The sequence below is a fragment of the Paracoccus limosus genome, assembly GCF_009711185.1.
In the GTDB taxonomy this organism is placed as follows: domain Bacteria; phylum Pseudomonadota; class Alphaproteobacteria; order Rhodobacterales; family Rhodobacteraceae; genus Paracoccus; species Paracoccus limosus.
The window spans coordinates 1-55097 of sequence record NZ_WMIF01000002.1 but is presented as its reverse complement, the minus strand read 5'-3'; the positions used below and the strand labels follow the sequence as shown (position 1 = coordinate 55097).

Below are 55097 nucleotides of genomic sequence, written 5' to 3'. Positions count from 1 at the left end.
GCCTGCAGGCGCCCTTTACCCATGGCGAGGACGGCATCCAGTCGGTGCCGCGCGGCCACCTGTTCGGGCTGGTGGACCTGAACGACACCATGAACATGTATTACTTTGTCCTTGGGGTGTTCCTGATCGGGCTGCTGGTGATCTGGCGCTTCGTGAATTCGCCCTTTGGCATGATCCTGAAGTCGATCCGCGAAAACGAACAGCGCGCGATCTCGCTGGGCTATTCGGTCAGCCGCTACAAGCTGGGCGCCTTCGTCATGTCGGCGGCACTGGCAGGCCTCGCCGGTGGGCTCAAGGCGCTGATCTTTCAGTTCGCGACGCTCACCGATGTCGCATGGCAGATGTCGGGCGAGGTGATCCTGATGACGCTGTTGGGCGGCATCGGCACGCTGCTGGGGCCGATCGTCGGCGCCGGGCTGGTGGTCAGCCTGCAGAACTACCTCGCCACCTCGGATTTTCCGGTGACGATCATCACCGGGCTGGTCTTCATGGTCTGCGTGCTGCTGTTCCGGCGCGGCCTCGTCGGGGAATTCTTTGCCTCGGGCCTTGGGCGCAAGCTCGGCTTCCGGGCTGACAAGTGACAAGTCGCGGCCCGGCCCCGGCCGAGCCGCAGATGGAGAGAACAATGGAAAGCTATGACTATGTCGTCATCGGCGCGGGCAGCGCCGGATGCGTGCTGGCCAACCGGCTGAGCGCCGATCCCCGCAACCGGGTGCTGCTGCTCGAAGCCGGGGGGCGCGACAATTACCACTGGATCCATATCCCGGTCGGCTATCTTTACTGCATCGGCAATCCGCGCACCGACTGGTGCTTTCGCACCGAGGCCGAGCCGGGGCTGAACGGCCGCGCGCTGATCTATCCGCGCGGCCGGGTGCTGGGCGGCTGCTCCTCGATCAACGGCATGATCTACATGCGCGGTCAGGCGGCGGATTACGACCATTGGCGGCAATTGGGCTGCACCGGCTGGGGCTGGGATGACGTGCTACCTCTGTTCAAGGCGCAAGAGGATTTCTATCGCGGCGGCGACGACATGCATGGCGCCGGCGGCGAGCTGCGGGTGGAAACCGCGCGGGTCCGCTGGGCGGTGCTGGACGCATTCATGGCCGCCGCCGAACAGGCCGGCATTCCGCGCACCTCTGATTTCAACCGTGGCGACAATGAGGGCGGCGGCTATTTCGACGTGACCCAGCGCAGCGGCTGGCGCTGGAGCGCGGCCAAGGCGTTTCTGCGCCCCGCCGCCCGCCGCCCCAATCTGCGCGTCCTGACCGGGGCGCAGGTCGAACGCCTGCTGATCGAGGCGGGCGAGGTGCAAGGCGTTGCCTTTCACCATCAGGGCCAGCGCGTCGAGGCCCGCGCCATCCGCGAGACCGTGTTGGCGGCGGGGTCCATCGGTTCGGTTCAGGTGCTGGAACAGTCCGGCATCGGGCGCGGCGAGGTGCTGCAGGCCGCCGGCATCGCACCCTTGGCCGAGGTCGGCGCCTTGGGCGAAAACCTGCAGGACCATCTGCAATTGCGCATGGTCTACAAGGTCTCGGGCGTGCCGACGCTGAACGAAAAGGCCTCGCGGCTGATAGGCAAGGCGGCAATCGGGCTGGAATATCTGCTGAAACGGTCCGGGCCGATGTCGATGGCGCCCAGCCAGCTGGGGATCTTTACCCGCTCGGGCCCGGAAAAGGCGACGGCGGATCTGGAATATCACGTCCAGCCGGTCAGTCTGGACAAGTTCGGCGACCCGGTTCACCCCTTTCCGGCGATGACTGCCAGCGTCTGCAACCTGCGCCCGGAAAGCCGCGGCTCGGTGCATGTGACCGGGCCGGATTTCCGCGCCGCGCCGGCGATCCGGCCGAATTACCTGTCCACCGCCGGCGACCGCGAGGTGGCAGCGCGGGCGATCCGGCTGACCCGCCGCATCGCCGCGCAACCGGCCTTTGCCCGCTTCGATCCGCAAGAACACCTGCCCGGCCCCGCCTATCAGACCGAGGACGAGCTGGTTCAGGCCGCCGGCGCCATAGGCACGACGATCTTTCACCCGGTCGGCACCTGCCGCATGGGGGCGGATGCGGATTCGGTGGTGGACACGCGCCTGCGGCTGCGGGCGCTGGGGCGGCTGCGCATCGCCGATGCCTCGGTCATGCCGACCATCACCAGCGGCAATACAAACGCGCCGGTGATGATGATCGCGGAAAAGGCCGCGCGCATGATCCTTGAGGATGCGCGCGGCTGATGCCGGGCCGCGCGGTCTGGGCGCTGGTCAGCGCCCGACCTTGCGGGCCAGCTTGCGGCGGATCAGCCCGCGCCAATAGCGCGCCTCAAGATAGCGGCCCCGATGCTTGCCCTGGCAGGCGACGGCCCGCCGGGTGCCTTCCAGATGCGAAGGGCCGGCGCCCGGCTCGTTGTGATCGGCGATGCGCGGCACGACCAGCCAGGCGTCCAGATCATGCAGATCGGCCGGCCAGTCGGCGGCCTGGCTGACCGGTGTCGTCACCGCCAAAAGATCGGCCGCCGATTTCCGCGACAGCGTATAGGCCGAGGTCAGCGTCGCCCGCTGCGCGGCGCGATACAGGGTCCAGCGCCCGACCCGCCGCCTTTGCCAGCGCAGCGCGCGGCCAAAGCGGTAATCCAGAAGCGCCATGGTCTTGACCCGGTGGAACCCGCCGCGCAGAAACTCGGCGAAATCCGGCGTCAGGATGGCGTCATCCTCAAGCACGACCGCGCCGGCCCACCCCTTGTCCAGAATGGTCTGATAGATGGTCCGATGCGACAGGGCGCAGGCGAATTCGCAATCGGTCATCGGGCGGCGCAGCTGCTGCTGTGCCGCCTCGCGGTCGATCAGCGGCAGATATTCCGCAGGCAGACCGCGCCTGCCATCCACCCCCATGAGCAATTGCCATGAAAGGCCCGCCTCGGCGAGCTGCGTCAAAAGCGGCTGGCGGCGGGCGTCATCGCCCACAAGCGTCAGCACGAGGATCGGCCAATCCGTTTGCACCATAAGCCCCCGTCGAACGTGAAACAGCCCCGGCATTGCCGGGGCTGCGAATTGCAGGATCAGGTCGGGATCACTCGGCCTGAGTTTCCTCTTTTTTCTCAGGGGCGATTTCTTCGCCGGTCTCTTGGTCGACCATCTTCATGCCCAGACGGACCTTGCCGCGATCGTCAAAGCCCAGCAGCTTGACCTTGACCTCTTGGCCTTCCTTCAGCAGCTCGTTGGGATGGTTCAGGCGCTTGTTCGCGATTTGCGACACATGCACCAGACCATCGCGCTTGCCAAAGAAGTTCACGAAGGCACCGAAATCGACCAGCTTGACGACCTTGCCGGTATAGATCTTGCCTTCTTCGGGCTCGGCCACGATCGAATAGATCATGTCATAGGCCTTCTTGATCGAATCGGCATTGGCCGAAGCGATCTTGATCACGCCATCGTCGTTGATGTCGACTTTGGCACCCGAGGTTTCCACGATCTCGCGAATGACCTTGCCGCCCGAGCCGATCACTTCGCGGATCTTGTCGGTGGGAATGGTCATGGTTTCAATGCGCGGGGCATGGGCGCTGAACTCGCGGCGGCCCTCGGTCAGGGCTTTCGACATCTCGCCCAGAATGTGCATCCGGCCGTCCTTGGCTTGTGCCAGGGCCTGCTCCATGATCGCCGGGGTGATGCCCGCGACCTTGATGTCCATTTGCAGCGAGGTGATGCCGTCAGCCGTGCCGGCCACCTTGAAGTCCATGTCGCCCAGGTGGTCTTCGTCACCCAGGATGTCGGTCAGAACCGCCCATTTGCCGTCATCTTCCAGAATCAGGCCCATGGCGACGCCGGCGACCGGCGCTTTCAGCGGCACACCCGCATCCATCATCGACAGCGAGCCGCCGCAGACCGAGGCCATCGAGGACGAGCCGTTCGACTCGGTGATCTCGCTGACGACGCGGATGGTATAAGGGAAGTCGGTCGCAGCCGGCAGCACGGCTTGCAGCGCGCGCCATGCCAGTTTGCCGTGGCCGATCTCGCGACGGCCGGGCGAACCCACGCGGCCAACCTCGCCGACCGAATAGGGCGGGAAGTTGTAATGCAGCAGGAAGTTCGAGCGCGAGTTGCCGTGCAGCGCGTCGATGATCTGCTCATCGTCGCCAGTGCCCAGCGTGGTCACGACCAGCGCCTGAGTTTCGCCACGGGTGAACAGCGACGAACCATGGGTGCGCGGCAGGATACCGACTTCGCTGTCGATGGCGCGAACGGTCTTGTTGTCGCGGCCGTCGATGCGGGCGCCACCGTTGATGATGTCACCGCGCAGGATGCCCGATTCCAGCTTTTTCAGCGCCGAACCGATGTTGGCATCGGCCAGTTCTTCTTCGGTCAGGCCGGCCTTGATCGCGGCCTTGGCGGCCTCGATGGCATCGTGACGCTCGCCCTTGTCGCGCAGCGCATAGGCGGCACGCATCGCGTCCTCGCCCAGCGATTTCACGCGGGCATAAAGCGCGCTGTAATCGGGCGAGCGGAAGTCGAAGGGCTCTTTCGCGGCGAGTTCGGCCAGATCGATGATCAGGTCGATCACCGGCTGCATCGCCTCGTGGCCGAATTTCACGGCACCGAGCATTTCTTCCTCGGTCAGCTCATAGGCTTCCGATTCGACCATCATCACGGCGTCTTTGGTGCCGGCGACGACCAGATCCAGACGCTGCTCGGGGTTCGAGCGAAGGTGGTCCATGTCCTGAACCTCGGGGTTCAGCACATATTGGCCATTGGCGAAACCGACACGCGCGGCGCCGATCGGGCCCATGAAGGGCACGCCCGAGATGGTCAGCGCAGCCGAGGCGGCGATCATGGCGACGATATCGGGATCGTTGACCAGATCATGCGACAGCACCGTGCACATGACCAGAACTTCGTTCTTGAATCCGGGGGCGAACAGCGGGCGGCAGGGACGGTCGATCAGACGCGCGGTCAGCGTCTCTTTCTCGCTCGGGCGCGCCTCGCGCTTGAAGAAACCGCCCGGGATCTTGCCGGCGGCATAGTATTTTTCCTGATAGTGAACCGTCAGGGGAAAGAAGTCCTGCCCCGGCTTCGGCTCTTTCGCGAAGGTCACGTTGGCCATGACGCTGGTTTCGCCCAGAGTGGCGATGACCGAGCCGTCGGCCTGACGGGCAACCTTGCCCGTTTCCAGCGTGAGCGTTTCCTGGCCCCACTGGATGGATTTCTTCACTTCGTCAAAATGCATCTGATTTCCTCTGGGTGCGTCCGGACCCTCCGGCGCCCCTATGTCCTATGGCGGCCCCATTGCCGCCCGCCCCTATCCTTTGCATGTGCCCCGGGGCCCGGGCGTCACGTCACAGATGGACGGCCCATACAGGAAAATTGGAGGTTTGGGAAGCGTCTTGCGGGGCCGCAAGCGGGCCCGTGCCGCCCGCATTCCGCCGCTTTTCCCGACCCTTCCGGGGCGCTTTCCCGGCACGGATCGGCAGGCCGAACGTGCCCCGGAAATGCAAAACGCCCGTGGAATCCACGGGCGTTCATTGCCTTGTGCAATGCGCTGCGGCTTAGCGGCGCAGGCCCAGCTTGCCGATCAGGTCGGTGTAGCGGGCTTCGTCCTTGCGCTTCAGGTAGTCCAGCAGCTTGCGGCGCTGCGCGACCATCATCAGCAGACCACGACGCGAATGGTTGTCTTTCTTGTGGGTCTTGAAATGCTCGGTCAGCGTGGCAATGCGCGAGGACAGGATCGCAACCTGCACCTCGGGCGAACCGGTGTCGCCTTTCTTGGTGGCGAATTCGGTCATCACGCGATTCTTTTCTTCAACGGTGATCGACATCGGGGTCTCCTTTCAGAGTCAAAGGGTTATGGCACAGGCCGGGATGTCGTCCAGCACAGGCCCGTGGAGAAATCCGCCAGCAGGCCGGCGGATGCGCGGCTATAGCCCAATTCCCCGGAAATTGAAAGGATTATCGCGCCCCGTTCAGATCCAGCCGAACCAGCGTCACATGTTCGGGGCGCAGGCCACCGCCGTTCAGGACGCGCCCCACCGCCTCGCCATCCAGCCGGATCACCGAGGCGCCATCCTCGTCGCGGTCGATCGTCAGGCTGGGCGCCGGCTGGTCGGGGCTGGCGTGATAGCGCAGCTCGATCTGGTCCTCGGCATGGTCGTAATCGCCGATCGTCGGCACCTTGTTGCCGGGATCGGTCAGGACGAACAGATCCTTGCCCGCGCCGCCCTCGCCAAAATCGCCCGACCCCAGATGCAGCGTGTCATCGCCTGCGCCACCGTGCAGCCAGGCGGTGTCATCCTCAGCGGAGCCATGCAGCTCGTCATCGCCATCGCCGCCATCCAGATCGTCATTGCCCGGACCGGCGATCAGCGTGTCATTGCCGGCATTGCCCGAGATCCAGTCATCGCCGGGGCCGCCGGTCAAAAGATCGTCGCCATCGCCGCCAAAGATCGTGTCATTGTCGGCCCCACCATGCACGGTGTCGTCGCCGCCCTGACCGGCGAGGTAATCATCCCCCGCGCCGCCGTCGATGGAATCGTCGCCGCCCGGACCGTAATCGTCATCGCCATAGATCCAGTCAGTGCCGTCGCCCCCCAGCAGCGTGTCATTGCCAAGACCGCCGTGCAGGTCGTCATTGCCGCCATGACCGCTGAGGGAATCGTCGCCGTCGCCGCCGGCCAGCCAGTCGGAATCGCTGGTACCGTCGACCACGACGCCATCTGGCTCCGTGTCGGGATCATCGTCCGGGTCATCGGGATCGTCGTCATCCCCGTCTCCGCCCTGATCGGGATCGCCGGGGTCGATCGGATGGTCCGGGTCGTCGGGGTCAATATCGTCGTCGCCGGGCATGCGCGTCGCGGCGGACACATCGACAGCAATACCCATGAACAAAAGACTGATCAGGCTGCCCAGCATAAACATCGCAAATACTCGTCAGACTCGGGGAAATGTTAACAGGATATTAAGACACCACTCCGGGCGGCGCACTTTCTTTGGAAGTAACGGGTTAATGGAATAAAAACAACCATCGGTTGTTAATTATGGAGAATATTTCACCAGCGTTGCCCAAAGGTGGGCGGCACGGATTTTGCCGCCGCGCGCTCAGGCGTAGCTGCGCTGACCAAAGATGGCGCTGCCGACCCGAACATGGGTGGCGCCGGCGGCAATGGCCGTTTCGAAATCCGCACTCATGCCCATCGACAGGCCGGTGAGCCCGTTGCGGGCAGCAAGCGCGCGCAGCAACAGGAAATGCGGCAGCGGATCAGCCTCATCGGGCGGGATGCACATCAATCCGGTCAGGGACAGGTCCAGCGCCCAACATTCGGCGATGAACTCATCGGCGACGTCGGGCGTGATGCCGGCCTTTTGCGGCTCGGCGCCGGTATTGACCTGCACGAACAATTGCGGGCAAGCACCGCGCGCCTGCACCTGCCGGGCCAGCTTTTGCGCCAGTGAGGGTCGGTCCAAAGTATGGATCGCGTCGAAAAGCTCCAGCGCCGGCTTCAGCTTGTTGGTCTGCAACGGGCCGATCATATGCAACTCGACCCCCGGATAGCGGGCGCGCCAGTCGGGCCATTTCCCCGCCGCCTCTTGCACGTAGTTTTCGCCAAAGACGCGCTGGCCAGCGTCCAGAACCGCCTGAACCCGGTCCGGCGGCTGCACCTTGCTGACGGCAATCAGCGTCACCGATCCCGGCGCACGTCCGTTCGCAGTTTCGGCGGCCGCGATACGGCCCTTGATCTGATCCAGTCCCATGGCACGAGATTCCCAAAAGAAAAGAGCGGGCACAAGGCCCGCTCTTTCATGTTCTGGTTCTGACGGATCAGAATTTGAACTTGATGCCCATGTCGAGCACGGTGTCGTTCAGGTAGTCGGTGTCGATGATGCCACCGGCCAGAACAGCGCCGCCGCCCAGGTCGTAGTCAGCACCGATGCCGAACGAGTCGAAGCTCTGGCTGTCGGCGTCCGACTTGTACTTGTCCTTGCGGTAGAAGCCTTTCACCGCAATCGCGTCCATCTGGTAGGCAGCGGCCAGACCGATGGTGTTGTCCAGTTTGACGTTCGTGCCAACGCCGGCGTCGAAGCCGACAACACCCTCGTCACCGCTGGTGTGGCTCTGACCGAACACCGGCTCAACGACATAGTTGTCGCTGTATTTTACGTAAACGCCTTTGACGGAGAAGTTGTTGAACTTGCCTTCGCCGGCCAGCGAGATCTCGTCGGCATCGCCACGTTTGGCGTAGCCCAGAGCGGCCCACCAGCTGTCCGCGCTGTATTTCGCGGCCAGAGCATAGGCGTTGTCGTCGTCGGTGTTGTTGGCGCCGTAGGTGTCGGCATACCAGGAGTTGCTCGAACCGTCGGTGGCCGACGCATAGAGCGAGATCTGGTTGATGGTGTATTCGTACAGGATGTTCGAACCCTGATCACGATCAGCGCCGTCACCGGTCAGGTAGGAAATTTCCTCGACGTCGTCGGCGAAGGAACCTTCGGTGTAGCCGACTTCATACAGGTCGCCGATCGCAGCTTCCGAAGCCGACAGGGTGTCGCCCATCGACAGCTTGCCATAGGTGCCCGAAACCCAGACGGCGCCACGGGTGCCGTTCGAAGCAGCGCGGGTGGTGCCGAAGTTTTCTTGGTCGACGCGGAACGAACCACCGAACGACAGGCCGGCATCCGACTCACCGGTCAGGGTGAATTTCACGCGAGCGCGGCTCGAGAACTGCGCATCGTTGCCGTCATAGATCACGCCCATGCGACCGTCGCCCGAGACGGCGACTTCAGCCGAAGCGAAGCCAGCCGAAAGCACCAGGGCGCTGGTGGCGAAAAGAACCTTTTTCATGGTTTTCCCTCTTGTCTCTCTCGTGTGCCCCAGCCCGGGCAGGCCGGCTTGGGGTCATGAGTTGTTGTGTCGCGCTTTCCCCATTGCATTGCAACGGAATCAAATCCGGCCTTTTGGAATCGCAACTGCTGTGATGCACAAGGGCCACACCCCACCCCAGCCGCCCCGGGACCCCAGACCCGCGCCCGCCAAACCCTTCTCAATGCTGAAAATTCGCGGAGGCACCACCATTGCACGCGCGGGACCACCTCCCCTGGGATCGGACCTGAAAGCGCGGATCGCGCTTCGCGCGCCACACCCCACCGCCCGCCCGCAGAGCCGCCGGGCAGGGCCAGCACCAGCCACTTGTCACGTGCCATGCATAGGAGTGCAGCAGCGGAATCGGGGTGGAATCGGCAGCGGACCGCCTTTTCTGCACGGCGACAGATCAGCGGCTCTCTTGTCGCTTGGGCAGGAATTGCGCTATGTCCATGCGCAAGGACGATCCCGGGGGACGACAGATGACCAGACGCGCCGCACGGCTGACCGCCGCCCTGTTGATTGCAGCGGGGCTTGCCGCATGTTCGGGCGGGGGCGCCTCGAAACCGGCGGCGCAGCCGCAGCGGCAATCGACGCTGTGGGACCTGTTCTCGAATCGGCGCAGCCCGAACGACACGGTCGCGGTCAACAAATACCTGTGGAACGCCAGCCTCGAAGTGCTGAACTTCCTGCCGGTGCAGTCGATCGACCCGTTCACCGGCGTCATCGTCACCGGCTATGGCACGCCTCCGGGCGGGGGCCGTTCCTATCGCGCGACGGTGCAGATCACCGATCCGTCGCTGGATGCCCGCGCGCTGAAACTGTCGCTGCAGGGCGCCGGCGGCTCGGCCGTGGCGCCGGACACCGTGCGCGCCGTCGAGGATGCGATCCTGACCCGCGCCCGGCAGCTGCGCGTGCAGGACGGCAAGCTCTAAGCCTTCTGGACCTGCGCACGCGCAAGGGATAATACCCTGCGGGCAATCTGATGCCCGGAGGTTCCCATGCCCTATGATCCCGCAATCAGCGAACCGCGCTGGCAAAAGGCGTGGAACGACGCGGACACGTTCCGCGCGGTGCGGGACGAGCGGCCCAAATACTATGTGTTGGAAATGTTCCCCTATCCTTCGGGGCGCATCCACATGGGGCACGTCCGCAACTACACGATGGGCGATGTGGTGGCGCGGTTCAAACGCGCGCAGGGCTTCAGCGTGTTGCATCCGATGGGCTGGGACGCCTTTGGCATGCCCGCCGAAAACGCCGCCATGGAACAGGGCGGCCATCCGCGCGACTGGACCTATGGCAATATCGCCACCATGCGCGATCAGCTGAAACCGCTGGGCCTGTCGATCGACTGGAGCCGCGAATTCGCCACCTGCGACGATTCTTATGTGCATCAGCAGCAGTCGATGTTCCTCGACATGCTGGAAGCCGGGCTGATCTATCGCAAATCGGCCATGGTGAACTGGGACCCGGTCGACATGACCGTACTGGCCAATGAACAGGTCGAAGATGGGCGCGGCTGGCGCTCGGGGGCGCTGGTCGAACGGCGCGAGCTGACGCAATGGTTCTTCCGCATCTCGGATTACTCGGATGAGCTGCTGTCCGCCTTGGACAGGCTGACCGGCTGGCCAGAAAAGGTGCGCCTGATGCAGGCCAACTGGATCGGCAAGTCGCGCGGCCTGCAATTCCGCTTTGCCACCGTCGATGCCCCGGCGGGCTTCGACCAGATCGAGGTCTACACCACCCGCCCCGACACGCTGATGGGCGCAAGCTTCGTCGCGCTGTCTGCCGATCACCCGCTGATCAAGCATCTGGCCGAGACGCGCCCCGAAATCGCCGCGTTCACCGCCGAATGCCGCAAGATCGGCACCACCGAAGAAGCGATCGAGACCGCGCCAAAGCTGGGCTTTGACACCGGGCTGACCGTGCGCCACCCGCTGGACCCCGATTGGCAATTGCCGGTCTGGATCGCGAATTTCGTGCTGATGGATTACGGCACCGGCGCCATCTTCGGCAGCCCGGCGCATGACGAGCGCGACCATGAGTTTGCGACGAAATACGGCCTGCCGATCCGCGCGACCTTTGGGCCCAAGGGTGCGACGCTGGCCGAGGCGGATGCGCTGGTCGCCACCGCGCCCTTCGTGCCTGCCAAGACCGAAACCGTGACCTATGTGCGCGGCTTTGCCGGTGCGGCAGACCAGAACGGCGAAGAGGCGGTCGCGGCTGCCATCCGGCACGCCGAGGCCGCAAGCTATGGCGAGGGCGTCACGAAATTCCGCCTGCGCGACTGGGGCATCTCGCGCCAGCGCTATTGGGGCTGCCCGATCCCGGTCGTGCATTGCGACGACTGCGGCACCGTGCCCGAGCGCAAGGAAAACCTGCCGGTGCTGCTGCCGCAGGATGTCACTTTCGACGTGCCCGGCAACCCGCTGGACCGCCATCCGACCTGGCGCAACGTCGCCTGCCCGGTCTGCGGCAAGCCCGCCCGGCGCGAAACCGACACCATGGACACGTTCGTCGATTCGTCCTGGTATTACGCGCGCTTTACCGCGCCGCAGGCGCCGACGCCGACCGTGGCCGAGGATGCCGATTACTGGATGAACGTCGATCAGTATATCGGCGGCATCGAGCATGCGATCCTGCACCTGCTCTATTCGCGCTTCTTTGCCCGCGCGATGGTCAAGACCGGGCATCTGCCGGAAAAAGCCAAGGAACCTTTCGACGCGCTCTTCACGCAGGGCATGGTCACGCATGAGATCTACCTGACCCGCGACGACCGCGGCCGCCCGGTCTATCACCTGCCCGAGACGGTCACGGACGGCAAGCTGGCCGATGGCACGGTGGTCGAGGTCATCCCCTCGGCCAAGATGTCGAAATCAAAAAAGAACGTGGTCGATCCGGTCAATATCGTCGCCAGCTTCGGCGCCGATACCGCGCGCTGGTTCATGCTGTCGGACAGCCCGCCCGAGCGGGACGTGGAATGGACCGCCTCGGGCGCCGAAGCCGCCAGCAAGTTTCTGGCCCGCGTCTGGCGTCTGGCCGACGAGATCCCCGAAGGCGGGGCAGACAGCGATCTGCTGCGCGCCGCCCATCGCGCCATCGACGAGGTGACCCGCGCCATCGAGGGCTTTGCCTTCAACAAGGCGGTGGCGAAACTTTACGAGCTGGCCAATGCCATCGGCAAATCCAGCGCCGGCGGCGATGACCGCAGCGCCATGCTGCGCATCCTTGCGCAGCTGATGGCGCCGATGGTGCCGCATCTGGCCGAGGAAATCTGGACCAGGGCTGGCGGACAGGGCATGGCGGTCAATGCCCCCTGGCCCAAGGCCAATCCGGCGCTGCTGATCTCGGATTCGGTGGTGCTGCCGATCCAGATCAACGGCAAGCGCCGCGCGGAAATCGAGGTGCCCAAGGACATGCCCAAGGAACAGATCGAGGCCATGGTTCTGGCCGATGAAACCGTGCTGCGCTTCATGGAGGGTGCGCCCGTCAAGAAACTGATCGTGGTGCCGGGGCGGATCGTCAATGTCGTGGTCTAGGCGCGCCATCCTGACCCTGCCGGCCGTGCTGGCCGCCTGCAGCTTCAGCCCGGTCTATGGACCGGGCGGCACCGGCAGCAAGCTGCAGAACAAGCTGCGCACCGCCGATCCCAAGACGCCGGACGATTTCGCCTTTGCCGGCCGAATCGCCGAGCGGCTGGGCCCGGATCAGGCCGCGATCTATGAGCTGGACTGGCAATTGCGCGTGGCCGTGGTGGCGCAGGCCATCACCCCCGACGAGGTGACTACGCGCTATTCGCTGAACGGCACCGCCAGCTATGTGCTGACCGATATGGCCTCGCAGCGCGCGATCACGCGCGGACAGGTCAGCAGCTTTACCTCGTATTCCACCACGGGCACGACCATCGCCACCATGGCCGCCGAACAGGACGCGCATCAGCGGCTGGCGCGGCTTTTGGCCGATGAGGTGGTGACGCGGCTTCTGGCGCTTGATCCGGCGCAGTTCGGATGATCCTGAAGGGCGCCGAGATCGGCCGCTATCTGGCGCGCCCCGATCCGACGCGGCCGGCGCTGCTGATCCATGGTCAGGACGCGATGCGGGTGGCGCTGAAACGCGCCGAGGCGGTGGCCGCGCTGGTCGGCGCGAATGCCGAAGAAGAAATGCGCCTGACCCGCCTGCCCGGCGCCGATCTGCGCAAGGACCCGGCGGCGCTGCTGGACGCGGTCAAGGCGGTCGGCTTTTTCCCGGGGCAGCGCGTGGTGCTGGTCGATGATACGCCGGACGCAGCCGCACCGGCAGTCTCGGCGGCGATTGCCGACTGGCGGCCGGGCGATGCGGTGATCGTGGTGGCGGCCGGGGCGCTGAACAAGGGCTCGGCGCTGCGCAAACTCTTTGAGCCGCATCCGGCGGCGGTGACCGCACCGATCTATGACGACCCGCCCGGAGAAGAGGAAATCACCCGCTGGCTTGCCGGTGCCGGCCTGCGCGAAGTGCCGCGCGACGCGATGCGCGATCTGATGACCCTGTCGCGGGCACTGGATCCGGGCGATTTCCGTCAGACGGTGGAAAAGATCGGGCTATACAAGCATGGTGACCCAAGCCCGCTGACCCCCGCCGAGATCGCGGCACTGGCCCCTGCCACCATCGAGGCCGAGGTCGATGACCTGATCGATTGCGTGGCCGAGGGCCGGGCCCGCGAGTTCGGCCCCCTGATGCGTCGGATCGAGGCACAGGGCATCCTGCCGGTCACGCTCTGCATTGCGGCGCTGCGGCATTTCCGGGCGCTGCATGCCGGGGCCTCGGACCCCGGCGGGCCCGGCGCCGGTTTTTCACGGCTGCGACCGCCGGTCTTTGGCCCGCGCCGCGACCGCATGATCCGTCAGGCGCAGAATTGGGGCATGCGGGCGCTGGAAGATGCCCTGCATCAACTGATCGACACCGACCTGACCCTGCGCTCGGCGTCCAAGGCCCCGGCCATGGCGGTGATGGAACGGATGCTGCTGCGGCTTTGCATGATGCCAAGGGGCGGCCGATGAACGGGGCGCTGGTCATCGGCGCCGGGCCCGCCGGGCTGATGGCGGCCGAGGTTCTGGCGCAGGCGGGCCATGCCGTGACGGTGGCCGAGGCGCTGCCGACGCCGGCCCGCAAGTTACTGATGGCCGGGAAATCCGGGCTGAACCTGACCAAATCAGAACCCTTGGCCGATTTTGCAACGCGGTTTGGGGGCTCTGCCCCCGTCCTGCGGACTCCCCCGGGATATTTGGACACGACAGAAGCCGAGCCGGGGTTCGGGCCCGAGGCGGTGATCGGCTGGGCGCGCGGTCTGGGGATCGATCTGTTCACCGGCTCGACCGGGCGCGTGTTTCCGACCGGCATGAAGGCCTCGCCCGTGCTGCGGGCCTGGCTGGCGCGGCTGGAGGGGCTGGGGGTTCAGCTGCGCATGCGCTGGCGCTGGACCGGGTTCGCGGGAGTGGATTGGCGGTTCGCGACGCCTGAGGGTGAAGTGCTGCTGCGGCCCGATGCGGTGGTGCTGGCGCTGGGTGGGGCCAGCTGGCCCCGCCTGGGCTCGGATGCAGCATGGCTGCCCTGGCTCGCGGCGCGCGGCGTCGAGGTGGCGCCGTTCCGGCCGGCGAACATGGGGTTTCGCGTCGACTGGTCGCCAGCGATGGCGCGGCATTTCGGGCAAGCGGTCAAGGGCGTGGCGCTGTCGGCGGGCGATCTTGTCAGCCGGGGCGAATGGGTGATCGGCGCGCAGGGGATCGAGGGTGGCGGGGTCTATGAGATCTCGGCCGCGTTGCGCGACGGCGCGCCGGGGCTGGTCGATCTGGCGCCGGATCTGGAGGCGGTCGAACTGGCACGCCGGGTGGCGCAACTGCCGGGCAAGCTGTCGGTCGGCAACCGGCTGCGGCGGCTGTTGGGCGATCCGGTGCGCGCCGCGCTGCTGATGGAATGGGGCCAGCCCCTGCCCCCCGAGCCTGAGCGACTGGCGGCGCGGGCCAAGGCGCTGCGGCTGCGCCATCAGGGACCGATGGGGCTGGAGCGGGCGATTTCCAGCGCCGGCGGCATCACCGGCGCCAGCCTGACCGAAACACTGGAACTGCGCGCGATGCCGGGGGTCTTTGCCGCCGGCGAGATGCTGGATTGGGAGGCGCCGACCGGCGGCTATCTGTTGACCGGCTGTCTGGAGACCGGACGGCGCGCCGGGCTGGGGGCTGCTGCCTATCTGGCCGCCGCGCGCTGATAGGCCGGGCGGACGCGCATCCGGTCAAGGTAATCCGTCAGCCGGTGCTCGACGATCGGGAAACGCGCCGTCAGCGCCCATGTCAGGCAATGCGTCAGGATGATATCGGGCACGGTCAGCCGCTCGCCCATCAGGAAGCCGTCCTCGGCCATGCGATGCACCATGGTGCGCTGGCTGCGCTCGAACTCCCAGCGCAGGGTGTTCTTGATCGCGGCAAGCCGCATCTCCTCGGGCAGGATGAAGCTGTGGCGCGCAGCGAGCCAGAGCGCGGCATCGAATTCGTCGAGGATGAACTGGGTCAGGCTGTCCTGCCGGGCGCGGTCCAGCGTGCCGGGCGCATGGCTGAGCGCGCCATGCCGATCGGCCAGATAGGTCAGGATCGCGGTCGAATCGGTGATCGGCGTGCCATCGACGACCAGCACCGGCACCTTGCCGGCCGGGTTGAACGAGGTCAGGCCCTCGGCATGCGGGGCCAGCGCGACATGGTCGAAGGGTTGCTGCAGTTCCTCAAGCATCCAGAGCACCCGAAAGGCGCGGCTCTGTGCTGTTCCGATCACCTGATACATCGCGCCCCCCGAGCTTTTGCCAAGGCTAGCCGGGCGGTTACGCCAAGGCAATGCGGCCCATTGACGAGGCCCCGGCCAAGGCGCAGGAATTGGGCCGGAAGGAGCCCCCCATGAGCCAATCCCGCCTGTTCACGCCGGTTCTGGTCGGCGGAGCGATCATCCTGCTGATCAACTTTGCCCTGCGCGCCAGTTTCGGCGTGTTCCAGATCCCCATTGCCCAGGAATTCGGCTGGCCCCGCACCGAGTTCAGCCTGGCCATCGCCATTCAGAACCTGGCCTGGGGCATCGGCCAGCCGATCTTTGGCGCCCTTGGCGAGCGCTTTGGCGACCGCTGGTCGATCATCATCGGCGCATTCCTGTATTCCGCCGGGCTGATCCTGACCGCCCATGCCAGCAGCCCCGCCTCGATGCAGCTGCTGGAGATCATGGTCGGCTTTGGCATCGCCGGCACCGGCTTTGGCGTAATCCTGGCGATCATCGGCCGTGCCGCCAGCGACGAGAACCGCAGCCTTGCGCTTGGCATCGGCACTGCCGCCGGCTCCGCCGGGCAGGTGTTCGGCGCGCCGCTGGCCGAGGGGCTGCTGGCGCATTACCCGTGGCAGACGGTGTTCATGATCTTTGGCGTGATCGTGCTGGCCTGTCTGCTGTTCCTGCCGATGCTGGGCAAGACCCGGCCGGCCAGCCGCGGCGAGCTGGAAGACAGCATGGGCACTGTGCTGAAACGCGCCTTTACCGATCCGTCCTATCTGATGATCTTTGCCGGGTTCTTTTCCTGCGGCTATCAGCTCGCGTTCATCACCGCGCATTTCCCGGCGATGATTACCGAGATGTGCGGCCCGATCGCGCCGGGCAGCACGCTGGCGGGTCTGGGCATCACCACGACCTCGGCTCTGGGGGCGGTGGCGATCTCGCTGATCGGGCTGGCCAATATCGGCGGGGCGATCTTTGCCGGCTGGCTGGGCAAGCGCTATACCAAGAAATACCTGCTGGCGGGGATCTATACCCTGCGCACCATCGCCTCGGCAGTGTTCATCCTGATGCCGATCACACCGGGCAGCGTCATCGTGTTTTCGCTGGTCATGGGCGCGCTATGGCTGGCCACGGTGCCGCTGACCTCGGGTCTGGTCGCCTATATCTATGGGCTGCGCTACATGGGCACGCTTTACGGTTTTGTCTTTCTCAGCCATCAGCTCGGCTCGTTCCTGGGCGTCTGGCTGGGCGGCAAGATGTATGATCTTTACGGCAACTACACCTTGGTGTGGTGGGTTGGCGTGGGCGTCGGCGCCTTCAGCGCGCTGATCCATCTGCCGGTCCGCGAGGCGCCGGCGCGGTTGGCGCCGGCGGCTTGAGGAATTTGTTTGACGGATCAATCAATGTCCGCCAGCCTGCATCCTATACCCCTCAGCAAACAGGAAAGACCTGCATGAGCGACCGTTTCCTCTCTCGCGCCCTGCTGGGCCTTGCGGTCACGGCCATGATGGCCCCCGCCGCCATGGCCGAAACCGCCACTGCACCCACCGCCGAAGCGGCCGTGCCGCAGTGTCAGGTGCAGGAATATGCCATGGGCCTGCGCTATCAGCAGCAATCGGCCGAGGTCCGCGCCCTGCAGCTGCAGGCCTATGCGCTGGCCACCGCCAATCTGAAAGCCGCCATCGCCAAGGCCGAAGATCCCAAGAAGCTGGCCGTGGTCACCGATTTGGACGAGACCGCGATCGACAACAGCGCACTTCTGGTTCGCGACATGGAGAAATGCCATGTCTATGACACCTGGGACACCTGGAGCGACTGGGAACTGCACGGCCATCCGACCGCCATCCCCGGCGCGCTGGATTTCTTTGACTTTGCCGACAAGGCGGGCGTCGCGATCTATTACATCTCGGACCGCTACGGCGAGCCGGCGAACAAGGCCGCGACCGTCGCCACGCTGAAGGAGCTGGGCTTCCCGCAGGTCTCGGACGATCACGTGATGCTTTACGGCACCTCCAAGGCCGAGCGCCGCGCCGTGGTCGCCAAGGACCACCAGATCGTGCTGCTGCTGGGCGACACGCTGCACGACTTTGACGCCGTGTTCCGCAAGGCCCCGACCGAGGTGAAGCGCGAAGAGGTCGGCAAGAACGCCGCACATTTCGGCGCCGACTGGATCGTGTTCCCCAACTCGACCTATGGCGACTGGAGCACCGCGCCGCTGAAAGCATGGGACGCGCCGCTCAAGACCGAATAAGCCCGGCTTGAACTTTCCGATCCGGTGACGCAGCTTCCCCCTTTGCAACATGGGGGGAAGCCATGCGCTGGATCATGTCGCCGGGACTGCTGTCTCTGGTGCTCGGCTATACGCTCAGCCAGTTCTATCGCGCCTTTCTGGCCGTGCTTTCGCCGACATTGCAGGCCGAACTGGGCGCCGGGCCTGCCGATCTCGCGCTGTCCTCGGGGCTTTGGTATATCGCCTTTGCCGCCATGCAACTGCCGGTCGGCTGGGCGCTGGACCGCTGGGGCCCGCGCGAGGCGGTTTCGGTGCTGCTGGCGCTGGGTGGCGCGGGCGGCGCCACGGTCTTTGCCTTGGCGCAGGCGCCCTGGCATATCCATCTGGCCATGGCGCTTTTGGGCGTGGGCTGCGCGCCGGTGATGATCGGCAGTTTCTTCATCTTTGCCCGCACCCTGCCCCCGGCCTCGATGAGCGCGGCCGGCGGCGCCGTCGTGGGGCTGGGCTCGCTTGGCAACATGCTGGGCGCGGCGCCGCTGGTCGGGGTGGTCAATGCCATCGGCTGGCGCGAGACGCTGGCGATCCTTGCCGTCGTCACGCTGGCCGTCGCCGCCACCATCGCGGCCTGCGTCAGGAACCCGCCCCGCCCCGAGGGCGCGCATCGGTCCGGCTCGCTGCTGGAACTGCTGAAGGTGCGCGAGCTGTGGTGCATCCTGCCGCTTCTGGGCATCACCTATGCCGCCTCGGCCTGCATCCGCGGCCTATGGGCCGGGCCCTATCTCAGCGAGGTGTTCGGGGCCAGCGACTATCTGATCGGCTGGGTGACGCTGGGCATGGGGCTGGCCATGGTGACGGCGAACCTGTCGGTGGGCCGGATCGTGCGCCGCATCGGTTCGGACAAGCGCACCTCGCTGGCCAATACGCTGCTGCTCTGCAGCGTGCTGGCGGCGCTGTGGCTAAGCTCGGGGGTGAATGTCTGGCTTTCGGCAGTGCTGCTGGTGATGGTCTGCATTTCGGACAGCAACTATTCGCTGATCATGTCGCATGGCCGGGCGTTTCTGCCGCAGCATCTGGTCGGGCGCGGCATCACCTTCATGAACATGACCTCGATCGCCGGGGTCGGCGTCATGCAATTCGCCTCGCGCCCGGTCTATCTGGCGGCCTCGGCCCGGCACGAACCGGCTGCGGCCTATGGTTACATCTTTCTGTTCTTCCTGATACCTCTGGTCATCGGCCTGCTGTTCTATGTCTTCAGCCCCGAGGATCGCCATGATTGAAGTCGTTGCCCCCAACCTGAAACGCCGCCTCTCGGGGGTGACGGCAACCGTGGTGCGGCTGATCCCGGTGCAGGCGCGCATGATCGGCATCACCACCACCGGGCCGGGCCTGCCGCCCGAGCTGCCGCATATCCCGCTGTCGCAGGCGGCGCTGATGCCGCGCGACCGCTGGCGGGTCTGGCACGCGCGCCGCAATACCGAGATGGCGCTGGGGCTGATCCTGCGGCGCGTGTTGCGGCGGCGCTACCGTCTGCTGTTCACCTCGGCGGCGCAGCGCAAGCATACCGGCTTTACCCGCTGGCTGATCCGCCAGCAGGACGCGCTGATCGCGACCTCGCCGCAGGCCGCCAGCTATCTGGAACGTCCGGCGACGGTGATCCTGCACGGCGTCGATCTGTCCGTGTTCCACCCTGCGCCCGACCGCGCCGCGCTGCGCGCCGACCTTGGTTTTGCACCCGAGGATATCGTCATCGGCTGCTTTGGCCGGGTCCGCGCGCAAAAGGGCGTCGATCTGCTGGTCGAAGCAGCCTTGCGCCTGTTCCCGACCCGCCCACGCGCCCGGCTGATCTTTTCCGGCCGGGTCACCGCCGACAACCAAAAGTTCACGGACGAGCTGCAGACCCGCATCGCCAGCGCCGGCCTGTCGGACCGCATCCGCTTTCTGGGCGAGGTGCCTTGGGAACAGGTGGTGCAGAACTATCAGGCGCTGGACCTGTTCGCCGCCCCCGCCCGGTGGGAGGGGTTTGGCCTGACCCCGCTGGAAGCTGCCGCCTGCGGCGTGCCCACCGTCGCCGCCCGTGTCGGCGCCTATGAAACGCTGATTCAGGACGGCACGACCGGCAGTCTGGTCCCCCGCGACGATGTTGATGCCCTGACCGCAGCCTTGGCGCATTGGCTGGACGATGACGCCGCCCGCGCCGCCGCAGGTCAGGCCGCCCGCGCCCATGTCGCCCAGAACCACGCCATCGAGGGTGAGGCCCGCGCCATCGTCGAGGTCTATCGAAAGCTGCTGGCGTGACCCGGCTGGGGTTCCTGATCGCCCGCACCCTGCGCGATGAACCCGCGCTGCAACGCCTGTCGGTGCCGCAAGCCGATCTGCTGGCCGAGGTCGCGGGCAAGACAGTCGCTTTGGTCGGCAATGCCCGCGCCTTGGCCGAAGGGCACGCCGGCCCACAGATCGACGCCGCCGATCTGGTCATCCGCATCAACCGCGCCCCACAGCCATCCCCCCAAAGCCACGGCACCCGCACCGACTGGCTGGCGCTGGCGACCCGCCTGCCGCAGGCCGAGCGCGACCGCATCGCGCCGCGCCGCATCCTGTGGATGTCGCCCAAACGCAAGCGGCTGGATTGGCAGACCGCGACCAGCCCCGGGTTCTACCTGCATCCCCTGCCCGACTACCGGGCGCTGGCGCAGCTGATCGGCGCACCGCCGACCACCGGGGCAATGATGATCGACCTGCTGGCGCGCTCGGACCTTGCCCGGCTGGATCTTTACGGCTTTGATTTCTTTGCCTCGCTGTCGCTGTCCGGCCGCCGCACCGCCGCGCAGGTGCCCCATGATTTCAAAGGGGAATCGGCTTGGGTTGGCCAACTCATGCTGGCAGATCGCCGGATTACGCGGCATTAAGCCACAATTCCGCCGAAAAGCCGGGCAAATCGCCGAAATCCTGCTTTTCCTTTGCCGGGATTCGCCCTATATCGCAGCGTCCTGAATTGAGGAGACCCCCAGATGGGCTACAAGGTCGTTGTCGCCGGCGCCACGGGGAACGTGGGCCGTGAAATGCTGAACATTCTCGCCGAGCGCGAGTTTCCTGCTGATGAGGTTGTCGCTCTGGCTTCGCGCCGGAGCATTGGCACCGAGGTCAGCTATGGCGACAAGACCCTGAAGTGCAAGGACATCGAGGGTTTCGACTTTACCGGCTATGACATCGCGCTGTTCGCCATCGGCTCGGACGCGACGAAAATCTATGCCCCGATTGCCGCCAGCCAGGGCTGCGTGGTGATCGACAACTCGTCGCTCTATCGCTACGACCCGGAAATCCCGCTGATCGTTCCCGAGGTGAACCCGGATGCGGTGGAAAACTACCGCAACAAGATGATCATCGCCAACCCCAACTGCTCGACCGCGCAGATGGTGGTGGCGTTGAAGCCGCTGCATGACCGCGCCCGGATCAAGCGCGTCGTCGTCTCGACCTACCAGTCGGTGTCGGGCGCCGGCAAAGAAGGCATGGACGAGCTCTGGAACCAGACCAAGGGCATGTATGTCCCCGGCCAAGAGGTCGAGCCCAAGAAATTCCAGAAGCAGATCGCCTTTAACGTGATCCCGCAGATCGACGTTTTCCTGGACAGTGGCGACACCAAGGAAGAATGGAAGATGGTGGCCGAGACCAAGAAGATCCTCGACACCTCGATCAAGGTCACGGCGACCTGCGTGCGCGTCCCGGTCTTTGTCGGCCATTCCGAGGCCATCAATATCGAGACCGAGGATTTTCTGGACGAGGACGAGGCCCGCGACATCCTGCGCGAAGCCCCCGGCATTCTGGTCATCGACAAGCGCGAACCGGGCGGCTACGCGACGCCGGTCGAATGCGTCGGCGATTTCGCCACATTCGTGTCGCGCATCCGTCAGGATGTGACGGTCGAAAACGGCCTGAACCTGTGGTGTGTGTCGGACAACCTGCGCAAGGGCGCGGCTCTGAACGCGGTGCAGATCGCGGAACTGCTGGGCAATCGCGTGCTGAAAAAAGGCTGAAGCCGGCGCCTTCGTCAGGAATGACCGCCAGTGAATGAACCAAGGGCGCCTCTTGCGGGCGCCCTTTTGGTTTTCAAGGGGATGCAGGCCGATTGCCGGCGTGGGTTTTCGTGAAACGGTGCAGCTGACCCGGTTACGCCCCGCCTTGGATCGCGGTGTTGCATCGGCGGGCGGCAATTCATCCGCTAGCGGATCCGTTTTCAGCACATGGCCAAGACGCGCCAGTCCCAGGTCGCGCCGGCCGGCATCCGAAACACCAAGGAGATTCGAAGCGGCGCTCAGGCCGATGTCAGGAAACCATATCCGGCCTTGCGGCGGGTTTGGCACGGTGTTCCGCCACATGAGCAATTGTCCCCTGATTGGGTCCGCTCCCGCAGGGGATTGCGACGGCCATATCGGCACGCGCCTCCACCGAGGGAGCGCTCCCAGCCAGCGCTCGCCCGTCATATCCGCCTACGCCCCTGCCGGAGGATCGCGGTCTCTGCGCCAATCCCGAATTGCGAATGCGGCCTTTCGGGTTCAAAGCTCCTTTAACAGCAAGCGCAACCGCATCAGCGCCTCAAGGCGATCCGTGCCAGACGACCGGCAGGCCCGGCCCAAATCAAAGCCGCAAACTGCCCTCATGCAGCGCGCGCGCCAAGACGTCCACGGCATGGGCAAGGCGCTCATCGACGAGATGCAGATATTGGGTCCAGTCGATCAGGCCCGAAAGCTCGGTGCTGCCATCCGAAATGCCGCGCAGGCCGATCATCGGCAGGCCGAAACGTTGGCAGGTGCGCAGGATGGCAAAGGTCTCCATATCGACCATCTCGGCAGTCGTGGCCTCATAACCGGCACCGCTGACGATGCTTGCCCCGGTCGCCAGCGTCGCCTGAGGAATATCCGGCAACACCAGATCCAGTCCGACACGCGGCGGCAGGTCCAGAAACGGCGTCTGCCCCTTGGCAAAGCCCAGGGCCGAGGCATCCATGTCGCGATATTCCACCGCCGAGACCTGATAGACCTGCGCCTGCTGCAGGACCCGCGACCCCGCCGAGCCCAGGGACACCACCAGCTGCGGCAGCCGCCCGGCAGCCTGCAGGGCCGCCAGCGCCGCCGTCAGCTCGACCGCGGCCTCGACCGGACCCACGCCCGTCATCAAGGGCGTGATGCGCGCCCGCAGATGCAAGCCATATTCGGCATCGACAGCCATGACGAACAGGACGTCATGATCGGCAATACGATCGGCTTGAACGGGCGGTCTGTCGGGCATGATGGTCCTGCGGCTTGCCTTGGCACAACCAATATGAAGCGCGCGTCAAGGGCAAGCTAGCCCTGCAAGGCGCGCTGCTTTTCCTGCCCGCCCTCGGCCAGCTCCCTCGCAACCCGCTCGTCCGCGGCCCATTCCTGTGCCGCCCGTTCGATCTCGGTCCGTTCGGCTGCGGGCTGGGCCTCGGCCACCTGCGCCGGCGCGGCCGGGCGTGCGGGCGAGACCGTGGCATGAAAGCTCAGCACCAGCCGCCCACCCGACAGGCCGCGCATGGTCCAGGCCAGCAGCCCGCCCTCGGGGCCGGCCATGGCGCCGCGCAAGGTCATCTCGCCGGCACGCTGGTCCAGCGCCTCGCACAGCCCGGCAAGGCCGGGGCTTTCGCCGCAGGCCTGGCTCCAGCGCGTGATATGGTCACCCAACATTGGGCGCAGCTCGCCCCCCCAAAGCGCGGCATAGCTGCGGTTTGACATCAGCATGGCGCCATTGGCGGCAAAGACCACCACCGCATCCTCCAGCGCATCCATCACCTCGGCCCCCAGCGACAGGTCGGCGCGAAACTTGCGCGTCAGCGAGATTTCCGAGGTGATGTCTTCGAACAGAAAGGCCACCGCACCATCCGGATGCGGGCGGCCGGTGACGCGATAGGTCTGGCCACCGGGCAGGGACCACATCTCGACATGGTGCCCCGACGAGGCCGCCGCCTCAAGCGAGCTCATCTGGTTACGCCAGCTGCGGTAATCCTTGGGCTCGGGGACCATCCGTGCCTCGCGCAGCCGGTCCAGAAAGGCGTAAAGCGTCGGGCGCGCGGTCAGAAAGCCGGTGGCAAGCCCGGTCAGGTCGATCAGGGCCGGGTTGAACAATTGTAGATTGCGGTCGCGGTCAAAGATCGCCAGCCCGATCGGCAGATCGGCAAAGGTCTTGGTCAGGGTCTGGACGAATTCGCGCAGGCTGCGTTCGGCACGCACGGCAGCATCGGCGGGCAGGGCGATGGCCACCGTCTGTTCGGCAACCTCATGGGTGTGGCAGTCATACCAGCGGCTGCTGTCCTCGATCTGGACCTGCACGCGGCGGGCGCTGCCCAAGGCACCGCCACCCGCCGACCGCGCCGACAGGTCGATCAGCTGCGGCAAGGGCCAGACGGTCTGGCCGTCGGCCCGCGCCTCGGCCAGTTGCAGATAGGCGGAATTGGCCCAGGTCACCTGCCCTTGCACATCCTGCCGCCAGGCCAGCATCGGCGAATGGTCCATGGTGCTGCGCAGGATCTCCAGCTCGTGCTCCATGGCGGTCAGCGACAGCGAATCGACCAGTATGCCGGCATTTTCAGCCCGGGGATCGGCCAGGGTGATGCGCAAGACCCCCTCACCCAGATCCTCGGCCAATAGCTTCAGCGGAGCCGCGCCCTCGCCCAGCAGTTCCAGCCGCGCGCGCTGGCCCATGTCGGTCAGCGCCGCTTCGGATTGCGGCAGGCGCATCCCCAGCCAGGCGATCAGCCGGGGCCATTCGCCCTCGCCGGGCAGGGCGGCGATCAAGGCGCGGGCGGGGCCGGTCGCATCCACCAGCCGCTGACCCTGAAACAGAAACACGATCGGTTCCAGATCGCGGTCCAGCGCATTGCGCGACGGCCGGCCCCGCCGCTCCAGCGCGCGAAGCAGCCCAAGCGCCACCGCGACCGCCACGAAGGCCGCCGCAAGCGCGATGAGAAACTGGCCAAGCATCCTGCGCCCCTGTTCACCGAACCACTGGTGAACACCTATAGCGAGAATTCATAAGAAAGGGTTAACGCGGCGACAAATCAGTCAATTATTTCCGGGTTGCGGCCCAGAACGCTGCGGCTGTCGGCCTCGATCCGGCTGCGCGGCCAGACCACACTGACCTGCGCGCCGCGCTGACCGTTGCCGAAACGAACCACCGCGCCCGACCGTTCGAGCAGCGCCTTGGCGATGAACAGACCCAAGCCCCAGCCCTCATAGCTGCGGCCATCTTCGGCCCGCGGGCGCGTGGTCAGGAAGGGATCGCCGATCTTGGGCAGAAGCGCCGGCGGAAAGCCCGGCCCGTCATCGGAGATGCGCAACCGGATCTCGCGCCGATCCACGGCGACCTCGACCAGCACCTCTTTGGTGGCGAAATCGACCGCGTTCTGGATCAGGTTGCGCAGGCCGTGGATCAGCGCCGCGTCGCGCAGCACCTCGGGGGCATCGTCGGGCACGTCCAGCCGGATGCGAATGCCACGATCGCGATGTGGCGCCGCCGCCTGATCCAGCACCTCGGCCAGCGGCGCCGAGCGGATCAGCAGGTCGTCGCGGCCGGCGCTGCCCATGGACTTGAGGATATTGCCGCAGCGATCCGCGGATTGACGCAACAGCGCCAGATCCTCGGCCAGATCGGTGCGGTCGGGCAGCACGCGCGTGATCTCATCGGCCAGCTCTGAGCTGACCAGTTTGATCGTCGCCAAGGGCGTGCCCATCTCATGCGCGGCGGCGGCAACCACGCCGCCCAGATGCTGCAGCTTCTGCTCCCGCTCCAGCGCCATGCGCGCGGCAAAAAGCGCATCCGAGCTGGCGGCGATCTCGGCGGTCACGGTGCGAGCGTAAAGTGCAAAGAACAACGCCCCGATCACGATGGCGAACCATGTGCCGACCAGTAGGGGCTCATTCAGGGTCATCACCCGACCGGCGGAAAAGGTCAGAGGCCGGCCAAAAAAGGCCGCCATCGACACCATGATCAGCGTCGCCGCCCCCAGCGCCAGCAGCTGACGACCGGGCAGCGTCGTCGCCGCCACCGTCACCGGCGCCAGCAACAGCAGGGCAAAAGGATTGGTCAGCCCGCCGGTCAGCGACAGCAGCGCCGCCACCTGCGCCAGATCGAAGCCCAGCTGCCAGCCGGCCTCATTGGCGCCGACGCGCCGCAACGGGCGCAGCATCAGCGCCAGATTCAGCAGCACCGCCAGCCCGATCACCAGCACGATCGGCGCCACGGTCAGATGCGCCCCGATCATCAGCGCCGCCACCACGCATAGCGTCTGCCCGGCGATGGCCACCCAACGCAGCAGGATCAGCGTGCGCAGCCGGATCGGCTCGGGGGCGGGGCGCCCCGGCAACAGGTCGAAACGCCGCGAAACAAGGCCCAGAAACATGATCGCGCTCCGGTCTGAAAATTGCGCCCTCTTGATAGGCAGCCCAGGTCGGGGGTTCAATGCCGCCCGCCGGCGGTCGATTTGACCCCCCTTGCAAATACGCCTAGAACCGGCTGAGGAAAATCAGGGTGAGCGACAATGGCCGAGGGCGTGAATATCGGACCCGATCCCAGCCTGCTGCTGGTCGATGACGACGAGATCTTTCTGAACCGCCTGGCCCGCGCGATGGAAAAGCGCGGCTTTCAGGTTTCATGCGCCGGATCGGTAGGCGCGGCGCGCGAGATCCTGCGCGACAAGGCCCCGGCCTATGCCGTGGTCGATCTGCGGCTTGAAGATGGCAGCGGACTTGATGTGGTCGATGCCCTGCGCGAGGCGCGGGCCGAGGCGCGCATCGTCGTGCTGACCGGATATGGCGCCATCGCCACGGCGGTCGCGGCGGTGAAAATGGGCGCGACCGATTATCTGGCCAAACCGGCCGATGCCGATGAGGTCACCCGCGCGCTGCTTTCGGCCGGCACCCTGCCGCCGCCGCCGGAAACGCCGATGTCGGCCGACCGCGTGCGTTGGGAACATATCCAGCGCGTCTATGAACAATGCGACCGCAATGTCAGTGAAACCGCGCGCCGCCTGCATATGCACCGCCGCACACTTCAGCGTATTTTAGCCAAACGCGGACCGCGTTAACAAATCTTCAGTTGCCAATCCAAGGTAAAATAAAATATATTTTCCTTTATCTGCCACCACCCCAGGAAAATAGATAATGGAATTGGAACTCGAGAAAATGTCCCTTCGTGAGTTGCGCGACCTGCGCAACAAGATCGAACGGGCCGTTTCCACCTTCGAGGAGCGTCGCAAACGCGAGGCTCTGGCTGCGGTTGAAAATGCGGCGCGCGAATTCGGCTTTACCTTTGCCGATCTTGCCGAGGTGAAAACCTCGCGCGGCAAGGTTGCACCGAAATACGCCAATCCGCAGGATCCCGAGGCGACATGGACCGGCCGCGGGCGCAAGCCGCGTTGGGTTCAGGACGCTCTGGACAACGGCAAAAAGCTGGAAGATCTGGAAATCTGACCGGCCCCGGCTCCTCACCGGGGATCTGTCAGCCCCGGCCGGAGTCGATGACACCGATCAATTGATCAAATCTTTCGATATAGGCCGCCCGTGTTTCCATGGGCGGCCGAAGCCTTATTTCCAGCCCCTCGATCAATTCTCCGCGAGGCACCGGAAAAAGACGATCCGCCTCGGCTTGGGAAAAACCGGCGATATGAATGGCTTCAAGCCATGCCGAAATGCGGTCGGCGCGCTTAATGGTTAATTTGACTGCGCGCGGCAATTGCGCCGGCAGGCCAAAACGGCGATGGATTGCGGCCGTCAGCCGCATATCCATTTCGCCATATTCCTTGCCCAATGCCGATTTGACCGGCGAGATCATATCTCCGATCACATATTCGGGAGCATCATGCAGCAGGGCCGCCAACCGCCAGCGCGGGTCGGTATCGGGCTGGCAGCGGTAATGGATTTCCTCGACCAGCAGCGAATGTTCGGCGACGGAATAGGCCCAGTCGCCCCGCGTCTGGCCGTTCCAGCGCGCGACAAAGGACAGGCCATGCGCGATGTCCGTGATCTCGATATCCATCGGGGTCGGGTCCAGAAGATCCAGCCGCCGCCCCGACAGCATGCGTTGCCAAGCCCGTTTCGCCATTGCGCGCTCCGATTCCCCGGCTGGAACAGCCCCGCCGCCGGGACAGGAAAAGACCCGCGCCGCCGGCCGGCAACGCGGGTCTTCACACAGAGTTGATGCCTCAGGACAGCGGCACGTCCGCCGGCCGCTCCGACTGCATCCGGCGGGCCAGCTCACCGCGATACAGCGCGACGAAATCCACCGGATCCATATTGAAGGGCGGGAAGCCACCATCGCGGGTCATGTCCGAGATGATGCGCCGCACATAGGGGAACATCATGCGCGGACATTCGATCATCAGGAACGGATGCATCTGGTCCTCGGGCACGCCCTCGACATGGAAGATGCCGCCGTAATCCAGCTCGCACAGAAAGATCGGCGTCTTGTCGGCGGCATTGCTGGACTGGACGCGGAACTTGCTGATGACCTCGTATTGGTTTTCGGTCGGGCGCTTGCGCGCATCCAGACTGACCTGCACGCTGATCTCGGGCTGGATCTCGCCCGAGGGCATGCCGCGTTGCGCCACGGCATTCTCGAACGAGAGGTCACGGATATATTGCGTCAGGATCTGCAGCCGCACCGCAGGCTGGGCCCCGTTCTGTCCGGCAGTGCTGTTGTCGTCGCTCATCAAGGCTCTCCCTGGGATTTGGGCCGGTTCTAGCACCGGGTGGCGTCACGCTCAATGCCGGGTCCAGCCGGAATTGCCGCGCCGCCCCGAAGCGGCGCCCGGACCCTGCTGATCGGTCAGGCCCTGACGCACCGGCTGCGGCGGGTCGTCCTGCACCGAATATTCGGCGTCGATGATTTCCTCGTCCTGCCAGCCCGCCCCGCGCCGCTGCCGCGGCGGCACATCGCCGAAATCGACGCTGGCCGTGCTGCGATAGTCATAGCGCATGCCGGCGGCCCCGGCCTTGCGGCCCAGCCAACCCAACAGCAGTTCGCGCAGTGCCGGCACCAGCAGCAGCAGCCCCAGCGCACTGGTGAACAGCCCCGGCACGACCAGCAGCAGCCCCGCGATCATCACCAGCGCGCCATGCGCCATCGGCCGGGCGGGGTCACGGAATTCCTGCATGGCGCGCTGCACGTCCATTGCCGCGACCATGCCCTGACGCCGCATCACCGCCACGCCCAGCAGCGATGACCCGATCACCAGAGCGATCGTCGGCAGCACGCCGATCAGGCCGCCAACCTGGATGAACAGCGCGATCTCAAGGATCGGCAGGATGACGAATGGCAGCAGCAGCCGCATGGGGCTTCCTTTCCTCAGGCTCTTGGGCGGGCAAACTGGACTTGGGCCGCCCTGCACCCTACATAGGAATGTGACGCCGCATTAGAAAGCTCTCCCAGGCCCATGTCGAACCCCATGCTGCAACTTCTTGTTCTGGCCGCCATCGCCGTCTTCCTGATCCTGCGCCTGCGCGGGGTGCTGGGGTCGCGCGACGGTTTCGAGCCGCCGCGCGTACCGGACGAACAGGAACCGGCGCGCCGCTTCGACGTGATCGAGGGCAGCGCCGAGCCCGAGGACAATGACATCAACGACCATGCCGAGCCGGGCAGCGCCAATGCCACCGCCCTTCTGGCGATGAAGCAGGTCGAGCCCGATTTCGCCATCGGCCCGTTCCTGACCGGGGCCAAGGCCGCCTATGAGATGATCCTGATGGCCTTTGAACGCGGCAATCTTGACGAGGTGCGCTCGTTTCTGGCCCCGCCGGTCGAACAGGCACTGGACGGTGTCATCGCCGACCGCAAGAACCGCGGCCTGACCACCGAGGCGCAGTTCCTTGGCACGCGCGAGACTGCTCTGGCAGCAGCCGAGTTCAACCCGGCGACGCGTCAGGCCGAAATCTCGGTGCGCTTCGTCGGCGAGATGATCGTGGCCACCCGCGATCCCGATGGCAATGTCGTCGATGGCGACCCGAAATCGGCCCGCAAACAGCGCGACACCTGGACCTTTGCCCGCCAGATGGGGTCGAACGACCCGAACTGGCAGCTCGTCGCCACCGCGTGACATGGCACGCCGGGGCCTGACGGCCGACGAAAAGGCCCTCTGGTCCCGCATTGCCGCAACGGCGGTGCCGATGCATGGCCCCGCCACCGTTCATGGCGCGGCCCATGGCGCAGACGACCCCGAGCCCGCAGCCCCGCCCGTCAGCCGCGTCCCTGCCCAGCCACCTACGGTCACGCCGCCCGATTTCCGCATCGGCGCCACGCCCATCAAACCCTCGACCCGGATCGACCTTGCACCGCATCCCGGCCGCGCCCTGCACGACCAACCGCTGCGCATGGATCACAAGACCCATCGCCGCATGGCGCAAGGCAAGCTCGTCCCCGAGGCGCGCATCGACCTGCATGGCATGACGCTGAATGCGGCGCAGCCGGCGCTCACGCGTTTCGTGCTGAACGCGCGGGCCAGCGGGCTGCGTCTGGTGCTGGTGATTACGGGCAAGGGCCGCGACATCGGCCCCGAGGCACCGCTGCCGGTGCGTCCGGGCGCGCTGCGCCACAATGTCCCGCATTGGCTGCACATGGCACCGCTGAGCCAGCTGGTGCTTCAGGTGCGCCCGGCGCATCGCCGCCATGGCGGCGAAGGAGCCTATTACGTCTATCTGCGGCGCTGACCGCTCAGGCGCCGGCGCCGTAATTGGCCTTGGGCCCGGCCAGCCACCAGATGATCAACCCCACCACCGGCAGGATCGCCACCAGCAAAATCCAGATGATCTTGGTCGAGGTCGCCACATTGGTATTGATGATCGAGGCGATGGCCCAGACGTCCAGCGCAAAGATGACGATGCCTAAGATATAGCTCATGGCGATCCTTTCGGGCTGCTGCCGGGATCAACCCTGACAGCAGCCGCAGGTTCCGTCAAAGCACATATCGCGACAGGTCGGTCGAACGCGACAGATCGCCCAGATGCTTCTCGACAAAGGCCGCATCGACGACGACGGTCTCACCCGAGCGATCCGGCGCGCTGAAGGACAGTTCCTCGAACACCCGCTCGATCACGGTATAAAGCCGCCGCGCACCGATGTTCTCGACCGAGCCATTGACCTCGGCGGCGATGCGGGCCAGCGCGCGGATGCCATCCTCGGTGAACTCGACCACGACCCCCTCGGTCGCCATCAGCGCGGTATATTGCCGGGTCAGGGCGTTGTCGGTTTCGGTCAGGATGCGGATGAAATCCTCTTCGGTCAGGGCGCGCAGCTCGACCCGGATCGGCAGACGCCCCTGCAATTCCGGCAGCAAATCCGAAGGCTTGGCGATATGGAATGCGCCCGAGGCGATGAACAGGATGTGATCGGTCTTCACCGGCCCGTATTTCGTGCTGACGGTGGTGCCCTCGATCAAGGGCAGCAGGTCGCGCTGCACGCCTTCGCGCGACACATCGCCGCCCCGCGCATCGCTGCGCGCCGCGACCTTGTCGATCTCGTCGATAAAGACGATGCCGTTTTCCTGCACGCTCTCCAGCGCGGCGGCCTTGACCGCCTCGTCATCCAGCAGCTTGTCGGCCTCCTCGGCGATCAGCATCTCATAGCTTTCGGCCACGGTGACCTTGCGCCGCACACGCCGCCCGCCAAAGGCTTTCATCAGCCCCGACAGATCCATCATCCCACCCATGGCCTGACCGGGCTGGCCCGGCACCTCCATCATGCCAAAGGGGTTCGAGTTGTCCTGAACCTCCAGCTCGATGACCGTATCGTCCAGCTCACCACGCTTCAGCTTGTCGCGGAACATGTCGCGGGTCTGCTCGCGCGCATTCTCGCCGGCCAGGGCCGCCACCACACGATCCTCGGCCGATTTATGCGCGCGCACCTTGACCTCCTCGCGCATGCGCTCGCGGGTCTCGACGATGGCGGCATCGGCCAGATCGCGGATGATCTGCTCGACATCGCGGCCGACATAGCCGACCTCGGTGAACTTCGTGGCCTCGACCTTCAAAAACGGCGCCCGCGCAAGCTTGGCAAGCCTGCGACTGATCTCGGTCTTGCCAACGCCGGTCGGCCCGATCATCAGGATGTTCTTGGGATAGACCTCGTCCCTCAGATCATCGCCCAGCTGCCGGCGCCGCCAGCGGTTGCGCAGGGCCACGGCGACGGCGCGCTTGGCATCCTTCTGCCCGATGATGAACCGGTCCAGCTCGGACACGATCTCGCGCGGGGTCAGATCACTCATATCGAAACCTTTCTCATCGCGGGAAATGCAGCTTTCATCATTTCCCAAATACCCTGGGGGAGTCCGCAGGACGGGGGCAAAGCCCCCTTATCCCAGAACCTCGACCGTCAGGTTGCCATTGGTATAGACGCAGATATCGGCGGCGATCGCCATGGCCTTGCGCGCGACGCCCTCGGCATCCAGATCGCTGGCCATCAGCCCGCGCGCCGCAGCCAGGGCGTAATTTCCGCCCGAGCCGATGGCCGCCACGTCATGCTCGGGCTCCAGCACGTCGCCAGCCCCGGTCACCACGAAAATGTCGCGCCCGTCGGTCACGATCAGCATGGCCTCCAGATTGCGCAGATATTTGTCCATGCGCCAGTCCTTGGCCAGATCGACACAGGCCCGCGCCAATTGCCCCGGCGCCGATTCCAGTTTCTTCTCCAGCCGTTCCAGCAGCGTAAAGGCATCGGCGGTCGAGCCGGCAAAGCCCACCACCACGTCATGCCCGCCGGGCTTCAGCCGGCGCACCTTGCGGGCGGTGCCCTTCATCACGGTCTGGCCGACGCTGACCTGACCGTCGCCGGCCACGACCACCTTGCCGCCGCGCCGCACCGCCAGAATGGTGGTGCCGTGCCAGCCGGGGAATTTCTCATCGGACATCGGTTTCTCCGCTTTCGTCTCGCCCGATCAGATATGGCTGCCCGCCCCCTTTCGCAAGCCGCCCCCCTTTCGCCGCGGGCGCGGGACGGCTAGCCTGCCGCCATGATCCTGCGCGTCTATCTGGAACCGCAAATGCTGGCCTCGGCCCGCGCCGGCACGTTCAACTTTCTGAACGTGCTGAAAGCCAGCGTCGAAGGCGCCGGCTGGCAGCTCGAATGGCAGCAGACCTCGGACGAGGCCCGCCGCCGCGCCCCCGAATGCGACGGCTATGCGCTGTTTCACGCCGAGGCGCCGACGCATGACCGCGCCCTGACCTTTCGCCGCGCTTATCACTATCCGTTCTGGCAGATCGAGCCGGTGCAGCAGCGCTGGCGCTTTGCCGTGGCCCGGTCGCAGTTTGACCCGTCCACCATCGACCCGGCCGAAGCGCGCCGCTTTGCCGATGCGCTGCGCGCGCGCGTGCTGCCCGGCCCGGCCCCCGGCTTCGACGGCCCCATCCTGATCCCGCTGCAAGGCGTGATCCGCAAATGCCGCAGCTTCCAGACCATGAGCCCGGTCGAGATGGTGCGCCGCACCGCCGAAACCGGCAGGCCCTGCGTCGCGACGCTACATCCAAAGGAACGCTATGAGGACGCCGATCACGCCGCGCTGGCATCACTGGCGGCGCGCCACGCGAACCTGACCATCGGCGGCGACACCATGCAGCTTTTGCGGCAATGCGCCTTTGTCGCCACCCAGAACAGCGCCGTGGCCTTTGACGGCTATCTGCTGGGCAAGCCGGCGGTGCTGTTCGGCCAGATCGACTTTCACCATATCGCGCTGAACGTCGCCGAGCTCGACACCGGGCCGGCATTGAAAAAGGCCGAAACCCATCGCCCGGATTTCGACCTTTATCTGTATTGGTTCCTGCAACAGCAGGCGATCAACGCCACCAGACCCGAGGCCGGCGACAGGATCCTTGCGGCGATGCGCCGGGGCGGCTGGCCGATCTGAGCCGCCGCACCGGCCATCCCCGGTTCAGATCTCCGAGTCGATCCAGGCTTTCAGCGCGGCCTTCGGCGCGGCGCCGATCTTGTTCGAGACGACCTCGCCGCCCTTGAACAGGAACAGTGCCGGAATGCCGCGCACGCCCAGCGCCGCCGGACTTTCCGGGTTCTCGTCCACGTTCACCTTGACGATCTTGACCTTGCCTTCATATTCGGCGGCCAGTTCCTCAAGCGCCGGGCCGATCTGGCGGCAGGGGCCGCACCATTCGGCCCAGAAGTCGACGACGACGGGCGTGTCGGACTGACGCACTTCGGCATCGAAGTCGGCGTCGGAAACGGCTTGGGTATTGGCCATCGGGGGATCTCCTGGAAGTGCCGGCCTGCAGCCGGCAGGAATGTCCTGAAACAGCTAGGCACCCGAGGGGGCATGGTCAAGGGCCGCCATCACATCATCCAGCAGCCCATCGGGCAGCGCCATCAGGTGGCGCGTCGCCGTCCACAGCACCGCCATCCGGCAGTCGGCAGCCGGCCAGATCTGGCGCAGCGCAGCGCGATAGGCGGCCATCTGGCGCAGGATGCCCTGCGGCACTGCCTCGGGCCGGTCGGGCACATCGCGGTTCGATTTGTAGTCCACCGCCAGCAGGCCCGCGTCTGAAATCACCAGCCGGTCGATGGTGCCCGACAACATGCCGATCCCCGGCACGGGCGCGGCCAGCGCCATTTCGCGCAGAACCTCGGCGCCATCGGGCAGGGCAAAGACCTCGGCCAGATCGGGCGCGCCGATCACCTCGCCCGCCTCGGCCAGCAGCGCGGCCAGCGCCTCGGGGTCGGGCAAGCCGCCCTCGGCATCGCCCAGCACGTCGCGCGCGATCCGGGGCCAGTCTGCTGCACTCCGGCCCGGCAGATGCTCCAGCAGCAGGTGCAGGCGGGTGCCAAACAGCATCGCCGCAGCCGCGTCCCCTGCCCCGGCCTGCATCACCTTGGCCCCGCCCAGCGAGGTCGCGGCCACCGCCCGGCGCTTTACCGGCGCCGGCGGCAAGGCTGCATCCAGCCATTCCGGCCGCTCTACAGCCGCTCGCTCGCGCCGCTGGGTTTCCGGCGCGGTTTTGGGCCAGTCGCCAAAGGACAGCCGGCGGATTTCGCCGCCCCACTCGGCCGGAATCCGGCTTTCGGCAAGCTCGCAGCGGCCCATGCCCGCCTCGACCAGGCCATGCCAGCTTTCGGCATCGGTTTCCCCCGCCGCCGCGACGATCAGCCAGCTTTCCGCGCGGGTCAGGCCGACGTAAAGCAGCCGCTTGCGCTCTTCCAGCTGGCGGCGCGTCTGGTCCTCAGCCAGTTCCTCGACCGTCTCGGGCCGTTCCCCCTTGCGGCCTCGCCACAATGACAGCCCCTGCGGACCGGCCAGCACCGGCGCCTCGCGTGGGGCGCGGCGCTTGGCGCTGTCGGGCATGATGACGATGGGGCTTTCAAGACCCTTCGAGCCATGCACCGTCATCACCCGGATCAGCCCCTCGCCGTCACCGGCGCTGCCGGGCTGGCGGCGCACCTCGACATCGTCGCCCGAGAGCCAGACCAAAAAGCCCGTCAGCGAAGGCGTCTCGCTGGATTCGTAGCTGAGCGCCTGCGACAACAGTTCATCGATGCCATCCTGCGCCTCGGGGCCCAGCCGGCCGATCAGGCGCGCGTGCCCGCCATGCCGGACCAGCAAGCGCTGGATCAGATCAAAGGGCCGCATGAAGCCGGTCTGGCCCATCAGATCCGACAGCAGTTCGACCGCCGCGCGATGCGTGCTGTCGCGCAGCCGCCGCCACAGGTATTCGCCGCGCTTGCGGCCCTGCGCCAGCCGGTAAAGCTCGTGCTCGTTCAGCCCGAACAGGGGCGAGCGCAGCGCGGCGGCCAGCGCCAGATCATCCTCGGGCGTGGCCAGAACCGACAGCACGGCCCGAATGTCCTTGACCGCCATCTCGCCGGCCAGCTTCAGCCGGTCGGCGCCCGCCACCGGCAGGCCCGCCGCCTTCAGCGCCGCGATGATCTCGGCAAACAGCTCCGAGCGGCGCTGCACGAGGATCAGCACATCGCCGGCACGGATCCCGCGCGCGCCGCCGGTCTTGGTGTCAAAGATTGGCTGGCCCAGCATTCCCGCCACCGACCGGGCAATGGCGCGGGCCAGTTGCGTGGTTTCCGAGTTCTCTGCCGGCTGATCGACCGGATCGGTCCAGTCGCCAGGCTCTGGCTTGTCGGGTTTCGGCACCGGCGGCCACAGATCCACCCGCCCCGGCATCGCGGCCCGGAACGCAAGATGGCGCGGCGGATCGCCAAGCCCCCGCGCCGCCTCGCCGGCAAAGACCTGATCGACCAGACCCAGGATTGCGGTCGAGCTGCGGAAACTGTGCCGCAGCTCCAACACCTGCATCGGATTTTCAACCGCGGCAAAGCCTGCGGCGAAACCGGCGCGACGCGCCTCGAACACGGCAATATCGGCGCCCTGAAAGGAATAGATCGACTGTTTCGGATCGCCGACCACGAACAGGCTGCGGTTCTGGTCGCGCGCGCCCTGCCCCGAGGTGAACTCATCCGTCAGCCGCTGGATCACCTGCCATTGCGCCGGGCTGGTGTCCTGCGCCTCGTCGACCAGAATGTGGTCGATGCCGCCGTCCAGCCGGAACAGCACCCATTGCGCCATGCTGTTTTCCGACAAAAGACGGGCGGTGCGTTCGATCAGATCGTCGAAATCCAGATGACCATGCGCTGCCTTTTCGGCCCGGTAGCGGGTCAGGAACGCATGGCCAAAGCGGTGCAGCGCCAGGGTCTTGTCGGCATGGCCCAGCGCGACACGGGTGAATCGCGCACCCGCCACCCGCTCCATCAGGATCGCCAGATCGTCGATCAGCGCCGCGCAAGAGCCCTGCCGCAGCGCCTTGGTCGGGAAGGTGTCGTATTTCGGGGCAAAAGGTTCTTTGGCGGTTGCCCCGGTCAGCAGCACGGATTCCAGAACAACCAGCTCGGCCAGCCCCGGCGCGGTCCAGTTGCCCGGCAAAAGCTTTGCTGCCGCCTTCTGGTCATTGGTGCTGCCTTTCAGCAGATGCGGGATCAGCGCGGCGACGACCAGCGCGCCATCACCAAAGACCTGACGCAGCAGGTCCGGCAGTTCGGCCCCCGGGGCAAGGCCACAGGCCGCCCAGATGGCGTCCCGGTCCGCGGGGGCCTCGAACCCCCGCAAACCGGACAGGAATGCATCGAGGTTCTCGCCTGAATGCAGAGCCAGCAGGTCTTGCAGCGCGGGATCGTTCTCGCGCGCCATGTCCTCGATGATCTCGGCACGGATCAGCGCGGCGCTGCGATCGTCAAGCTCGGTAAAGCCATGCGGCACGCCGGCCTCGATGGGAAAGCGCCGCAGGACACCGCCGCAGAAGCTGTGGATGGTCTGCACCTTCAGCCCGCCCGGCGTCTCGATGGCGCGGGCAAACAGCCGACGCGCCGCCGGCAGATCGGGCGCAGCGCTTTCGCCCAGACCCGACAGTTCGGCGCGCAGCGCGGGCTCGGGCAGCATGGCCCATTCGCCCAGACGTTTCAGCAGGCGGTTCTGCATCTCGCTGGCGGCGGCCTTGGTATAGGTCAGGCACAGGATGCGCTCGGGCGCGGTGCCCGCCAGCAGCAACCGCGCGACCCGGTCGGTCAGCACCCGCGTCTTGCCCGAGCCGGCATTCGCCGTCAGCCAGGTCGAGCGCAGCGGGTCCGCCGCCCGGATCTGCGCCCGCGTCGCCTCGTCGAAATCAATCGCCATCGCGGAACCTCTGGGGCCGGGCCGCTTCGGTCACGTCCCATTCGCCATGGCGCGACAGGTGGTCGTAATCGCTGGCATGGTCGCTGCGCTCCATGGCAAGGCGCGCGACAAAGCCGCGCTCGCCGCGCAGATACTGCCCGATCAGGTTGACGAAGCCGGCCCATGTTTCAAGGGCCTGGCCCGGGCCGAAATCACGCGCCTCGGTCTTGCCCTCGCCGCCCAGCTGGATGTAGCTGATGCCCGCGACCTCGGCAGGGCCCAGCTTGCCAAAGGCGCCCAGCTCGACCATCGCGGCCTCCAGCGGCAATTGCTTGTCGAAATGCGCGACCTGCTTGTCGGTCGGCGGCTTGCCGGATTTATAGTCATAGACCTGAACCCGGCCATCCTGCAGCAGGTCCAGCCGGTCGGGTGTGGCCTTCAGCCGAAACTCCATGCCCGGAACGACCAGCGCCCCCCGGTCCTCGATCAGCACCGGACGCCCCTCGGTCAGCCGCGCCGCTTCGTCGGACATCAGCCGGTCGGCCACCCCGGCAATCCGCGCGCGCCAGAACAGCCGGGCCGAGGGCCATGGCACGTCGCGCGCCAGCACCTCATCCGTGATCACAAGCAGCCGCGCCTTCATCGCCTCGGGCGTTTCCGGCAGGTCGGGCAGGCCGCGCAAAAAGCGGTCCATGATCTCGTGCAGGACATTGCCACGCTCGGCCGCATTGGGTTCCGGGCGCAGCGGGTCCAGCGCCGACAGGCCCAACACGCGGCGGGCATAGAGGGCATAGGGGTCGCGGATCAGGGTCTTGACCTCGGTCACCGACATCTCGGCCATCGCGGGCGGCGGCGGGATCGGTGCCGGGCGGCGGGCGGCGGGAATGCACGCCCCGGGGCGGGACTGCATCTCGGCCAGTGCCAGCCAGTGCTGGCCGCGCGCGCGCATCGCCAGCAAGGCGGCGGGACCGTCCTGCGCATGCAGGCCGCCCAGAAGGTTCGTCAGCCGGTTCAGCCAGCGCGAGGGGATCGTCTCGGCCTCGGCATCGCGGCGGGCGCGGGTCAGCACCACCTCGGCGGCGCCGACCGCCTGCTGAAAGTCATGCGCGGCCAGCCCGACGCGGCGTTCCGGCAAGGTCAGCCCGGCGGCCGAGCGCATGGGCCGCGACAGCCACGGGTCCGGTGGCAGCGCCTGCGGCCAGCCCCCTTCGTTCAGGCCGGCCAGCACGACCAGTCCCGCGACCTCGCCCACGGCCTCGGTTCGGGCCTCGCGCGGGCCGCGAAACCGCACCAGAGGATGCGAAGCCACGTCCTGACGCACGGCCTGACCCTGCAATTGCTCGTAGAGCAGATCGCGGAACTCTCCGGGGCGCAGGTCATGGCCCAGATGGGCATGGTCGGCAAGCTGCGCCAGCACCCCGCGCGCCAGCCCGCCCGAAGCCTTAGCCCAAAGCTCGGACGCCTCGACGCTGCCGGCGGGACCGGCAGCCAGATCCTCGGCCAGAGCGTGCAGATCGGCCAGCCGCTGCGCCAGCGGACGCGCGGCGCGGTCCTGTGCCAAGGGCACGATCCGGTCCAGCAGGCCCGCCAGCCACAGGCCCCAGGGCTTGCTTTTCTCGTCGCCCTTTTCGGCCCAGTCGCGCAGCGCCGCGCCATCCGGAAAGGCCGGGCCATGCTTGCGCAGATGCAGTTCCAGATCGCGGCTGTGGCGGTTGTGATCACGCCGGTAATCGGCGCCAAGGCCGGTCGCGGTGACCGGATGTTTCAGCAAGACCAGCAGGCCGTCGATCATCAGCTCGGCGCCATAGAGGTCGGCGACATGGCGCAGGAACAGGCCGGGTGCGGTCAGGGGCAGGGGCTGGCCTGCGGAATCGTCCGGGATGATGCCCCAGCGGTCCAGCGCCGATTGCACGCGCCGGGTCAGCATGCGGTCGGCGGCGATCAGCGTCACCGGCTGGGCGCGCCCGACCGCCTCGCGGATGGTCAGGGCAATCGCCTCGGCCTCCTGCGCGGGCTGCTCGGCCTCGATCAGGCTCAGGTTCCGGGTCGCGGGGATCAGTGGGCCCAGGGCCGGGCCTTCGGTGATCCATTGGTCGGTCACCGGGGCAGGGCGCAAGGCCAAAGATATCAGTTGGTTGCGCGCGGGGTCAGGCGCCGCCCCCTCGACCCAGGCCCGGGGCGGGCCGAATTCCGCGACAAAGGGGGCGTAGCGCGCCTGCGGATGATCCTCGGCCCGCGCGTCCAGACTGTCCCAGATCGCGGCGGGCATGTCGGCATCGAAGCCCGGCAACACCACGGCCCCCATCGGCAGCCGCGCCACCGCGCGCATGAAATCCCGCGTCGCCCCGTGCGAGCCGGTCGAGCCTGCGACGACCACCGGCCCCTGCGGCAGCATCTCGCCCCGCGCCCATACCTCGGCAAGCTGCTCGGCAGCCGCGCGCTGGCGACTTTCGCGATCCTGCGGCGGGTCCGACAGATAGTAGCAGGCGGCGATCTTCAGAAAGGCCAGCGCGCGGCCCCAATGCTGTGCGTGGTCGCTGGCGTCGATGCGGTCCAGCGCCTCGGCATCCAGACCTTCCAGCTGCATCTCGGCCATCAGCCCGGCCAGCGAGGCGGCCAGTTCCGGCACCGATTGCCCCTGCGCCAGATCGGGCTGGGCGCGCAGCGCGGCGTCGATCAGACGCCCGAGTTCCAGCCGGCGCGCCAAGGGCGCCGTGGCCCCGCCACCGCCCAGATCCGCGATCAGCCGCAGTTGCGGCAGCACGATCGGCCCGCGCCAGATCAGCGCCTCGCGCAGGGCCATCAGCGACTGGCCCGAGTTCGCATAGACCGTGACCCGCGCCATGTCCTGCGGCGGGCGGGCGCGCATCCGGGCGATCAGCCCATCGGCAAAGGCGCCGGGAAAATCCGCGCCGCAGGGCAGGGCGTAAAGCCCGTTTTCCCACTCAGCCACGCAGCAGCCCCTCGGCCAGCGGGATGCAATCGGGCCGGCCGACGTCACACCATGCGCCGCTGTGGATCAGCCCATAGGCCCGCCCCTCGGCGATCAGCATGTCCCAGAGCCGGTTCAGCGAAAACACCTCGTCCGGGATCTCCTCCAGCCGGTCGGGGCGAATGATCTGCACGCCGCCATAGACCAGATCGCCCTTGCGGATCAGGCGCTTTTCGGCGTCGAGGCTGAAGTCTCCGGGGCCTTGGCGGCCATGAGTGCGGGTGATCGGCACCAGCATCAGCAGCGCGTGCATGTCGTCATCCCATGCATCGAGCAGGGCCGAGATCGGGTTCGGCCCGGTCCAGACCACATCCGGATTCATTGTGATCACAGGCCCGGCGCCCAGCAGGGGCAGGGCCTTGCGCAACCCGCCGCCGGTTTCCAGCAGCAGATCGGATTCGTCCGAGATCTGCGCCTGATCGCCGATGTGATCCCGGATCTGGCCGCCCAGATGGTGGATATTGACGACAAAGGGCCCGGCCCCGGCCGCGCGGGCCAGATCCAGCGCCCGGTCCAACAGCGTGCGACCCGCCACCGGGATTAGCGGTTTCGGCGTCACATCGGTCAGCGGCGCCATGCGCGTGCCTTTGCCGGCGGAAAAGATCATCACCGGCAGGCTCATGCGAGGATGCCCTCGATCACCTCGGCCGAAGGCTCCGGGATGCCCTGCATCGCCTGCGCCAGAGGCGCCAGCGCCGGATGCGCCAGATCGCGCTGGATTGCGGCCCAGACCCGAGGCATGAAGGCCAGATAGCGCCGCTTGCCGTCGCGCTGCGCCAGCCGGGTAAAGATGCCTATGATGCGCAGGTTGCGCTGCGCGCCCAAAAGCGCATAGGCGGCGCGAAACCGGGGGTCGTCCAGCCCGGTCGCGGCGACATAGCGCGCGATCTGCGCGGCCTCGATCTCGGGCGCGACATCGCGGCGCGCGTCCTGCAGGCCCGACACCAGATCATAGGCCGGATGCACCGCCACCGCGTCTTGAAAATCCAGCACGCCCAAAGGCGCATCGCCGCGCCAGATCAGGTTCTCGGCATGGAAATCGCGCAGACCCAGCACCGGAGCGATGCCTTCGCACAATTCGGCATGCAGCGCCTCGATGGCGGGGGCGATGCCGGCGCCCAGACCCGGCGCGCCCACGGCGGCGGGATAGTGATCGGCAAACAGCGTGACCTGACGCGCCAGCTCGGGCCCGTCCAGCCGCAGCACGAAATCCGGCGGCGCATGGCGGTGCAGATCGACCAGCAGATCGGTCATGCGGTCATAGATCCGGGGTGCCAGCGCGGGCGTCTCGGCCAGCACGCGGGCCACCAGATCATCGCCCAGGTCTTCCAGCAGCAGCAGCCCCTCGTGCTGGTCGGCAGCCAGAATCTCGGGCGCGTGGAAATCGCGGTGCCGCAGCCATTGCGTCATCGCGACATAGCCATCGGTGGTGCCGGGGGCGGCATCCATCAGGACGGCGCTGCGGTCCCCGTCCAGCAGGCGGAAATAGCGCCGCGACGAGGCATCTCCCGCCAGCGGGATCAGCCGCGCCTCGACCCAGCCGGCGCGATGGATCAGCCGGGCAATGGCCGGCAGGCGGGTGGCAAAGCCCCAGCGCGCCTCGCTGCCCGACAGGGTGATGCGGCGCAATTCGGGGAAATCCGCATGCGGGTCCAGCGCGATCGTCAGCGGATCGGGCAGGGGGCCGCCATGGTCGGGCCATTCGATCAGCACGATCGAATCACGCATCGCATCGTCCAGACCCAGCTCGGCCAGCTCGTCGGGATGGGTCAGGCGGTAAAGATCTGCGTGCCAGATCTCGGTCCCCAGCGGGTCGACATAGGTCTGGACCAGGGTAAAGGTCGGGCTGGGCACGTCTTCGGCCAGATCGCCCTGACGAGCGCGGATGAAGGCGCGGGCGAAATGCGTCTTACCGGCGCCGACCGGGCCTTGCAGGGCAACGGTGTCGCCGGGTTTCAGCACGGCGGCCATTACCCGGCCCAGACAGGCGGTCAGATCGGCATCGGCGGGGTCAAGCGTCGCAAGCAGGGTCATGGCCTCAACCTAAGCGCGCCGGGGTCAGAGGCCAAGCACATCCGCCATGTCATATTCACCCGGCCCCTTGTCCTGCCCCCAGATCGCGGCGCGCAGCGCGCCTCGCGCGAAAATCGCCCGGTCGGTGGCCAGATGGCGCAGCACCACCCGTTCGCCCGCCGTGGCAAAGATCACGTCATGTTCGCCCACCACATCGCCGCCACGAATGGCGGCAAAGCCGATGCTGCCCTTTTCGCGGGCGCCGGTGATGCCTTCGCGCGCAGGGGTGCGCAGATCGGCCAGAGTGGTGCCGCGCCCCTCGGCTGCGGCTTCGCCCAGCATCAGCGCGGTGCCCGAGGGGGCATCGACCTTGCGGTTGTGATGCGCCTCGACCACCTCGATGTCCCAATCCTCGCCCAGGGCGGCGGCCACCTTGCGGGTCAGCCCGACCAGCAGGTTGACGCCCAGGCTCATGTTGCCGGCGCGGATGATCGGGGCGTGGCGCGCGGCGGGTTTCAGCGCGACAAGCTGGGCGTCGGAAAAGCCGGTGGTGCCGATGACATGCACGGCGCGGGCCTGCGCGGTCAGCTCGGCAAAGGCCAGCGTCGCCTCGGGCGTGGTAAAATCGATCACCGCCTGTGCCGGGGCGATGGCCTCGACCGCATCATCGGTGGCGATCACGCCGACCGGCGCGCCGCCCATCGCCTCGCCCACGTCGCGCCCGATCCAGCCGCTGCCCGGGCGCACCACCGCCCCCACCAGCCGCGCCTGATCCGAGGCCAGCACCGTGCGCATCAGCATCTGTCCCATGCGCCCCGAGGCGCCCGTGATCACGATTCCCGGCTTGTCCATGCCCGCCCCCTTGCTTTGCGCCCGTTCTATCCCGTTGCGGCCCGGCCCGCGACCCCCTACATCTGGCCCCATGGCACAGAACCGCTTTCATTCCGGCAATGGTCCCTCGCAGCGTCAGCTTCGCGTGGGCGAATTGATCCGCCGCACGCTTTCCGATGTCCTCGCCCGCGGGGATGTTCATGACCCGGACCTGAACCGGCATTCGATCACCGTGGGCGAGGTGCGCACCTCGCCCGATCTGAAGGTCGCGACGGCCTATGTCCTGCCTCTGGGCGGGCAGGGCGCCAAGGATGCGCTGGCCGCGCTGCGCCGCAATGCGCCCGAGCTGCGGCATCTTGTGTCAAAGGCGATGACGCTGAAATACGCGCCGCAGCTGCGTTTCGTGCTGGACGAGACCTTCGACCGCATGGACGACACACGGCGGCTGTTCGCCGATGAACGCGTGCGCCGCGATATCGAGGGCCAGGACGACGACGCCCGCGACGACGAGAGCGATGAGGATTGAGCTGAAGCGCCGGCTGGGGCTGGCGATCGGCGCGCTGATCGCGATGACCCTGCCCGCCGTGGCCGGGATTTGCGAAAAGCGTGATTTCGACGGGCAGGGCTATGTCGTCTGCACGCTGGACGGCGCACAGGAACCGGGGCTGAAGCTGTGGCTGAACGGCCCGGACGGCAAGGTGCTGGGCGATTTCAGCGGTGTGCGCCGCAACCTGCCGCAGGGGCAGGTGCTGGCCTTTGCGATGAATGCCGGCATGTATCATCCCGATTACCAGCCGGTCGGCCTTTACATCAGCGATGGCGAGAAGGCCGGCGATCTGGTGACCGCAGGCGGCGACGGCAATTTCGGCATGCTGCCGAACGGTGTCTTTTGCGCCGGTGGCAAGCGGCCCTATCAGGTCATCGAAAGCCGCGCCTTCGCCAAGGCCCGGCCGCAATGCCGCATCGCCACGCAATCGGGACCGATGCTGGTCATCGACGGCGCGCTGCATCCGCGGTTTCTGGCCGACAGCGACAGCCGCTATATCCGGAACAGCGTCGGCGTCTCGCCCGATGGCCAGACGGTGTGGTTCGCGATTTCCGACCGCGCCGTGACCTTCCACGAATTCGGCCGGCTGTTCCGCGACGGGCTAGGGGCGCGCGATGCGCTTTACTTTGACGGCTCGATCTCAAGGCTGTATGCCCCCGCGCTCAACCGCGCCGACTTCGGGCGGCGGCTGGGACCGATCATCGGCTATACGGAACAGGAATAATGGCACGCAAAAAAGGGCGCGAGATCCACGGTTGGCTGATCGTGGACAAGCCGGCCGGCGTCGGCTCGACCGATGTGGTCGGCAAGGTCCGCTGGGCGCTGGACGCGAAAAAGGCCGGCCATGCCGGAACGCTGGACCCGGATGCGACCGGCGTTCTGGCCATCGCGCTGGGTGAGGCGACCAAGACTGTGCCGATCCTGACCGAGGCGCTGAAGGCCTATGATTTCACCGTGAACTGGGGCGCCGAGACGGCGACCGACGACGCCTCGGGCGCGGTGCTGAAATCCAGCGACAATCGCCCGGATGCCGATGCGATCCGCGCCGCCCTGCCCGTCTTTACCGGCGAGATCATGCAGGTGCCGCCCAATGTCTCGGCCGTCAAGGTCGAGGGCGAGCGCGCCTATGACCTTGCCCGCGAAGGTGAGAAGCTGGAGCTGGCCGCCCGCCCGCTGTGGGTGGAATCGCTGGAATTGCTGGGGACGACACCCGACAGCGCCGATCTGCGCATGGTCTGCGGCAAGGGCGGCTATGTGCGCGCCATCGCCCGCGATCTGGGCCGGGCCCTGGGCTGCCTTGGCCATGTCGCGCATCTGCGCCGGATCTGGTCCGGCCCGTTCGACGCGCAGGACGGCATCGCCTTTGACCGCATCGACCGTGCCAATCAGGCCGAGATCGAGGCCGCGCTGCTGCCGCTGCACGCCGCGCTAAACGACCTGCCGCAGATGCAGGCGACCGACATCGGTGCCACGCGCATCCTGAACGGCAATCCCGGTCAGGTGCTGGGCCATGCCGAATTCGGCGAAGAGGTCTGGGTCAGCCGCAACGGACAGGCGCTGTGCATCGGCCGCTACATGGGCGGCGAGGTGCAACCCGGTCGCGTCTTCAACCTGGGTCAGAATTCCTCGTAAGTCGCGGGGTCCTGCCCCTTCAGCCGGCCATTGGGGCGCGCCAGCGTCGCGATGGCCTGCATATCCTCGGGCGTCAGTTCGAAATCGAACAGCGACAGATTTTCGCGCTGCCGCCCGGGGTCTGCGGATTTCGGGATCGGCACCGCGCCGCGCTGGACATGCCAGCGCAACACCACCTGCCCGCCGCTGCGGCCAAGCCGTTGCGCGATCTGCTGCACCACCGGCTCGTCCATGATCTCGCGGCCGCGACCCAAAGGGCTCCAGCTTTCGGTGGCGATGCCATGCGCGCTGTTAAAGGCCAGCTGTTCGTCCTGCGGGAAATAGGGATGCAACTCGATCTGGTTGACCGAGGGCAGCACCCCGGTTTCGCGCTCTAGCGTCAGCAGATGCTCGGGCAGGAAATTGCACACCCCGATCGAACGGATCAGCCCGCGTTCGCGGGCCTCGATCATCGCCCGCCACGCCTCGACGTAAAGGCCCTGCCTCGGGTTCGGCCAGTGGATCAGGTAGAGGTCGTAATAGTCCAGACCGGCCCGTAGCAGCGATTCTTCGATGGTGGCGATGGCCTCGGCATGGTGCTGGCGCCGGCCCGGCAGTTTCGAGCAGATGCGCAAATCGCCGCGCGCCAGCCCCGAGCGTCGCACCGCCTCGCCCACGGCACCCTCGTTTTCATAGTTGAAGGCCGAATCAAGCAGCCGGTAGCCCGCCTCTATCGCGCCCACCATGGCCGCAACCCCGGCCTGACCGTTCAGCTTGTAGGTGCCGAATCCTACGGCCGGAATGTCGCTGCCATCGTTCAGGGCCAGCAGCGGGATTGCATCTTGCGGCAAGGCAGTCTCCTTGGTCTCAGGTGAATTGATAGGTGGCAGGCACATAGCGCCATGCGCCGGCGCTGTTCGGGGCGATGAAGCCCACCGCCGGGAAGGGCATGTGATAGCCGACAAAGGGGATGCGTTCATTGGCCAGCCGCACCAGCACGCGGCGGCGGGTGGCCGCGCCCATCACCTTGTCCACGTCGAAACGCACGTGCCATTCGGGATGCTGCACCGACCAGACGTAATGGTTGAAGCTGTCGCCGGTCAGCAGCAGCTTTTTCCCCTGACTTTCCAGCAGATAGGTGGTGTGCCCCGGCGTATGGCCGTGGGCGGCCTCGGCGCGCACGCCGGGCAAGATCTCGTCACCGTCCCCGATCAGCCGCGCCTTGCCGATCAACGGCGCGACTTTGGCCTTATAGGCCTCGGTCGGGTTGGCGGCCCAGTATTCGGCCTCGGCCTGCGGGGCGATCAGCTGCGCGCCGGCAAAGACAGGGGCGTCGCCCTCCATCAGCCCGCCGATATGGTCGGGGTGCATATGGGTCAGCACGACATGGCCGATGTCCTCGGGCTTGACCCCGGCCAGGGCCAAAGCGGCGCGCGTATGGGCGGGCTCCATGCCGGTGTCGAACAGGACCAACCCCTCGGGGCCGCGCAGCAGAACCGGCGTGAACGAGCCTGCGGCCCAGTCCGAGGGGATGAAATTCTCGGCACTGACCTTGGCAAAGGTCTCGGGCGGGATGTCCAGCCCGAAGGTGCCGATGGGATCGTCATTGCGGCCGCTGCCGGCCAGCGCCGTCACCAGCTCGAACCCGCCCAGCCGAAAGGCATGCACCCGGCCCTGAAACCCCGGCGCCGCAGACGCTGGCGCAGTTTGGGCCACGGCCGGCACCGCCAGCAGGGCCGGCATGGATCCCGCCAGCAGCAGCGCGTTCCGGCGACTCATTGCGATCTCGGACATCTCTGCCTCCCCTTTGCCATTCGCCCGCTCAACCCGCCCGAGCAGCTGGGGTTCCGCTGTCTGGCCCAGATTGGCGTGCGGGGGCCGCGCCGGCAAGGATAGGGTGCCTAGAACGGCGCGGGTGCCGAAAAGCCCAGCATGACCCCGGTTTCGGGGTGCTTGAAGCGCAGGGTTTCGGCATGCAGCATCAGCCGCGGGAAATCCGCCGCCGCGCCCGAGGCATAAAGCGGATCGCCAAGGATCGGATGGCCCAGTTCCGCCATATGCACGCGCAATTGGTGGCTGCGCCCGGTCAGCGGCATCAGCCGCACCCGGGTTTCGCGGTCATCGGCCCGGACCACGCGCCAGTCGGTCTGGGCCGGCCGGCCCTCGGCATGATCGACCTTTTGCCGGGGGCGGTTCGGCCAGTCGACGATCAGCGGCAGATCGACCGTGCCGGTCTTGGGCTCCAGCCGGCCCCAGAGCCGCGCCAGATAGGTCTTTTTCGTGCGCCGTTCCTCGAACTGCCTGGACAGATGCCGCTGCGCATGCGGCGTCAGGCCAAAGACCATCACGCCCGAGGTATCCAGATCCAGCCGGTGCACCAGCAGCACGGTCGGAAAAGCCCCCCGCAGCCGCTCGATCAGGCAATCGGCGCGATCCTCGCCCCGGCCCGGCACCGACAAAAGGCCCGAGGGCTTGTTGACCACCAGCACCTCGTGATCGGCATGGATGACCTGCGGCTGTTCCTCGGTCGGTTGATAGACAAAGCTCATTTCCAGACCATCCGCAGCGCCAACCCCGCAAACAGCACCGAGGCCACGCGGTTCATCACCCGCATCCGCGCTGCCAGAGCCTTGCCGGCGAGCCCGGCGGCGATGCCATAGCCCATGGTGACCAAGGTGCCCGAGCAGACGAACATCAGTCCAAGGCCCAGAATTTGCTGGCCGATGGGCCCATATTCGGGCCGGGTGAATTGCGGCAGGAAGGCCAGTAGGAACAGCACCGGCTTGGGGTTCAGAAGGTTCGACAGCGCCCCGCGCGCCAGCACCTCCCAGCCACCGCGAGCGATGCGCGCGCCGCCGGCCGGTGCCGTCGCGCGCCAGCTTTTCCACGCCAGCAGCGCCAGATAGGCCGCGCCGGCATATTTCACCGCCAGCAGCGCGCCCGGATGCGCCGCGACCAGTGCGCCCAGACCGACCGCCGCCAAAGCCACATGCACCATGCCACCGATCCCGACACCAAGCCCGGCCAAAGCCCCGGCGCGCGGCCCGCCCTGAATGCCGCTGGCGCTGGCAAAGACCACATCCTGTCCCGGCGTCAGGTTCAGCGCCAAGGCGCCGGCCATAAAGGCCAGCACTTGCTGCACCGGAAAATTCGCCATCGTGTCCCAGATCATCGCGCACCTCGCTGGGCCGGGGTAATGCTATGCGCGGGGCGGCGCGTCAATTCTCGGCCGGGTCCTGCGGCAGGCCGTCGGCGATCTCGTAATAGTCGCCCTTGTCGGCGACAAAGATATGGCCCAGCAAATGCAGGCCGGTCGGGCTGTCGATGGCGCCCGCCGCCACGTCGATGATGTCACTGTCGTCATGCTGCCAGAACAGCGACGAGCCGCAATTGCCGCAAAAGCCGCGCCGGGCGAAATCCGAGGCGCGATACCATTTTGGCGTGCCCTTGATGGTCAGGGATTTCGGCAGGATCGCCGCCCAGTAATGCCCCGACCAGCGCCGGCACTGGCTGCAATGGCAGGCCTTCAGGTCGTTTGTCGCGTCATGGGTGCCGTGAAAGCGGATCTCGCCGCACAGGCAATGGCCGGTGAATTCAACCTCGTCCGAAGCACTCATCCAGAATCTCCCGCAGGCGGTCGGCGTCTTCCTGGGTGAAAGCGTCGGGCTGGTTGCTGTCGATGTCAAGGACGCCGATCAGCCGGTCCGCCGCGCCGATGACAGGGATCACCAGCTCGGAGCGGGTCGAACTGGCGCAGGCGATATGGCCGGGAAAGGCATCGACATCCGGCACCAGCTGGGTTTCGCGCGTCCGCGCTGCCGCGCCGCAGACCCCGCGCGAGAGCGGGATCACCAGACAGCCATGGCCGCCCTGATAGGGGCCGATCTTCAGCGTATCGGGTTCGGTGACGCGGTAAAAGCCGGTCCAGTCGAAGCGGTCGTCGGCATGATGGATCTCGCAGGCCAGCGTCGCCATCAGCGCCACCTCGTCGGTTTCGCCATGCGTCAGGCTGCGCAGGGTCCGGGCCAGTTCGGCGTAATCGACGGTCATAGGGCGTCCTCGATAATGGCGGGAAGGTCTTGGTGCAGGCGCAAAAGCCCGTCGGGTTGCCAGCCCAGATCGTGCAGCCGGTCGCAGAGGGGCACGCGCAAAACCCCGGCATCCGAGCGCATCGGCGGCGGATGCGGGCTGCCGGTCAGGACGGCCACGCCCGACAGAAGCTCATGATGATCCAGCAGAATATCGCTGACGTTATAGCTGCCGGACATGCCCGGATCGCCCAGCACCAGCAGCGCGGCATCGCCCAGATCGGCGCCATGCACCTCGGTCGCGACGCGGGGCGGGACCGGGCGGCCGGCGATGAAATCGCGGATGAGGCCGGCCCATTTCTGCGGCTTGCCGGGGCCAAAGACGCCGGTTGGGCGCAGGCTGGCGGTGCGGAAATCGGGGCCGGCCATCTGGGCCAAAACCGCCTCGGCCTGCGCCTTGACCTCGCCGTAAAGGTTGATCGGCGCGGGGGGCAGGTTGTCGGTCAGGTCGGTCCCGGGGTCGTGGCCGTCATGGACGGCGCGAGAGGACAAGAACAGCACCCGGCCCACGCCCTGATCACGGGCGGACTGGAAAAGATCCAGCGTTCCCTGCAGGTTGGCCTGCACGAAACCATCGGGATCGTCGCCTTCGCCGCCGCGATAGCGGCCGGGGACGTGCTGGAAGGCGGCATGGATCAGCGCGTCTTTTCCCGTCAGATCAACGGGCTGACCAAGGCGCCAGCCGGGCAGGGGGTCGATGTCATGGCCCGCTGCGATGGCTGCGCGGGCGATCCAGCGGCCCAAGAGGCCAGAGGCTCCGGTCAGGGCGATTTTCATGGTTGCGGCGGGTCCGGCAGGTCGGCCAGATCGGGCACCGGGCCGTCGCCGGCATGCGCGTGCCAAAGGTCGATCAAGGGGCGCAGGGCATCGGCCTTGGCGTGATTTTGCCAAGGTTTTTCATACTGATAGTGCAGCACGCGGATGTCCTGCCAGCGCCAGAGTTGCGGCAGGTTCAGCCAGACATATTGCAGCATGTTGTCAAAGACCGGCAGGCCGTGCCAGTTCGGGAAAAACGTCTCCAGAAAGCTTTGGTCGGTGCGGCGCCAGAAGGTGCCGGGCTGATCCAGCGCCGCCAGCATCCGGGCGAAGGTGTCCTGCGACGGACGGGCGGTGAACACGCCGGAATTCAGGCGGTGAAAATCCGCGAGGCTTTCGTAAACATTTGGCGCGGCTGAGAATTCCGGGTAGTCAAACAGCCGGTCGATGTTTTGCAGCACGATGGCGTCGGCATCGATAAAGACCACGCGCGCGTAATCCAGCTGCCAGAGGCGCAGCTTGACGAAGTTGTCGAGCGGCGTGTGGAAAGGCGGCTTTTCGCCCTTGGTGAAGGGGGCGATGCCATGCACCCGGTCACGGGCATGCAAAGCGTTGAAATCGCTGGAAGTGGGCAGCAGATCTGCGTGCACCACGCGTACACCGAGCGTACACAGCCCGTCGATCAGATCCGGCGGCAGGTCGGTATAAAGCAGCACCAGATCGGCGGTGGTGCCGGTGCGGATCAGGGATTTGAACAGCGCCATCGCCCCGGTGACGTAATCGGGGTTGGTCGCCAGCGTGACGAAGGCGCGGTCGGACCGCGCCTTGCCTGTCAGATGCAGTCCGGTGGTCACGATACGGAACGCAGCCTTTTGCCCTCGGGGTCGTGATCGATGCGCTTGGCGATGTCCTTGGTCCAGGCCGAGACCGCCGGCACGCGCGAGCGGTCGATGCGATGGGCGTATTTGCGCGCCACCTCGACCACTTCGGACAACAGCCCCTCGGCCAAGGTGATCGGCTTCAGACCCAGCGCCAGAAACTGATCGTTCTTGACGATCAGGTCGTTTTCCTCGGCCTCCTTGCGGGGGTTCGGCAGATAGGCGACCTCGGCCCCGGCCAGCCGGGCGACCATTTCGGCCAGATCGCGAACGCGGTGGGTTTCGGTCATCTGGTTGAAGATGCGGACACGCTCGCCCGCCGCAGGCGCGTCTTGCAGCGCCAGCTCGATGCAGCGCACCGAATCCTGAATGTGGATAAAGGCCCGGGTCTGGCCGCCGGTGCCATGCACGGTCAGCGGATAGCCGATGGCGGCCTGGATCAGGAAGCGGTTCAGCACGGTGCCGTAATCGCCATCGTAGTCAAAACGGTTGATCAGCTGTTCGTGCCGGCGGGTCTGGTCGGTATGCGTGCCCCAGACGATGCCCTGATGCAGGTCGGTGATGCGCAGACCGTCGTTCTGGGCGTAGAACTGGAACAGGATCTGATCGAGCGACTTGGTCATGTGATAGACCGAGCCGGGCCGCGTCGGATAAAGGATCTGCTGTTCGCGCGGGCCGGTGGGCGTATCGATCTGCACGTCCAGATAGCCTTCGGGGATCGGCGCGCCGACCGAGGAATAGCCATAGACGCCCATGGTGCCCAGATGGACCAGATGCGCGTCGATGCCGGTTTCCACCAGCGCCGCCAGCAGGTTATGCGTCGCGTTGGTGTTGTTGTTGACGGTATAGACCTTGTGGCGGTCGGTCTTCATCGAATAGGGCGCGGCGCGCTGTTCGGCGAAATGGATCACCGCATCGGGGCGGGTCTCGGCCAGCCATTGTTTCAGCCGCTCGTATTCGGTGGCGAGGTTCAGCAGGTGGAAATGGATGCGGCGGCCGGTCTGCTGATGCCAGATCCGGCAACGTTCCTGAATCGAATCCATCGGCGTCAGCGACTGCACGCCCAGTTCAGTGTCGATCCAGCGGCGCGAGAGGTTGTCGACGATATGGACGTCATGGCCCAGGTTCGACAGGTGCAGGGCGGTTGGCCAGCCGACGAAGCCGTCGCCCCCCAGAACAGCAATGCGCATGATCGTCCTCCTTCGTGTTGCCGACACGGAATGCGCCGGCAATGTGTCAGAATTATAACGCTTTGACGATAGTCCTGCGTTCCGTGCCCTCACACGCCGAGTTTTTCGGCGAAATCATTGCAAGCTGCGACGGCGATCATTATTGATTTTCCATGATCTCGCAGAAGACAAAATATGCCATCAAGGCGCTGATGGCGCTTGCTGATGAAGTGGCCGCAGGCGGAAATGCGCTGACGATCGAAGAGATCGCCACGCGCTCGGGCGCGCCAAAGCGGTTTCTTGAACATATCATGCTGGAACTGCGCAATGCGGGCTATGTCGGCTCGCGTCGCGGGCGGGCCGGCGGCTATGTGCTGATCAAGCAGCCGAAGGAGATTTCCATCGGCGAATTGCTGCGTCAGGTCGATGGTCCGATCGCGCCGCTGCCCTGCCTGTCGCGCCGGTCCTATCAGCGCTGCGAGGATTGCGACGACGAGGCGACCTGCCGGCTGCGCAAAATGTTCGGGCAGGTGTTCTGGTCCTATCTGCTGCTGATCGAAAGCCTGACCCTGGCCGATCTGGTCGAGGAAGGCAGCATGGCCGCCATCGGCGTCGAATAGCGCGTAACGCTTGACCCGCGGCGGCACGCGGGCAGGAATGCATGACCGGGCGGCGCACGCCCGGAGACGAAGGGGGGGCCGCATGACATCGGACAGCCAGAACCAGACCGCAAACCCGCCGCCGCAGGTGCCGATCGCCGGGGTGCTGGGCTGGCCGATCGCGCATTCGCGGTCGCCGGCGCTGCACGGGCATTGGCTGGCGCGCTATGGCATCAAGGGCCATTACGTCCCGGTCGCTGTCGCACCCGAGCATCTGGCCGAGGTGCTGCACACCATGCCGCGCATGGGCTTTGTCGGCGCCAATGTCACCATTCCCCATAAAGAGGCGGTGCTGGCGCTGGCCGATGTGGTCACCGACCGCGCCGCGCTGATCGGCGCCGCCAATACGCTGATCTTTCGTCCCGATGGCACCATCCATGCCGACAATACCGACGGTTATGGCTTTATCGCCAATATCCGGCAGAACGCGCCGGGCTGGATCCCGGATCTGGGACCGGCGGCGGTGATCGGTGCCGGGGGGGCGGCGCGGGCCGTGGTCGCCTCGCTGCTGGAAAGCGGCGTGCCGGAACTGCGCATCACCAACCGCACCCGCCTGCGCGCCCAACAGATCCGCAGCGAATTCGGCGCCAAGGTGGTGGTCTATGACTGGGACGATGCCGGCGCCATGCTGGAGGGCGCGCTGACCGTGGTCAACGCGACCTCGATGGGCATGGTGGGCAAGCCGCCGCTGCGCGTGGCTTTGGACGCGCTGGCGCCGGGCACGCTGGTCACCGATCTGGTCTATACGCCGCTGATCACGCCGTTTCTGGCCGAGGCGCAGGCCCGCGGCTGCGAGATCGTCGACGGGCTGGGGATGCTGTTGCACCAGGGCGCGCCGGGGTTCGAGCGCTGGTTCGGCCATCGCCCCGAGGTCGACGAGGCGTTGCGCGCCGCCGTTCTGGGCTAGGCGATGGGCTTTCTTCTGGGCCTGACCGGCAGCATCGGCATGGGCAAATCGACCGCCGCCGGCATGTTCCGCGATCTGGGCCATCCGGTCTGGGATGCCGATGCCGCCGTCCATGCGCTTTATGCGCCGGGCGGGGCGGCGGTGGCGCCGGTCGCTGCGGCATTTCCGGGCGTGGTACAGGGTGGTGCGGTGGACCGCGTGGCGCTGAAGGCGCGGCTGGCCGCCGAGCCTGCGGGCTTTGCCCGGCTGGAGGCGATCGTGCATCCGCTGGTGACGCAGGACCGGGCCGGGTTCATCGCCCGCCATGCCGGGGCGCCGATCATCGTGCTGGACGTGCCGCTGCTTTACGAAAACGCCATGCAGGGGCAGATGGACGGGGTGGCGGTCGTCTCGGCGCCGCCCGAGGTGCAGCGCGCCCGCGTGCTGGCCCGGCCCGGCATGGACGCGGCGGGGCTGGCGCTGATCCTGTCGCGGCAGATGCCCGATGCCGAAAAGCGCGCGCGGGCGGATTGGGTGATCCCTTCGGAGACGCTGGAGGGCGCGCGGGCCGCCATCGTGGACATCTGCGCCGCGATCATGGCAAAAGCCCCACATGCGTGAGATCGTTCTGGATACCGAGACCACCGGCTTTGACCCCGCCACCGGCGACCGGATCGTCGAGATCGGCGCGGTCGAGCTGATGAACCACCTGCCCACCGGGCAGACCTATCACGTCTATATCAACCCCGAGCGGGCGATGCCGCAGGAGGCCTTTGCGGTGCACGGGCTTGGCGACGATTTCCTGCGCGACAAGCCGAAATTCGCCGAGGTGGCGGCCGGGTTCGTCGAGTTCATCGGCGAGGATGCCAAGCTGGTGATCCACAACGCCCAGTTCGACATGAAATTCCTGAACTGGGAGCTGAAATCCGCCGGCTATCCGGTGATGCCCTATGCCCGCGCCGTGGACACGCTGGAGATCGCGCGCAGCCAGTTTCCGGGGGCACAGAACACGCTGGACGCGCTGTGCCGGCGCTTTCGCATCGACAACTCGAACCGGACGCTGCACGGCGCGCTTCTGGACAGCGAATTGCTGGCCGAGGTCTATCTGGCGCTGCGCGGCGGGCGGCAACCGGGGCTGGTGCTGGAAGCCGCGCGCGGCGACGGCACCGGGGCGGGCG

General features: G+C 66.5%; 56 protein-coding genes (1 of these 56 running past the window's edge). 25 read left to right on the top strand and 31 right to left on the bottom strand.

The features are described 5' to 3' along the window. Both GL279_RS01975 and GL279_RS01970 read left to right on the top strand, forming a co-directional pair. On the top strand, positions 1-581 hold the 3' portion of the coding sequence (locus tag GL279_RS01975; RefSeq protein WP_155062943.1) for a branched-chain amino acid ABC transporter permease. Its footprint begins 418 nt before the window's first position; the window shows 581 of its 999 coding nt (coding positions 419-999); the start codon falls outside the window, past its left edge; its stop codon occupies positions 579-581. 44 nt (positions 582-625) lie between these two features. Further along, the gene (locus GL279_RS01970; RefSeq protein ID WP_155062942.1) at positions 626-2224 is read left to right on the top strand and encodes a GMC family oxidoreductase; all 1599 of its coding nucleotides are present in this window, start codon (positions 626-628) and stop codon (positions 2222-2224) included. A gap of 27 nt (positions 2225-2251) precedes the next feature. Here GL279_RS01970 and GL279_RS01965 read toward each other — a convergent pair whose 3' ends face one another. The 6 genes from GL279_RS01965 to GL279_RS01940 all read right to left on the bottom strand — a co-directional run bounded on the left by GL279_RS01965 (position 2252) and on the right by GL279_RS01940 (position 8810). Beyond that, positions 2252-2989, bottom strand: coding sequence for a glycosyltransferase family 25 protein (locus tag GL279_RS01965; protein ID WP_170293901.1), 738 nt, complete (start codon positions 2987-2989; stop codon positions 2252-2254). Between the two features lie 67 nt (positions 2990-3056). After that, on the bottom strand, positions 3057-5207 hold the full coding sequence (pnp, locus tag GL279_RS01960; protein ID WP_155062940.1) for a polyribonucleotide nucleotidyltransferase: 2151 nt from the start codon (positions 5205-5207) through the stop codon (positions 3057-3059). A gap of 319 nt (positions 5208-5526) precedes the next feature. Then, the gene (gene rpsO, locus GL279_RS01955) at positions 5527-5796 is read right to left on the bottom strand and encodes a 30S ribosomal protein S15 (RefSeq protein ID WP_155039078.1); all 270 of its coding nucleotides are present in this window, start codon (positions 5794-5796) and stop codon (positions 5527-5529) included. Positions 5797-5926: 130 nt separating this feature from the next. Continuing rightward, on the bottom strand, positions 5927-6892 hold the full coding sequence (locus GL279_RS01950) for a calcium-binding protein (RefSeq protein ID WP_246175086.1): 966 nt from the start codon (positions 6890-6892) through the stop codon (positions 5927-5929). Positions 6893-7072: 180 nt separating this feature from the next. After that, complete coding sequence (locus tag GL279_RS01945) at positions 7073-7726, bottom strand: YggS family pyridoxal phosphate-dependent enzyme (RefSeq protein ID WP_155062939.1); 654 nt, start codon at positions 7724-7726, stop codon at positions 7073-7075. Between the two features lie 67 nt (positions 7727-7793). Further along, a complete protein-coding gene (locus tag GL279_RS01940) occupies positions 7794-8810 on the bottom strand; it encodes a porin (protein ID WP_155062938.1) in 1017 nt (338 codons plus the stop codon). A 500-nt stretch (positions 8811-9310) separates the two neighbouring features. On the opposite strand from GL279_RS01940, the gene GL279_RS01935 reads away from it, so the two are divergent. From GL279_RS01935 to GL279_RS01915, 5 genes are all read left to right on the top strand, one after another. After that, complete coding sequence (locus GL279_RS01935; protein ID WP_155062937.1) at positions 9311-9763, top strand: DUF3576 domain-containing protein; 453 nt, start codon at positions 9311-9313, stop codon at positions 9761-9763. 66 nt (positions 9764-9829) lie between these two features. Beyond that, positions 9830-12367 carry a leucine--tRNA ligase gene (gene leuS / locus GL279_RS01930; protein ID WP_155062936.1) on the top strand — a complete coding sequence of 846 codons (2538 nt, stop codon included), beginning with the start codon at positions 9830-9832 and terminating at the stop codon, positions 12365-12367. Then, positions 12354-12839: an LPS assembly lipoprotein LptE gene (gene lptE, locus GL279_RS01925; RefSeq protein ID WP_155062935.1), complete on the top strand. Its 486-nt coding sequence runs from the start codon at positions 12354-12356 to the stop codon at positions 12837-12839. The genes leuS and lptE overlap by 14 nt, the downstream gene beginning before the upstream one ends. Then, complete coding sequence (gene holA / locus GL279_RS01920; protein ID WP_155062934.1) at positions 12836-13864, top strand: DNA polymerase III subunit delta; 1029 nt, start codon at positions 12836-12838, stop codon at positions 13862-13864. The genes lptE and holA overlap by 4 nt, the downstream gene beginning before the upstream one ends. After that, positions 13861-15069, top strand: coding sequence for a BaiN/RdsA family NAD(P)/FAD-dependent oxidoreductase (locus tag GL279_RS01915; protein WP_155062933.1), 1209 nt, complete (start codon positions 13861-13863; stop codon positions 15067-15069). The genes holA and GL279_RS01915 overlap by 4 nt, the downstream gene beginning before the upstream one ends. Here GL279_RS01915 and GL279_RS01910 read toward each other — a convergent pair. After that, positions 15048-15635: a glutathione S-transferase family protein gene (locus GL279_RS01910; RefSeq protein WP_155062932.1), complete on the bottom strand. Its 588-nt coding sequence runs from the start codon at positions 15633-15635 to the stop codon at positions 15048-15050. The genes GL279_RS01915 and GL279_RS01910 overlap by 22 nt on opposite strands. 110 nt (positions 15636-15745) lie before the next feature. Between GL279_RS01910 and GL279_RS01905 the strand changes: the two genes are divergently transcribed. From GL279_RS01905 to GL279_RS01880, 6 genes are all read left to right on the top strand, one after another. Continuing rightward, positions 15746-16984 (top strand): MFS transporter, encoded by a 1239-nt coding sequence (locus GL279_RS01905; RefSeq protein ID WP_155062931.1) that lies wholly within the window; start codon positions 15746-15748, stop codon positions 16982-16984. A gap of 74 nt (positions 16985-17058) precedes the next feature. Beyond that, a complete protein-coding gene (locus GL279_RS01900; protein WP_155062930.1) occupies positions 17059-17856 on the top strand; it encodes a 5'-nucleotidase, lipoprotein e(P4) family in 798 nt (265 codons plus the stop codon). Between the two features lie 62 nt (positions 17857-17918). After that, entirely contained in the window at positions 17919-19112 is a 1194-nt protein-coding gene (locus tag GL279_RS01895; RefSeq protein WP_155062929.1) for an MFS transporter, read from the top strand. Further along, positions 19105-20130, top strand: coding sequence for a glycosyltransferase family 4 protein (locus GL279_RS01890; protein ID WP_170293900.1), 1026 nt, complete (start codon positions 19105-19107; stop codon positions 20128-20130). The genes GL279_RS01895 and GL279_RS01890 overlap by 8 nt, the downstream gene beginning before the upstream one ends. Then, positions 20127-20741 (top strand): glycosyltransferase family 29 protein, encoded by a 615-nt coding sequence (locus tag GL279_RS01885; protein ID WP_343039682.1) that lies wholly within the window; start codon positions 20127-20129, stop codon positions 20739-20741. The genes GL279_RS01890 and GL279_RS01885 overlap by 4 nt, the downstream gene beginning before the upstream one ends. A gap of 102 nt (positions 20742-20843) precedes the next feature. Beyond that, a complete protein-coding gene (locus tag GL279_RS01880; protein ID WP_155062927.1) occupies positions 20844-21866 on the top strand; it encodes an aspartate-semialdehyde dehydrogenase in 1023 nt (340 codons plus the stop codon). Between the two features lie 601 nt (positions 21867-22467). Here the strand turns inward: GL279_RS01880 and GL279_RS01875 are convergent. The 3 genes from GL279_RS01875 to GL279_RS01865 all read right to left on the bottom strand — a co-directional run bounded on the left by GL279_RS01875 (position 22468) and on the right by GL279_RS01865 (position 26248). Next, positions 22468-23118 carry a 5'-methylthioadenosine/S-adenosylhomocysteine nucleosidase gene (locus GL279_RS01875; RefSeq protein ID WP_155062926.1) on the bottom strand — a complete coding sequence of 217 codons (651 nt, stop codon included), beginning with the start codon at positions 23116-23118 and terminating at the stop codon, positions 22468-22470. Between the two features lie 56 nt (positions 23119-23174). Next, entirely contained in the window at positions 23175-24830 is a 1656-nt protein-coding gene (locus GL279_RS01870; RefSeq protein WP_155062925.1) for a PAS-domain containing protein, read from the bottom strand. 77 nt (positions 24831-24907) lie between these two features. Then, the gene (locus GL279_RS01865) at positions 24908-26248 is read right to left on the bottom strand and encodes an ActS/PrrB/RegB family redox-sensitive histidine kinase (RefSeq protein WP_155062924.1); all 1341 of its coding nucleotides are present in this window, start codon (positions 26246-26248) and stop codon (positions 24908-24910) included. Between the two features lie 138 nt (positions 26249-26386). Here GL279_RS01865 and GL279_RS01860 point away from each other — a divergent pair, with 138 nt between their 5' ends. Together GL279_RS01860 and GL279_RS01855 are read left to right on the top strand one after the other, a co-directional pair. Further along, positions 26387-26932, top strand: coding sequence for an ActR/PrrA/RegA family redox response regulator transcription factor (locus GL279_RS01860; protein ID WP_155062923.1), 546 nt, complete (start codon positions 26387-26389; stop codon positions 26930-26932). Positions 26933-27008: 76 nt separating this feature from the next. After that, positions 27009-27317 carry an H-NS histone family protein gene (locus GL279_RS01855; RefSeq protein ID WP_155062922.1) on the top strand — a complete coding sequence of 103 codons (309 nt, stop codon included), beginning with the start codon at positions 27009-27011 and terminating at the stop codon, positions 27315-27317. A 28-nt stretch (positions 27318-27345) separates the two neighbouring features. Here the strand turns inward: GL279_RS01855 and GL279_RS01850 are convergent, their stop codons facing one another. The 3 genes from GL279_RS01850 to GL279_RS01840 form a co-directional block, all read right to left on the bottom strand. Further along, positions 27346-27924: an HD domain-containing protein gene (locus tag GL279_RS01850; RefSeq protein WP_170293905.1), complete on the bottom strand. Its 579-nt coding sequence runs from the start codon at positions 27922-27924 to the stop codon at positions 27346-27348. A gap of 124 nt (positions 27925-28048) precedes the next feature. Continuing rightward, a complete protein-coding gene (gene secB / locus GL279_RS01845) occupies positions 28049-28555 on the bottom strand; it encodes a protein-export chaperone SecB (RefSeq protein ID WP_155062920.1) in 507 nt (168 codons plus the stop codon). Positions 28556-28606: 51 nt separating this feature from the next. Continuing rightward, positions 28607-29176, bottom strand: a complete 570-nt coding sequence (locus GL279_RS01840) for an FxsA family protein (protein ID WP_155062919.1) — start codon at positions 29174-29176, stop codon at positions 28607-28609. Between the two features lie 102 nt (positions 29177-29278). Between GL279_RS01840 and GL279_RS01835 the strand changes: the two genes are divergently transcribed. Continuing rightward, the gene (locus GL279_RS01835) at positions 29279-29935 is read left to right on the top strand and encodes a Tim44/TimA family putative adaptor protein (RefSeq protein ID WP_155062918.1); all 657 of its coding nucleotides are present in this window, start codon (positions 29279-29281) and stop codon (positions 29933-29935) included. 1 nt (position 29936) lies between these two features. Further along, a complete protein-coding gene (locus tag GL279_RS01830; RefSeq protein WP_155062917.1) occupies positions 29937-30545 on the top strand; it encodes a Smr/MutS family protein in 609 nt (202 codons plus the stop codon). A 4-nt stretch (positions 30546-30549) separates the two neighbouring features. On the opposite strand, the gene GL279_RS01825 is transcribed toward GL279_RS01830, so the two are convergent. From GL279_RS01825 to hslV, 3 genes are all read right to left on the bottom strand, one after another. After that, complete coding sequence (locus GL279_RS01825; protein ID WP_155062916.1) at positions 30550-30735, bottom strand: PLD nuclease N-terminal domain-containing protein; 186 nt, start codon at positions 30733-30735, stop codon at positions 30550-30552. A gap of 55 nt (positions 30736-30790) precedes the next feature. Next, the gene (hslU, locus tag GL279_RS01820) at positions 30791-32098 is read right to left on the bottom strand and encodes an ATP-dependent protease ATPase subunit HslU (protein ID WP_155062915.1); all 1308 of its coding nucleotides are present in this window, start codon (positions 32096-32098) and stop codon (positions 30791-30793) included. 87 nt (positions 32099-32185) lie between these two features. Continuing rightward, positions 32186-32740, bottom strand: a complete 555-nt coding sequence (hslV, locus tag GL279_RS01815) for an ATP-dependent protease subunit HslV (protein WP_155062914.1) — start codon at positions 32738-32740, stop codon at positions 32186-32188. Positions 32741-32842: 102 nt separating this feature from the next. Between hslV and GL279_RS01810 the strand changes: the two genes are divergently transcribed. Continuing rightward, positions 32843-33733: a hypothetical protein gene (locus GL279_RS01810; RefSeq protein WP_155062913.1), complete on the top strand. Its 891-nt coding sequence runs from the start codon at positions 32843-32845 to the stop codon at positions 33731-33733. Between the two features lie 24 nt (positions 33734-33757). Here the strand turns inward: GL279_RS01810 and trxA are convergent, their stop codons facing one another. Genes trxA through dapB form a run of 6 tightly spaced genes read right to left on the bottom strand, consistent with a single transcriptional unit; the run spans position 33758 to position 43346 of the window. After that, positions 33758-34081 carry a thioredoxin gene (gene trxA / locus GL279_RS01805; RefSeq protein ID WP_155062912.1) on the bottom strand — a complete coding sequence of 108 codons (324 nt, stop codon included), beginning with the start codon at positions 34079-34081 and terminating at the stop codon, positions 33758-33760. Positions 34082-34135: 54 nt separating this feature from the next. Next, a complete protein-coding gene (gene addA / locus GL279_RS01800; protein WP_155062911.1) occupies positions 34136-37510 on the bottom strand; it encodes a double-strand break repair helicase AddA in 3375 nt (1124 codons plus the stop codon). Further along, positions 37500-40442 carry a double-strand break repair protein AddB gene (gene addB / locus GL279_RS01795; protein ID WP_343039681.1) on the bottom strand — a complete coding sequence of 981 codons (2943 nt, stop codon included), beginning with the start codon at positions 40440-40442 and terminating at the stop codon, positions 37500-37502. The genes addA and addB overlap by 11 nt, the downstream gene beginning before the upstream one ends. Then, on the bottom strand, positions 40435-41103 hold the full coding sequence (locus GL279_RS01790) for a nucleotidyltransferase family protein (RefSeq protein WP_211371239.1): 669 nt from the start codon (positions 41101-41103) through the stop codon (positions 40435-40437). Before GL279_RS01790 ends, addB begins: the two co-directional genes overlap by 8 nt. Further along, the gene (gene tsaE / locus GL279_RS01785; RefSeq protein WP_155062910.1) at positions 41100-42515 is read right to left on the bottom strand and encodes a tRNA (adenosine(37)-N6)-threonylcarbamoyltransferase complex ATPase subunit type 1 TsaE; all 1416 of its coding nucleotides are present in this window, start codon (positions 42513-42515) and stop codon (positions 41100-41102) included. The genes GL279_RS01790 and tsaE overlap by 4 nt, the downstream gene beginning before the upstream one ends. Before the next feature lie 24 nt (positions 42516-42539). Continuing rightward, entirely contained in the window at positions 42540-43346 is an 807-nt protein-coding gene (gene dapB / locus GL279_RS01780) for a 4-hydroxy-tetrahydrodipicolinate reductase (protein WP_155062909.1), read from the bottom strand. 70 nt (positions 43347-43416) lie between these two features. Here dapB and rbfA point away from each other — a divergent pair, with 70 nt between their 5' ends. From rbfA to truB, 3 genes are read left to right on the top strand one after another with little or no spacing between them, the layout of a single operon-like run. Then, complete coding sequence (rbfA, locus tag GL279_RS01775; RefSeq protein ID WP_155062908.1) at positions 43417-43851, top strand: 30S ribosome-binding factor RbfA; 435 nt, start codon at positions 43417-43419, stop codon at positions 43849-43851. Further along, positions 43841-44596, top strand: a complete 756-nt coding sequence (locus GL279_RS01770; RefSeq protein WP_155062907.1) for a phosphodiester glycosidase family protein — start codon at positions 43841-43843, stop codon at positions 44594-44596. The genes rbfA and GL279_RS01770 overlap by 11 nt, the downstream gene beginning before the upstream one ends. Next, positions 44596-45504 (top strand): tRNA pseudouridine(55) synthase TruB, encoded by a 909-nt coding sequence (truB, locus tag GL279_RS01765; protein WP_155062906.1) that lies wholly within the window; start codon positions 44596-44598, stop codon positions 45502-45504. Before GL279_RS01770 ends, truB begins: the two co-directional genes overlap by 1 nt. Here truB and GL279_RS01760 read toward each other — a convergent pair. The 9 genes from GL279_RS01760 to GL279_RS01720 all read right to left on the bottom strand — a co-directional run bounded on the left by GL279_RS01760 (position 45489) and on the right by GL279_RS01720 (position 52395). Continuing rightward, positions 45489-46334: an aldo/keto reductase gene (locus GL279_RS01760; RefSeq protein ID WP_155062905.1), complete on the bottom strand. Its 846-nt coding sequence runs from the start codon at positions 46332-46334 to the stop codon at positions 45489-45491. The genes truB and GL279_RS01760 overlap by 16 nt on opposite strands. A gap of 16 nt (positions 46335-46350) precedes the next feature. After that, positions 46351-47277, bottom strand: coding sequence for an MBL fold metallo-hydrolase (locus GL279_RS01755; protein ID WP_170293899.1), 927 nt, complete (start codon positions 47275-47277; stop codon positions 46351-46353). A gap of 107 nt (positions 47278-47384) precedes the next feature. After that, positions 47385-48032 (bottom strand): RluA family pseudouridine synthase, encoded by a 648-nt coding sequence (locus GL279_RS01750; protein WP_155062904.1) that lies wholly within the window; start codon positions 48030-48032, stop codon positions 47385-47387. Beyond that, positions 48029-48655: a LysE family translocator gene (locus GL279_RS01745; RefSeq protein WP_155062903.1), complete on the bottom strand. Its 627-nt coding sequence runs from the start codon at positions 48653-48655 to the stop codon at positions 48029-48031. The genes GL279_RS01750 and GL279_RS01745 overlap by 4 nt, the downstream gene beginning before the upstream one ends. A 46-nt stretch (positions 48656-48701) precedes the next feature. After that, a complete protein-coding gene (locus tag GL279_RS01740) occupies positions 48702-49100 on the bottom strand; it encodes a GFA family protein (RefSeq protein ID WP_155062902.1) in 399 nt (132 codons plus the stop codon). Further along, on the bottom strand, positions 49078-49533 hold the full coding sequence (locus GL279_RS01735) for a GAF domain-containing protein (protein ID WP_155062901.1): 456 nt from the start codon (positions 49531-49533) through the stop codon (positions 49078-49080). The genes GL279_RS01740 and GL279_RS01735 overlap by 23 nt, the downstream gene beginning before the upstream one ends. Next, positions 49530-50348 carry an NAD-dependent epimerase/dehydratase family protein gene (locus GL279_RS01730; protein WP_155062900.1) on the bottom strand — a complete coding sequence of 273 codons (819 nt, stop codon included), beginning with the start codon at positions 50346-50348 and terminating at the stop codon, positions 49530-49532. The genes GL279_RS01735 and GL279_RS01730 overlap by 4 nt, the downstream gene beginning before the upstream one ends. Further along, entirely contained in the window at positions 50345-51181 is an 837-nt protein-coding gene (locus tag GL279_RS01725) for a glycosyltransferase (RefSeq protein ID WP_425495598.1), read from the bottom strand. Before GL279_RS01725 ends, GL279_RS01730 begins: the two co-directional genes overlap by 4 nt. After that, the gene (locus tag GL279_RS01720) at positions 51178-52395 is read right to left on the bottom strand and encodes an NAD-dependent epimerase/dehydratase family protein (protein WP_155062899.1); all 1218 of its coding nucleotides are present in this window, start codon (positions 52393-52395) and stop codon (positions 51178-51180) included. Before GL279_RS01720 ends, GL279_RS01725 begins: the two co-directional genes overlap by 4 nt. Before the next feature lie 152 nt (positions 52396-52547). Between GL279_RS01720 and GL279_RS01715 the strand changes: the two genes are divergently transcribed. From GL279_RS01715 to dnaQ, 4 genes are all read left to right on the top strand, one after another. After that, positions 52548-52994, top strand: a complete 447-nt coding sequence (locus GL279_RS01715) for an RrF2 family transcriptional regulator (protein ID WP_155062898.1) — start codon at positions 52548-52550, stop codon at positions 52992-52994. Positions 52995-53076: 82 nt separating this feature from the next. Then, entirely contained in the window at positions 53077-53940 is an 864-nt protein-coding gene (locus GL279_RS01710) for a shikimate dehydrogenase (protein ID WP_155062897.1), read from the top strand. Positions 53941-53943: 3 nt separating this feature from the next. Further along, the gene (coaE, locus tag GL279_RS01705; protein ID WP_155062896.1) at positions 53944-54540 is read left to right on the top strand and encodes a dephospho-CoA kinase; all 597 of its coding nucleotides are present in this window, start codon (positions 53944-53946) and stop codon (positions 54538-54540) included. Continuing rightward, the coding region (gene dnaQ, locus GL279_RS01700; protein ID WP_155062895.1) for a DNA polymerase III subunit epsilon at positions 54533-55097 on the top strand (565 nt) is incomplete at its 3' end. The genes coaE and dnaQ, both read left to right, overlap by 8 nt.

Coding starts and splice junctions, on each gene's coding strand:
- GL279_RS01970 (WP_155062942.1), top strand. CDS start 626: ATGGAAAGCTATGACTATGTCGTCATCGGCGCGGGCAGCGCCGGATGC.
- GL279_RS01965 (WP_170293901.1), bottom strand. CDS start 2,989: ATGGTGCAAACGGATTGGCCGATCCTCGTGCTGACGCTTGTGGGCGAT.
- pnp (WP_155062940.1), bottom strand. CDS start 5,207: ATGCATTTTGACGAAGTGAAGAAATCCATCCAGTGGGGCCAGGAAACG.
- rpsO (WP_155039078.1), bottom strand. CDS start 5,796: ATGTCGATCACCGTTGAAGAAAAGAATCGCGTGATGACCGAATTCGCC.
- GL279_RS01950 (WP_246175086.1), bottom strand. CDS start 6,892: ATGTTTATGCTGGGCAGCCTGATCAGTCTTTTGTTCATGGGTATTGCT.
- GL279_RS01945 (WP_155062939.1), bottom strand. CDS start 7,726: ATGGGACTGGATCAGATCAAGGGCCGTATCGCGGCCGCCGAAACTGCG.
- GL279_RS01940 (WP_155062938.1), bottom strand. CDS start 8,810: ATGAAAAAGGTTCTTTTCGCCACCAGCGCCCTGGTGCTTTCGGCTGGC.
- GL279_RS01935 (WP_155062937.1), top strand. CDS start 9,311: ATGACCAGACGCGCCGCACGGCTGACCGCCGCCCTGTTGATTGCAGCG.
- leuS (WP_155062936.1), top strand. CDS start 9,830: ATGCCCTATGATCCCGCAATCAGCGAACCGCGCTGGCAAAAGGCGTGG.
- lptE (WP_155062935.1), top strand. CDS start 12,354: ATGTCGTGGTCTAGGCGCGCCATCCTGACCCTGCCGGCCGTGCTGGCC.
- holA (WP_155062934.1), top strand. CDS start 12,836: ATGATCCTGAAGGGCGCCGAGATCGGCCGCTATCTGGCGCGCCCCGAT.
- GL279_RS01915 (WP_155062933.1), top strand. CDS start 13,861: ATGAACGGGGCGCTGGTCATCGGCGCCGGGCCCGCCGGGCTGATGGCG.
- GL279_RS01910 (WP_155062932.1), bottom strand. CDS start 15,635: ATGTATCAGGTGATCGGAACAGCACAGAGCCGCGCCTTTCGGGTGCTC.
- GL279_RS01905 (WP_155062931.1), top strand. CDS start 15,746: ATGAGCCAATCCCGCCTGTTCACGCCGGTTCTGGTCGGCGGAGCGATC.
- GL279_RS01900 (WP_155062930.1), top strand. CDS start 17,059: ATGAGCGACCGTTTCCTCTCTCGCGCCCTGCTGGGCCTTGCGGTCACG.
- GL279_RS01895 (WP_155062929.1), top strand. CDS start 17,919: ATGCGCTGGATCATGTCGCCGGGACTGCTGTCTCTGGTGCTCGGCTAT.
- GL279_RS01890 (WP_170293900.1), top strand. CDS start 19,105: ATGATTGAAGTCGTTGCCCCCAACCTGAAACGCCGCCTCTCGGGGGTG.
- GL279_RS01880 (WP_155062927.1), top strand. CDS start 20,844: ATGGGCTACAAGGTCGTTGTCGCCGGCGCCACGGGGAACGTGGGCCGT.
- GL279_RS01875 (WP_155062926.1), bottom strand. CDS start 23,118: ATGCCCGACAGACCGCCCGTTCAAGCCGATCGTATTGCCGATCATGAC.
- GL279_RS01870 (WP_155062925.1), bottom strand. CDS start 24,830: ATGCTTGGCCAGTTTCTCATCGCGCTTGCGGCGGCCTTCGTGGCGGTC.
- GL279_RS01865 (WP_155062924.1), bottom strand. CDS start 26,248: ATGTTTCTGGGCCTTGTTTCGCGGCGTTTCGACCTGTTGCCGGGGCGC.
- GL279_RS01860 (WP_155062923.1), top strand. CDS start 26,387: ATGGCCGAGGGCGTGAATATCGGACCCGATCCCAGCCTGCTGCTGGTC.
- GL279_RS01855 (WP_155062922.1), top strand. CDS start 27,009: ATGGAATTGGAACTCGAGAAAATGTCCCTTCGTGAGTTGCGCGACCTG.
- GL279_RS01850 (WP_170293905.1), bottom strand. CDS start 27,924: ATGCTGTCGGGGCGGCGGCTGGATCTTCTGGACCCGACCCCGATGGAT.
- secB (WP_155062920.1), bottom strand. CDS start 28,555: ATGAGCGACGACAACAGCACTGCCGGACAGAACGGGGCCCAGCCTGCG.
- GL279_RS01840 (WP_155062919.1), bottom strand. CDS start 29,176: ATGCGGCTGCTGCTGCCATTCGTCATCCTGCCGATCCTTGAGATCGCG.
- GL279_RS01835 (WP_155062918.1), top strand. CDS start 29,279: ATGTCGAACCCCATGCTGCAACTTCTTGTTCTGGCCGCCATCGCCGTC.
- GL279_RS01830 (WP_155062917.1), top strand. CDS start 29,937: ATGGCACGCCGGGGCCTGACGGCCGACGAAAAGGCCCTCTGGTCCCGC.
- GL279_RS01825 (WP_155062916.1), bottom strand. CDS start 30,735: ATGAGCTATATCTTAGGCATCGTCATCTTTGCGCTGGACGTCTGGGCC.
- hslU (WP_155062915.1), bottom strand. CDS start 32,098: ATGAGTGATCTGACCCCGCGCGAGATCGTGTCCGAGCTGGACCGGTTC.
- hslV (WP_155062914.1), bottom strand. CDS start 32,740: ATGTCCGATGAGAAATTCCCCGGCTGGCACGGCACCACCATTCTGGCG.
- GL279_RS01810 (WP_155062913.1), top strand. CDS start 32,843: ATGATCCTGCGCGTCTATCTGGAACCGCAAATGCTGGCCTCGGCCCGC.
- trxA (WP_155062912.1), bottom strand. CDS start 34,081: ATGGCCAATACCCAAGCCGTTTCCGACGCCGACTTCGATGCCGAAGTG.
- addA (WP_155062911.1), bottom strand. CDS start 37,510: ATGGCGATTGATTTCGACGAGGCGACGCGGGCGCAGATCCGGGCGGCG.
- GL279_RS01790 (WP_211371239.1), bottom strand. CDS start 41,103: ATGAGCCTGCCGGTGATGATCTTTTCCGCCGGCAAAGGCACGCGCATG.
- tsaE (WP_155062910.1), bottom strand. CDS start 42,515: ATGACCCTGCTTGCGACGCTTGACCCCGCCGATGCCGATCTGACCGCC.
- dapB (WP_155062909.1), bottom strand. CDS start 43,346: ATGGACAAGCCGGGAATCGTGATCACGGGCGCCTCGGGGCGCATGGGA.
- rbfA (WP_155062908.1), top strand. CDS start 43,417: ATGGCACAGAACCGCTTTCATTCCGGCAATGGTCCCTCGCAGCGTCAG.
- GL279_RS01770 (WP_155062907.1), top strand. CDS start 43,841: ATGAGGATTGAGCTGAAGCGCCGGCTGGGGCTGGCGATCGGCGCGCTG.
- truB (WP_155062906.1), top strand. CDS start 44,596: ATGGCACGCAAAAAAGGGCGCGAGATCCACGGTTGGCTGATCGTGGAC.
- GL279_RS01755 (WP_170293899.1), bottom strand. CDS start 47,277: ATGTCCGAGATCGCAATGAGTCGCCGGAACGCGCTGCTGCTGGCGGGA.
- GL279_RS01750 (WP_155062904.1), bottom strand. CDS start 48,032: ATGAGCTTTGTCTATCAACCGACCGAGGAACAGCCGCAGGTCATCCAT.
- GL279_RS01745 (WP_155062903.1), bottom strand. CDS start 48,655: ATGATCTGGGACACGATGGCGAATTTTCCGGTGCAGCAAGTGCTGGCC.
- GL279_RS01740 (WP_155062902.1), bottom strand. CDS start 49,100: ATGAGTGCTTCGGACGAGGTTGAATTCACCGGCCATTGCCTGTGCGGC.
- GL279_RS01735 (WP_155062901.1), bottom strand. CDS start 49,533: ATGACCGTCGATTACGCCGAACTGGCCCGGACCCTGCGCAGCCTGACG.
- GL279_RS01730 (WP_155062900.1), bottom strand. CDS start 50,348: ATGAAAATCGCCCTGACCGGAGCCTCTGGCCTCTTGGGCCGCTGGATC.
- GL279_RS01720 (WP_155062899.1), bottom strand. CDS start 52,395: ATGCGCATTGCTGTTCTGGGGGGCGACGGCTTCGTCGGCTGGCCAACC.
- GL279_RS01715 (WP_155062898.1), top strand. CDS start 52,548: ATGATCTCGCAGAAGACAAAATATGCCATCAAGGCGCTGATGGCGCTT.
- GL279_RS01710 (WP_155062897.1), top strand. CDS start 53,077: ATGACATCGGACAGCCAGAACCAGACCGCAAACCCGCCGCCGCAGGTG.
- coaE (WP_155062896.1), top strand. CDS start 53,944: ATGGGCTTTCTTCTGGGCCTGACCGGCAGCATCGGCATGGGCAAATCG.